A 57,671-nucleotide genomic window follows, 5' to 3' on the forward strand; every position below is an offset into this window, starting at 1 on the left:
GGGCGAACACCTTGATCGCGATCGGGGTGCAGAACAGCGAGATCAGGAACGCGACCCCGATGGCGACGATGACCGCCCTCATGCGGCGCCGCCCTCCGTCGCACCCGCACGGGCGTCCGCGCGCAACGCGTCGGCCACCTCCCAGGTCCGGTACCGGGAGCCCTTCACCAGCACCACGTCCCCTGGACGCAGCTCGCTCCGCAGCACCTCGACGGCCGCCGCCTGATCGGTGAGCAGCACCGACTCTCCTCCCCAGTTACCTACCGCTGTCGCGCCCTCGTGGATCGGCGCCGCCGGCTCGCCCACCACGAGCAGCCGGTCCACTCCCAGCTCGGCCGCGAGCCGGCCGACCTGCTGATGCCCCTCCCGTTCGAAGTCACCCAGCTCGGCCATGTAGCCGAGCACCGCGACGGTACGCCCGTCGCCACGCATGCTGGCCAGCGCCCGCAGCGCCACGCCGGTGGACGCCGGGTTGGCGTTGTACGAGTCGTCGATCACGGTCACCCCGTCGGGACGCTCGAAGACGTCCATCCGGCGGGTCGAGACCAGGCCCAGCTCGTTCAGCGCCGCCGCCAGGTCGGGCAGCGGCAGGCCCAGCTCCCGACCGACAGCCGCGGCGGCGAGCGAGTTGGAGACCTGGTGCCGGCCGGTCAGCCCGAGCCGCACCGGCGCGCTGCCCTCCGGCGTGACCAGGGTGTACGAGGGCCGTCCCCGGCCGTCGAGCGTCACGTCCACGGCGCGCACGTCGGCGCGCTCCGACTCGCCGTAGCGCACCACCCGGGCACCGGTACGCGACGCCATCGCGTCCACCCGCGGGTCGTCTGCGTTGAGCACCGCCAGCCCGTCGTCGGGCAGCGCCTCGACCAGTTCGCCCTTGGCGAGCGCGATGGTCTCCACCGAGCCGAACTCGCCCAGGTGCGCCACGCCCACGTTGAGCACCACGGAGATCCGCGGCGGCACCACGTCGCACAGGTAGCGGACGTGCCCGACCCCGCGGGCGCCCTTCTCCATCACCAGGTAGCGGGTCTCCGGCGTGGCCTGCAACGCGGTGTACGGGTGCCCCAGCTCGTTGTTGAACGAGCCGGGCGGCGCCACCGTCGGGCCGAGCCGCACCGCGAGCTGGGCGATCAGGTCCTTGGTGGTGGTCTTGCCGGACGAGCCGGTCAGCCCGATCACGGTCAGCCCGGGCAGCCGGTCCACCACCGCGCGGGCCAGCCGGCCCATCGCGTCGAGCGCGTCGCCGACGAGCACCATCGGCACGCCCGGCACCTCCCGGGTGCCGAGCACCGCCACCGCGCCGGCCGAGATCGCACCGGCCGCGTAGTCGTGGCCGTCGACCCGCTCGCCGGGGAAGGCGACGAACAGCCCGCCCGGGCTCACCTTGCGGGAGTCGAACTCGACGGTGCCGGTGACCCGGGCGTCCGGGTCGGCGCCGACGAGCCCGCCGTCGACGGCGGCGGCCACCTCGGCCAGCGTCAGCGGGATCACCGCTGACCCACCAGGTCGCCGAAGCGGGCGCGCAGCGCCGCCGCCAGCTCCACCCGGTCGTCGAACGGCAGCACCTCGCCGCCGATCTCCTGGCCGCGTTCCTGGCCCTTGCCCAGCACCGCCACCACGTCACCCGGTTCGGCCACCCGGACCGCCTCCTCGATCGCCGCCCGCCGCCCGGGCACCTCGATGACGCGGGCCGGGGTCGCGGCGGCGTACGCGCCGGCCAGCACCTCGGCCCGGATCGCGGCCGGGTCCTCGGTCCGCGGGTTGTCGTCGGTCACCAGCACCACGTCGGCGCCGCGCGCGGCCACGCCGCCCATCACCGGCCGCTTGCCCCGGTCCCGGTCGCCGCCGGCGCCCAGCACGCAGATCAGCCGGCCTTCGGTCAGGTCGCGCAGCGCGATGAGCACCGCCTCGATCGCGTTGGCCTTGTGCGCGTAGTCGACCACCCCGCGTACCGGCGCGTCGCCGCTGACCAGTTCCAGCCGGCCGGGCACGCCGCCGCAGGCGGCCACGCCGCGCGCCGCGGTCTCCGCGTCCACTCCGACGGCGACCAGCAGCGCCACCGCCAGCAGCGCGTTCGCGACGTTGTGCCGGCCGGGCAGCGCCACGCCGGTGGGCAGCGCCAGGCCGTCCGGCCCGTGCAGTGTGAAGCGCTGCGCGTAGCCCTCGCCGTCGATCCCGTCGGCCCACCAGGTCGCGTCCGGGTCGCCGGCCGCCGAGTAGGTGACGGTGCCCGGCTTGTGCAGCGGACGCAGCGCCGGGTCGTCGTGGTTGAGCACCTCGACCCGGCAGCGGCCGTCGAACAGCTTGGCCTTGGCCGCGAAGTAGTCCGCCTCGTCGGCGTGGAAGTCCAGGTGGTCGGAGCCGAAGTTGGTGTAGCCGCCGACGTCGAACCGGACGCCGCCGACCCGGCCCATGGCGAGGGCGTGGCTGGACACCTCCATGACCACGGTGTCCACCCCGTGCTCGCGGGCCACCGCGAGCATGGCGTGCAGGTCGGTGGCCTCCGGGGTGGTCCGGACGCTGTCGATCACCAGGTCGCCGAGGCGGGTCTCCACGGTGCCGATCAGCCCGGTGACGTGCCCGGCGGCGCGCAGCCCCGACTCGACCAGGTAGCTGGTGGAGGTCTTGCCGGCGGTGCCGGTCACCCCGATCACGGTCAGGCCGGCGGTCGGGTCGCCGTACACGGTCGCGGCCACCTCGCCGAGCGCGTCGCGCGGGTCGTCGACGACGAGCACGGGCAGGCCGGTCCCGGCGGCGAGCGCCGCGCCGGCCGGGTCGGTCAGCAGGGCCACCGCGCCCGCCTCGGCGGCGGCCGCGGCGAACTCCGCGCCGTGGCGCCGGGCGCCGGGCAGGGCGGCGTACAGGTCGCCGGGGCGTACCTCCTGGGAGGCGTGGGTCACGCCGGTGACGGCCAGTTCGGCGGCCTCCTCCGGCGGGGTCGCCGCCACGCGGGCGGCGAGGTCGCCGAGCCGTACGGGGCGCACGGTTGTGGGACGTGGATTGCCGGGCACGGCGTCAGACCCTACCCGGTCGTCCGGTTCCGACCGCACAGCCGCCCCGGTGGTTCGTCGCCACTCACCGATGATGTCCCGCCGTCCCCGCTCAGCGCGGAAAGACCTCGAACTTCGGGGACTTGTTGGTGAGCGACGGCGGTACCCGGTAGTGGCGGAGAGTGAAGCCCATCATCTCCCGGAACGCGGGCGCGGCGACCGCGCCGCCCCCGCCGCCGGGGCTCCACACGAACACGGCGACGACGTACCGGGGGTTCTCCGCCGGGGCCATGCCGATGAACGAGCCGACCTCGCCGGGCTGCTGCTTGCCGCCGTCGTAGCGCAGGCCGGTGCCGGTCTTGCCGGCCACCCGGTAGCCGGGCACGGCCGCGGCCAGCCCGGTCGCCCGGCCGTCCGGGCCGTCGACCGTGGTGACCGCCTCCATCATCTGGCGCAGCGCCGCCGCGTTGGCCGGGCTGAGCACCGAGCGGGTGGTGGGCGCCGCGGCGGGGCTGCGCTCGCCGTCCGCGCCGATGGTCTCCTTGACCAGGTGCGGCTGCACGTACGTGCCGTTGTTGGCGATGGTGGCGTAGGCGGCGGCCATCTGCAGCGGCGTGGCGTCCACGCTGTGCCCGATCGGCACCGACCCGTACGCCGAGCCGCTCCACTGGTCGGGCGGGAGCAGCCGCCCGGCCGCCTCGCCCGGCATGCCCTCGCCGGTCACCTGGCCCAGCCCGAACCGCTTCTGGTAGTCGAAGAGCCGTTCCTTGCCGAGCTTCTCGCCGATCTCGATGGTGCCGACGTTCGAGGAGAAGGCGAGCATGCCGGGGATGCTCATGGTGCGGCCGTCGACCGGGTGGGTGTCGCGGAAGGTGACCCCGCCCCTGTCGATCGTGTTGGGGACCGGGAACGCGGTGTCCGGGGTGATCACGCCCTCCTGGAGCGCGGCGCCGAAGGTGATCGCCTTGTGGATCGAGCCCGGGTCGACGACGAACGTGGTGGCCGCGTCGTCGCGGTCCGACGGCGAGGTGACCTTCGTGGGGTTGGCCGCGTCGTACGTCGGCTGGCTGGCCTGGGCCAGCACCTCGCCGCTGGGGATCTCGATGATCACCGCGGCGCCGACGCTGCCCTTCACCTTGGCGGTCTGCTTCGCCAGGATCCGCTGCGTCATGAACTGGAGGTCCCGGTCGACGGTGAGCTTCAGCGAGCTGCCCGGCTGCGGCTGGGTGGTGCGGCTGTAGCCGCCCGGGATGGGCGCGGCCAGGTCACCGAGGCCCACCTCGTAGGTCCGTTTGCCGGCCTGCCCGCGCAGCACGTCGTCGTACTTGGCCTCCAGCCCTTCCAGGCCGTTCATGTCCTGGCTGACGAAGCCGATCAGGTTGGCGGCCAGGTCGCCGCCGGGCACCTCGCGCCGCTCGTCGCGGTGCACGTTGATGCCGGCCAGGTCGAGCTCCATGATCCGCTTGGCGATCGCGATCTCCACACCGCGGGCCAGGTAGACGAACTGCAACGGGGTGTCGGTGCCGGGCAGGGTGCGCTTGCGCATCTTCTCGGCCAGGTCGGACACGGGCACGCCGAGCAGCGGGGAGAGCAGACGCGCGGTGGCGAACCGGTCCTTGACCCGGGTCGGGTCGGCGAACACGTACCGGGCCTCGACGCTGTGCGCCAGCGGCTCGCCGCTGCGGTCGAGGATCGCCCCGCGCGGGGCGGGCAGCTCGACCACGGCGAGCCGGTTGGGCAGGCCGCCGTCGGCGTACGCCGGGGTGTCCACGGTCTGGAGGTAGACCAGCCGCACGCCGATGCTGGCGAACAACGCCAGCGCCAGCACGGTGCCGAGCCGCAACCGCCGGCGCGGGTCGCCGAGTCGCGGCGGCCGGCGCGGCTTGCGTACCGGGCGGCGGGGCTGGGCGGCGGGGCGGCGCGGCTGGGACCGGCGGCGCGGCGGCGGCGCGTCCTCGTCGTCGTCGAACGGTTCCCGCACCGGCCGGGACGAGACGGTCCGCACCACGCCGGCCCGGCCGCCCGCGGCGGTGGACCGGCGGCCGGACCGGGCGCCGTCGGTCGCGGGCTCGCGCGTGCCGGCCCGCCCGGCCCGGCCGCCGTCGAGCACCTGCAACGCGGGCCGGAACGGGTCGCCGGACCGGTTGCTGCGGGGGGTACGCCGTTGCTCGGCGCCGCCGCCCTCGCGCACGGTCCGCCCGCGCGGGGTGTACGCGCGGGCGTCGGAGATCCCGCCGAGGCCCGGCTCGCGCGGCTCCGACCCCCGCGACGATCCGCGCCGGGAGCCCGTGGCGTCCCGGCGCGGATCATCCGATCTCGGCGGCATGACTCAGCCTCCGTTGCCCTGCTGGCTGGTGACCGACGGGGCGCCCTGCGCGGGGTGCGGCACCCCGATGGTCTGCCCGTCCGGCAGCCGGATGTAGGCCGGGTCCTCGGACTCGACCAGGCCGAGCCGCCGGGCGTTGGCGGTCAGGTTGCCGGGCGCCTTCTGCTCGGCGATCTCCTTCTTCAGCTCCTGCTCGTCCACGTCCAGCTTGGCCTGCTGCTGGTGGAGCTTCTCCAGCTTGAACGCGTTCTCGTTGATCTTGGTGTTGACCGCCAGGATGCCCAGGACCCCACCGACCACCAGCACCAGGATCAGCGCGACGAACGGAGCCCGGGGCACCCGGATCGGCGCCGGCGGGGCGACCCGCAGGCGCGGCGTGGGCGCACCGGTGACCCGGGTGCGCTCGGCCGGCCGCAGGGCGGCGCTGCCCTGCGTCGGGAACTCGCGCGCCCCCCGGGCGCGAGTCGCCTCCCGGCGGTCGGTCGCCGTCGTGTCCCGCGTGGTGCGCTGCGCCGCGGTCCGGCCCCCCGACCGCGGTGCGCGCTGCCCGACGGCTCCCCGGCCGTCGCGCTTCTCGACGTTCATGTCCCCTCCCCCTCCTCGTCCGTCCCGTTCGCGTCCCCCGGGGCCGACGCGGGGTCCTTGCCGGACCCCGGTGACCCCGTCCCCGGTTGGTGCATCGCCTTCACCCGGCGGCGGTACCGTTCGCGGTCGGTACGCCCCTGCCGGGCCGCCTCCGGGTCGAGCCGTTCCGCGGCCCGCAGCCGCACCGAGGCGGCACGCGGGTTCGCGGCCACCTCCGCCTCCCCGGGCAGCTCGGCGCCCCGGCTCAACAGCCGGAACGTCGGGCCCGACCCGGGCAGCTCGACCGGGAGGTCGACCGGGCCCTTACTGCGGACCCGGTCGGCGAGCGCCTGCTTGGTGAGCCGGTCCTCCAGCGAGTGGTAGGACAGGACCACCATGCGGCCGCCCACTGTGAGCTTGTCCAGAGCAGCCGGCAGCGCCGTCTCCAGCGCTGCCAGTTCTCTGTTTACCTCGATCCGTAAAGCCTGAAACGTTCTCTTTGCCGGGTGTCCACCGGTTCGTCGGGCCGGTGCCGGAATGGCGTCCCGCACCAGCTCGGCCAGCCGGGCCGACGACGTGATCCGGGCGCGCTCCCGTTCCCGGATAATCGCCGAGGCGATCTTCCCGGCGAACTTCTCCTCGCCGTACACCCGCAGCAGGCGGGCCAGGTCCGGGTGGGAGTAGGTGTTGACCACCTCCTCGGCGGTCACCCCCCGGGTCTGGTCCATCCGCATGTCCAGCGGCGCGTCCTGCGCGTACGCGAACCCGCGGTCGGGCGCGTCCAGTTGCAGGGACGAAACGCCGAGGTCGAACAGCACCCCGTCGATCGCCGGGTAACCGAGCCGGTCGAGCACCTCGGGCAGCTCGTCGTAGACGGCGTGCTCCAGGTGGATCCGGTCGGCGAACCGGGCCAGGCGGACCCGCGCGTGGGCGAGCGCCTCGGTGTCCCGGTCCAGGCCGATCAGCACCGTGTCCGGATGCGCCGAGAGCACCGCCTCGGCGTGCCCGGCCAGGCCGAGCGTGGCGTCGACGTGCACGGTGCGACCGGGCCGGCCCAGTGCGGGGGCCAGCAGCTCGAGACACCGCTCGAGCAGCACCGGCACGTGCGTGCCGCGTAGCTCCCCCATCTCGACCCCCACCCCGTTCGCCAACCGTTCCGTCATGTGTCCGTCGTCGCCACGACGCCTCGCCATACCGCCAGATCCCCATCCGCTCCCGCCCGCCGGAGGCCGCGGCCCTCCGTGTCGGATCGTGCGCCTGGCACCGGGGAAGGGGTGCCAGGAACTCGAAAGCGGCTGGAGATCTCGCAGTACGTCGGGCGCCGTCACGCCCTACAGACCGCCGGGCAGCACCCCCTCCTCGATGTCGGCGAAGTCGTCTTCGCTCTCCGCGAGGTAGGCCTCCCAGGCCGCCTTGTCCCAGATCTCCACCCGGGTGCTCGCTCCGATCACGACCAGATCCCGGTCCAGTGCCGCGTACGACCGCAGGTGGCCGGGAATGGTGACCCGCCCCTGCTTGTCCGGCACCTCGTCGTGCGCGCTGGCGAAGAAGACCCGGCTGTAGGCCCGGGCCGCCTTGCTCGTCATCGGCTGCGCGCGCAACTGGTCCGCGATCCGCTGGAACTCGGGCATCGGGAAGACGTAGAGGCAGCGCTCCTGCCCTTTGGTGATCACGACACCCCCCGCCAGTTCGTCCCGGAACTTCGCCGGCAGGATCAACCGGCCTTTGTCGTCCAAGCGCGGAGTGTGGGTGCCGAGGAACATCGGCCCAACCCCCTCGCCCTGAGCGGCGTTCGCGGCGCCGCTGACCCCCCGGGCCGGTGTGGCCCTCCCGGCCTCACCATCGCGCCCCACTCTACTCCACTTCCCTCCACCTGCAACCAGAATCGCCCGCGCGGCGTGGCGTTTCCGCGCGCAAAACCGCACGTCAACGCGGGTGGGGCGGAGTGGAGGGGGTGGGGCGCGCCCCACACCGTCCGCTACCCGACATCGACCGCCGCCGTCCGGCCCCGCGCGCTCCGGCCGTCCGCCGGGTCCTCCCCGGCCGAACGGTTCGCCGTCGGCGGCGATCTGGCGGAGGTGGTGGTCCGGTAACCTCGCTCGGGTGACGGACGCGAAGATGCCCTTGCGGGCAAAGGTGGCCAGCTCCGTGTCGCGCACCGCCGCGGCGCTGTCGCGGGCCGCGGGTCGTGGCGACGGCTCGGTGATCGGCGGCTGGATCGGCCTCAAGATCGACCCGGACCTGCTCGCCCATCTCTCGGCCGGGCGCGCCATCGCCCTGGTGTCCGGCACCAACGGCAAGACCACCACCACCCGGCTCACCACCGCCGCGGTCGGCGTGCTGGGCCGGGTCGCCACCAACTCCTTCGGCGCGAACATGCCCACCGGCCACACCTCGGCGCTCGCCAAGGCCGGCAGCACGCCGTACGCGGTGCTGGAGGTGGACGAGCACTACCTCGCCCAGGTGCTGGAGGCGACCGAGCCGCACGTGGTGGCGCTGCTCAACCTCTCCCGCGACCAGCTCGACCGCGCCAAGGAGGTCGCCATGATGGCGCAGCTCTGGCGCGCCGCCCTGGTCCGGCACCCGCGGATCCGGGTGGTCGCCAACGCCGACGACCCGATGGTGGTGTGGGCCGCCTGCCCGCCGGCCGACCCGGCGCAGGGTCACGTGCCGCCGCACGTCACCTGGTTCAGCGCCGGGCAGCGCTGGCACGACGACTCCTGGGTCTGCCCCGAGTGCGGCTCCACCATCCAGCGCTCCGGCGAGCAGTGGTGGTGCACCGGCTGCCCGCTGCGCCGCCCCGAGCCGAACTGGACGGTCGAGGACGACGGCGTGCTCGACCCCACCGGCGCCTGGCACAAGATCCGGCTCCAGCTCCCCGGCAAGGTCAACCTCGGCAACGCGGCCACCGCCCTGGCCGTCGCCGCCGAGTTCGGCGTACGCCCGGTGGACGCGGTGTCCCGGCTCGGCACCGTCACCTCGGTGGCCGGCCGCTACGCCCAGGTTGACCGCGACGGGCGCAACATCCGGCTGCTGCTGGCGAAGAACCCGGCGAGCTGGCTGGAGGCGTTCGACATGGCCGACGTCGCGCCGACACTGCTGTCCATCAACGCCCGCGACCCCGACGGGCTGGACACCTCCTGGCTGTTCGACGTGGACTTCTCCCCGCTGACCGGCCGGCAGGTGCTGATCACCGGCGACCGGGCGTACGACCTGGCGGTGCGGTTGGAGGTCAACGGCGTGCCGTTCCGGCACGTACGCAGCTTCGACGAGGCCGTCCGCGCCGTGCCGCCGGGCCGGCTGGAGGTCATCGCCAACTACACCGCCTTCCAGGACATCCGAGCGGAGCTGGACCGTGTCAACTGAGAGCCTGCGCATCGTCTGGATCTATCCCGACCTGCTGTCCACGTACGGCGACCGGGGCAACGCGCTGATCCTGGCCCGCCGGGCCCAGCTGCGCGGCATGCCGGTCGAGGTGCTGGAGGTCCGCTCCGACCAGCGGCTGCCCGCCACCGCCGACATCTACCTGATCGGCGGCGGCGAGGACGGCCCGCAGGCGCTCGGCGCCCAGCGCCTGATCGCCGACGGCGGCCTGCACCGGGCGGTGGCCCAGGGTTCGGTGGTGTTCGGCGTCTGCGCCGGCTACCAGCTTCTCGGCACCTCCTTCTTCGCCAAGGGCACCCGCTGCGCCGGCCTGGAGCTGCTCGACCTCTCCTCCGACCGCGGCCCCACCCGGGCGGTGGGCGAGCTGGCCGGTGAGGTCGACCCGCGGCTGGGCATCCCGCACCTGTCCGGGTTCGAGAACCACGGCGGCCGCACCCACCTCGGCCCGGGCGTGTCCCCGCTGGCCCGGGTCACCACCGGCGTCGGCAACGACGGGGCCACCGAGGGCGCGTGGCGGGGCAAGCTGCTCGGCACCTACTCGCACGGGCCGGCGCTGGCCCGCAACCCGGACCTGGCCGACCTGCTGCTGCGCTGGGCGACCGGCATCCACCAGCTCCCCCCGCTCGACGACACCTGGGCCGACCGCCTCCGCTCCGAGCGCCGCGCCGCGGTGGCCGCCGCACCGAGGCCGTGACCGACGCCGCCCGGCCGGGGCGGCGACCGGTGGCCCGCCGGCTCGCCGGGTTGCTGCGGCAGCCCTCGGCGCGCCGGTTCGGGCTGCTCCTGCTGCTGCTCGCCGGGTTCGGCGTGACGCTGCTGCTGGTGCCCCGGCCGGACCCGGCCGACCTGCCCCGGCTCGCCGACTCGCTCGGCGGCTACGGTCCGCCCGCGGCGGTGGTCGGCGGCGCGCTGCTGCTGGTGGCGCTGGTGCCGCGGACGTTCGTCACGCTGGCCGCGGGCGCGATCTTCGGCCCGGTGCAGGGCGCCGCGTACGCGCTCGGCGCGGCACTGCTCGCGGCGGCCATCGGCTTCACGGTGGGCCGGATGCTCGGCCGCGACTTCGTCGCCGAGCGGGTACGCGGACGGCTGGCCCGCCTCGACGGCTGGTTCGCCCGGCAGAGCGTCTTCGGCGTGGTGACCGTACGGCTGCTGCCGATCGCCGGGTTCGGTCTGGTCAGCTACGGCTACGGCACCACCGCCGCCCGGGTGCTGCCGTTCCTGGCCGGCAGCGTGATCGCCTCCGCCCCGACCGCCATCGGCTACGCGGCGCTCGGCGCGGCCGTGACCACGCCCGGTTCGATCAACTGGTACGCGGCCGCGCCGGCCAGCCTCGGCCTGATCGCCAGCGTGCTGATCATCCACCGCTGGTGGCGGGCGGAACGGCGGCGCCGGTCCGAGCCGGCATGACCGGCGGTGGGCGCGTCCCCGATGTGGACACGCCCACCGGCCGGGTCAGGCGACGACCGAGACCATCCGGCCCTTCACCACGATCACCTTGCGCGGCTCCTTGCCGGCCAGCGTGCCCGCGACCGCCTCCAGCGCCGTCGCGCGGACGGTCTCCTCGGTCGCGTCGGCCGGCACCTCGATCCGGCCGCGGACCTTGCCGTTGACCTGCACCGGGTACGTGACCGACTCGGCCACCAGCAGGGCCGGGTCGGCGACCGGGAAGTCGGCGTACGCCAGCGAGGTGCCGTGGCCCAGCTTGCGCCACAGCTCCTCGGCCATGTGCGGGGCGAACGGGGCGACCATCAGCACCAGCGGCTCGGCCACCTCGCGTGGGGTACGCGCCAGCCGGGTCAGGCCGTTGGTCAGCTCGATCAGCTTGGCGATGGCGGTGTTGAACCGGATCCCGTCCATGTCGGCGCGGACCCCGTCGATCGCCTTGTGCAGCAGCCGCCGGGTCGCCTCGTCGGCCGGCTCGTCGGTGACCCGCAGCTCACCGGTCTGCTCGTCGACGACGCTGCGCCAGACCCGCTGCAGGAACCGGTACGAGCCGACGACCGCCCGGGTCTCCCACGGGCGGGACACCTCCAGCGGGCCCATCGACATCTCGTACACCCGGAACGTGTCCGCGCCGTACGCCGCGCACATGTCGTCCGGGGTGACCACGTTCTTCAGCGACTTGCCCATCTTGCCGTACTCGCGCCGGACCTCGGTCTCGCCGTGGAACCAGCGGCCGTCGACCTCGACGACCTCCTCGGCGGGCACGTACGCGCCGCGCGCGTCGACGAACGCGTACGCCTGGATCATGCCCTGGTTGAACAGGCGGCGGAACGGCTCGAACGACGAGACGTGGCCCAGGTCGTACAGCACCTTGTGCCAGAAGCGCGCGTACAGCAGGTGCAGCACGGCGTGCTCGGCGCCGCCGACGTACAGGTCGGTGCCCCCGCAGTCGCCGTCGCGGCGCGGACCCATCCAGTACGCCTCGTTCTCCGGGTCGGCGAAGCGCTGCGAGTCGGTCGGGTCCAGGTAGCGCAGCTCGTACCAGCAGGAGCCGGCCCACTGCGGCATCACGTTGGTCTCGCGGGTGTAGCGCTTGGGCCCGTCGCCCAGGTCCAGCTCGACCTCGACCCAGTCGCGCCGCCGTGACAGCGGCGTCTCCGGGTTGCTGTCGGCGTCGTCGGCGTCGAACGTCTTCGGCGAGAAGTCCTCCACCTCGGGCAGCTCGACCGGCAGCATCGACTCGGGCAGCGCGATCGGCGCGCCGGTGGAGTCATAGACGATCGGGAACGGCTCGCCCCAGTAACGCTGCCGGGAGAACAGCCAGTCGCGCAGCCGCCAGGTGACCGCGCCGGCGCCGTGCCCGTTGGCCTCCAGCCACTCGATGATCCTCGCCTTGGCCTCGGTCACGCCCAGGCCGTCCAGGTCGATGCCGCGCTCCGGCGCGGCGCTGTTGATCGCCGGGCCGTCACCGGTGTACGCCTTGCCGTCGAAGCCCTCCGGCGGCTGCACGGTCCGCACGATCGGCAGCTCGAAGACCTCGGCGAAGTCCCAGTCCCGCTCGTCCTGCGCGGGCACCGCCATGATCGCGCCGGTGCCGTACCCGGCCAGCACGTAGTCGGCGATGAAGATCGGGATCTGCCCGCCGGTCACCGGGTTGGTGGCGTAGGCGCCGACGAAGACGCCGGTCTTCTCCTTGCTGTCCGCCTGCCGCTCCACGTCCGTCTTGGCCGCGGCGGCCTTCCGGTACGCCTCGACGGCCGCGCGCGGGCCGGCGTGCCCGCCGGTCCAGGCGTCCCGGGTGCCCTCCGGCCAGGTGGCCGGCGTCAGCACGTCGACCAGCTCGTGCTCGGGCGCCAGCACCATGTAGGTGGCGCCGAAGACGGTGTCCGGCCGGGTGGTGAACACCCGCACCGGGGCCGCCTCGGTCGGGAAGTCGATGTGCGCGCCGGTCGACCGGCCGATCCAGTTGCGCTGCTGCAGCTTGATCGGCTCCGGCCAGTCCAGCGTGTCCAGATCCTCCAGCAGCCGGTCCCCGTACGCGGTGATCCGCATCATCCACTGCTTCAGGTTGCGCTTGAAGACCGGGAAGTTGCCGCGCTCGGAACGGCCGTCGGCGGTGACCTCCTCGTTGGCCAGCACGGTGCCCAGCCCCGGGCACCAGTTCACCGGCGCCTCCGAGACGTACGCCAGGCGGTGGTCGTCGACGATGCGCCGCCGCTCCCCCACGGACAGCTCGGCCCACGGACGTCCGTCCGGGGTGGCGCGGGTGCCGCCCTCGAACTCGGCGATCAGCTCGGCGATCGGCCGGGCCTTGCGCGCGTCCGCGTCGTACCAGGAGTTGAAGATCTGCAGGAAGATCCACTGGGTCCAGCGGTAGAAGTCGGTGTCGATGGTCGCCACCGAACGCCGCTCGTCGTGGCCCAGCCCCAGCCGGCGCAGCTGCGCCCGGTACCGCTCGATGTTGGCCTCGGTGGTGGTCCGGGGGTGGGTGCCGGTCTGCACCGCGTACTGCTCGGCGGGCAGGCCGAACGCGTCGAAGCCCATCGCGTGCAGCACGTTGCGCCCGGCCATCCGCTGGTAGCGGGCGTAGCAGTCGGTGCCGATGTAGCCCAGCGGGTGGCCGACGTGCAGGCCGGCGCCGGACGGGTACGGGAACATGTCCAGCACGTACAGCTTCTCGGCGCCCGCGCGCGGGTGGCCCGGGTCGGCCAGCGGACCGGCCGGGTTCGGCGCGTGGAAGGTGCCCTCCCGCTCCCAGGTGTCCTGCCAGCGGTGCTCGATCTCGTCGGCCAGGGCGGCGGTGTACCGGAACGGGGGGATGTCGGTCGCCGGTGCGGCTGCCTCACTCATGGCGTCTCCTCGGCGCGGATCGATTCGAAAAAATTGTGGGCGGTCTGCTGCGGGCACAAAAAAGCCCCTCGCGCAGGAGGGGCGGCCGTGCTGTCGCGCGTTCAGCGCATCAACACGGCTCGGTAAGAAGCAGGAAGAACCCGGCCATGCAGGCAGTGTACCTCGCACCCCTCGGCGGCGGCGCGCCCGTTCCACGCGCGGCGGCCGATCCCCCGGTCCGGCGAATATTCCGGGCGTAACCGACCGACCACCTGCGGGAGTCGGCAGTAACGACAAACATGGTTAGCCTGAGAGACCAATGAGATTTCTGCGGCAGACGAGGCTCGGCGTCGCGAACCCAACGGCGGGTCCAGGTGCTCTATAAAGAGCTGCCGTCCAGGCGACGAGGAGGAGGCCCGTGACACAACAGACCTGGGACGAGGTGGGCGGTCTGCTGCCGCACGACGAGTTCCGCGCCGCCAGCGAGGCCATCGTGGCCAACATCGAGCAGGTCATCGAGGGCAAGACCGCCACCGTCCGGCTCGCCCTGGCGGTGCTGCTGGCCGAGGGTCACCTGCTCATCGAGGACGTGCCCGGCGTCGGCAAGACCAAGCTCGCCAAGGCGATGGCCCGGTCCATCGACTGCTCGGTCCGGCGGATCCAGTTCACCCCCGACCTGCTTCCCAGCGACGTCACCGGCGTCAGCGTCTACAACCAGGAGACGCACGACTTCGAGTTCCGCCCCGGCGCGGTCTTCGCCAACCTGGTGGTCGGCGACGAGATCAACCGGGCCTCGCCGAAGACCCAGTCGGCGCTGCTGGAGTGCATGGAGGAGCGGCAGGTCACCGTCGACGGGGTCACCTACCAGTTGCAGACGCCGTTCATGGTGATCGCGACGCAGAACCCGATCGAGATGGAGGGCACCTACCCGCTGCCCGAGGCGCAGCGCGACCGGTTCACCGCCCGCATCGCGATGGGCTACCCGGACCCGCGCGCCGAGCTGGCCATGCTCGACGGGCACGGCGCCACCGACCCGCTGCCGGGCCTGCGGCCGGTCTCCGACGCGGCCACCGTCCGCCGGCTGATCGGCCACGTCCGGCAGGTGCACGTCGCCGACGCCGTCAAGCAGTACGCGATCGACCTGGTCACCGCCACCCGGGAGGCGCCCGACCTGCGGCTCGGCGCGTCCCCGCGGGCCACGCTCCAGCTGCTGCGCACCGCCCGCGCGGTGGCCGCCCTGGAGGGTCGCGACTACGTCCTGCCGGACGACCTCCAGGTGCTCGCGGTGCCGGTGCTGGCGCACCGGATCATCCCCACCGCGGACGCGCAGCTGGCCCGGCGCACCACCGACGCGATCGTCTCCGAGCTGGTGCACCGCCTGCCGCTGCCGCACGACCGGCAGCGCTCGCCGTACGACACCCGGCCCGGCGGCGGCAACAACGGCCGCGGGCCGTACGAGCCGCGGAGGCCGTGACGTGCGTGACGGCCTGCGTGGGCTGACCACCCGCGGCCGCTCCTTCCTGGCGGCCGCGGTGGCCGCGGCGATCTCCGCCGGCATCCTGGGCGAGAAGGACCTGCTCCGGGTGGCGGTCCTGCTCGCCGTGCTGCCGCTGCTGGCCGCCGCGTACGTCGGGCGCAGCCGGTACAAGCTGGCCTGCAACCGGTCGCTGGAGCCGCACCGGGTGCCGGTCGGCGCCAGCTCCCGGGTGGTGCTGCGGCTGCAGAACCTGTCCCGGCTGCCCACCGGCACGCTGCTGCTGGAGGACCGCCTGCCGTACGCGCTGGGCAGCCGGCCCCGGGTGGTGCTGGAGCGGCTCGGCGCGCACCAGGCCAGCTCCGTGGCGTACACGGTCCGCGCGGACGTGCGCGGCCGCTACGAGGTGGGGCCGCTGGTGATCCGGCTGACCGACCCGTTCGGGCTGTGCGAGCTGACCCGGTCGTTCCCCAGCACCGACCACCTCACGGTGATCCCGCAGGTCACCCCGCTGCCCGCGGTACGGCTGCCGGGTGAGTACGCCGGCAGCGGCGACAGCCGGGCCCGCTCGGTGGCGGTGCACGGCGAGGACGACGCCGCCACCCGGGAGTACCGGATGGGCGACGACCTGCGCCGGGTGCACTGGAAGTCCACCGCCCGCACCGGTGAGCTGATGGTGCGCCGCGAGGAGCAGCCGTGGGAGAGCCGGGCGACGGTGGTGCTCGACACCCGCGCCGCCGGGCACCGGGGCGAGGGCCCCACGGCAAGCTTCGAGTGGGCGGTCTCGGCCGCCGCCAGCATCGCCGTGCACCTGCGCGAGGCCGGCTACAAGCTGCGGCTGGTCACCGGCAACGGCGCCGACGTCGGGGCCACCGAGGCCGGCGGCGAGGGACTGCTGCTCGACCACCTCGCCGACGTGCACCTGGACCGGCGCGGCGAGATCACCACGCTGGTGCAGCAGATCCGGCAGCGCGCCGACGGCGGTCTGATCATCGCGCTGCTCGGCACGCTCGGCACCGCCGAGGCGGAGCTGCTGGCCGGGCTGCGCGGCAACGGCGCCACCTGTGTGGCGTTCCTGCTCGACAGCAACACCTGGCTCAACCTCCCGCCGAACGCCCGGACCGAGGCGGAGCGGGCGCACGGCGCCGCCGCGCTCGCACTGCTGCAGAGCGGCTGGCGGGTCATCGGGGTGGAGCACGGCACCCGACTGCCGATGCTGTGGCCGCAGGCCGGGCGGGGCTCGCAGGGCTTCGCGCTGCGGGCGGCCATGGCCGAGACGGTGGCCGGCGGACGGCGATGACCGGAAGGATGGTCCTGTGACCCCGCACCGCAACATCGGTTTCGTCGCCGCGGCGGCGACGCTGCTGGCGGCGGCCCCGCTGTCGGCGATCTTCGAACGCTGGACCTGGCTGATCCAGGCCGCCGTCGTGGTCGCCGTGGTGGCCGGCTCGGCCGCGTTGAGCCGCCTGGGCCGGATGCCGCTGTGGGGGCAGGTGCTGGCCATGCTGGCCGGGCTGACCCTGGGCCTGACGTGGGTCTTCCCCGGTGGCACCGAACTGCTCGCGTTCGTGCCGACCCCGGCCACGTTCGGGCACTTCGGCGACCTGCTCCAAACGTCGTTGCAGGACATGCGCTCGTACGGCGTGAAGGTGCCGGACGTCGACTCGCTGCTGTTCCTCGCGGTCCTCGGCATCGGCGCGGTCGCCGTGGTCGTGGACGTGCTCGCGGTCGGGTTGCGCCGGCCCGCGCTGGCCGGCCTGCCGATGCTCGCCATCTACTCGGTGCCGGTCGCGGTGTACGTGGACAGCGTCCCGGCCACCCCGTTCGTGGTGGGCGCCGCCGGTTACCTCTGGCTGCTGGTCACCGACAACGTCGACCGGGTACGCCGGTTCGGCCGCCGGTTCACCGGCGAGGGACGCGACGTGGACGTCTGGGAGGCGTCCCCGCTGGCCGCGGCCGGCCGGCGGCTCGCCGTGGTCGGCGTGATCGCGGCGGTGGCGCTGCCGCTCGCAGTGCCCGGGATGACCGGCGGGCTGCTGAACAACGTCGGCGCCGGGCCCGGCGAGGGCAACGGACGGCCGGGCCAGGGCGGCAGCTCGGGCCGGGTCGACCTGTTCGCGGCGCTCAGCGGCCAGCTCAACCAGAGCGAAGTGATCGACCTGGTCAAGGTCAGCACCAACGAGGCGACCCCGTTCTACCTGCGCCTGGGCGTGGTCGACGACCTGCGGCCCAGCGGCTTCCAGGCACGTGTGCCCACCGGGAGGTCGGTCGCCCGTGCGCTGGCCGACCCGGGCGACGACGCCCCGCGCGGCGTCGACCGGCAGCGCTACCGCGCCACCGTCGAGGTGACGAAGAACCTGAACATGCCGTTGCTGCCGGTCTACGCCGAGCCGACCAAGGCCGACGACCTCAACGGCAACTGGCTGTACGACCCGAACCAGCAGGTCGTCTTCTCCAACCGGGACAACGCCCGCGGCAAGAGCTACTCGTTCGACTACGTCCGGTCCACCTTCAGCCCGGCGGCGCTGCGCGCGGCCCCGTCGCTGCCCTCGGACAGCCCGGTGATGCGGCAGCAGACCGAGCGGCCGTCCGTCCCGGCGGTCGAGGAGCTGGTCGCGGAGCTGGTCAAGGGCAAGTCGAACAACTACGACAAGGTCCGGGCGATCTACGACTACTTCTCCGTGGAGAACGGCTTCACCTACTCGCTGTCCACCCGCAACGGCAGCAGCGGGGAGGACATCACCGACTTCCTCGCCACCAAGGTCGGCTACTGCCAGCAGTACGCCGCAGCAATGGCCTGGCTGGTCCGGGCCGCCGGCATCCCGGCCCGGGTCGCGGTCGGGTTCAGCAACGGCAGCAAGGCCGACGGCGACGCGTACGTGCTGACCAACCGCAACCTGCACGCCTGGACCGAGGTCAACTTCGGTCCCGCGATCGGCTGGGTGCCGTTCGACGCCACCCCGGCGGCGGCCGTGCCGGGCTCGGTCCGCTCGGCGTGGGCGCCGGACATCGACGCCCCCGAGGAGACCACCCCCTCGACCGGCAGCACCAGCGCTCCCGACGCGGCCGGCCCGTCGGCCGGGCCGAACGAGGCGGACCGGCTCGACAAGGACACCGACCAGGGCCTGGCGCTGAACCAGGGCGGCCCCGCCGAGGAGAGCCCGGTCTGGCCGTGGTGGCTGGCCGGTGTGCTGGTGCTGCTGGCGCTGCTCGCCGTACCGGCCCTGCGCCGCTCCGCCCTGCGCCGCCGCCGGCGCGTCCGCGCGGTCGCGCCCGCGGCCACCGCGCTGCCGGTGCCGGGCCAGCGCGGCGAGACACGGCCGGTCGTGGTCGGCGTGGACGCCGAGGCGGCCCGCGCCGACGCGCACGCCGCCTGGGACGAACTGCTCGACACGCTCGTCGACTTCCACGTCCGCGTCGACCCCACGGAGACCCCACGGGCCACCGCCGAGCGGCTGGCCCGGGAGGCGCTCGCCGAGAGGGGGGACGCCGCGACCGGGGTACGCCTGCTCGGCCGCGCCGAGGAACGCGCCCGGTACGCCCGTGACCCGCTGACCGACGCCGGGTTGCCGGCGGCGCTGCGCACGGTCCGGGGCGCGCTGGCGGCGGGCGCGGATCGCCGTACCCGGCTGCTGGCCGCGCTGCTGCCGCCGTCGGTGCTGCAACGCTGGCGTACCGGTCTGGCGGAGCGGTCGGCCCGGGTGGTCACCACGAGCGGTCAGATCCGGCAGCAGATGACGCGCTGGAGCCCTCGCCGCCTCCTGGCCGGCCGCCCCGCCCGCTGACACTCCCCTCCCCGCCCGCCTGCCGCCCTCCTGCCCTCCTGCCCTTCCGCCCCCGCCCCTCCCGCCCTCTCATCGTTGATCAAGGAGTTTGTGTCCAGTTCCAGCCCCGCTGACGACACGAACTCCTTGATCACCGCTTCTGGGCCGCCGCCCCCGCCCGGACGCACGCGAGATCTTGGTACGAAACGGCCCTCATAGGGGCGCTTTCGTACCAAGATCTACGGCGGCGCCGGAATATGGGCGGTGAATCCCGCCTGCCGGGCGGCGCGTGATTGAGGGGACGGACGGGCTGGGCAGCCCGCCGCCGCGGCGGTGGCGGTGAGCGCGTTGTTCGCCCAGTCCGTGGTGATCCGCGATCTTGCAGTCCGGGCCCGGGCGAACGGGACATTCGGGGGCACAGCTCGGGCCGAAGATGCAAGATCGCGCGGGAGACATCGGGGCGCGGCGCGGGCCGGAAGTGCAAGATCGCGCGGGAGACACGCGAGGAAGGCATTCGGGGCACGGTTCGGGCCGGGAGTGCAAGATCGCGTGGGAGTGGGCCGTTTGGGCTACGGCAGGTGGCCGGGCCGCTCGGGCAGGTGGTGTCACGTTGAGGCGGGGAAGCTCTACGGTGACAGCCCGGGTGGGGTGCGAACCGTGCGCGCATCAACGTGCTGACGGAGGCGCGGCGGTGTCCACGGGAGGCGGACCGCGACGTGGTGCCGCCGCGGCGGGACGGTGAACTCGATTTCGGGCACGACTGAGCGAGCGCCCTCGCCCGCGTGCGCCACGGCGACCGGCAGCAGGTCGCCCCGGCGGCGCTTGCCGCCTGCTACGGAGGCGCCGCCGGTTTCCCGCCCCGGTTCAGGGGCGGGACGCGGTCAGCGGTGGCCCTCCGGGCGCTGCCGCCAGCGGTCCTCCATCCGGTCGAGGAAGGAGCCCCGACGGCCACCACCACCGCCACCGCCACTGCGGCCACGGGGACGACGCCGGCTCGTCGTGCCGCCGACCACGTGCAGGTCGGGCGACTGGGATCGGCGGTGCGACTGCACCGCGTAGCCCAACGAGGCCAGCATGACGACGAAACCCGCCACGGCCACCGCAGGAATCTTGATCACGGCACCGTAGATCAACAGGGCCAGACCAGCGACGACCACGCCGGCAGCGACGAGCACGCGACGCCGCGCGTGGAAACGCGGGTCGCTGGCGCGCACGGCCGAGGCGAACTTGGGGTCCTCGGCAAGCGACCGCTCGATCTGCTCGAACAGCCGCTGCTCGTGCTCCGAGAGCGGCACGGCACTCCTCCCCGGTCACGTTGGTCGGCCCGGTCGGGCCGACAGACCGTGGCAGCCAACCGGCTGCTTACCCGCAAGTCTACGAGGGCCCCCGCGCGTCGGAAAGCGGGACGACCTACGGCCGGGTCGGTTTTTCGACTTGTCGTGTATCACGACGGCCGAGAAGACTGGCCGGACCTATGACGGACCGCCCGAATCGGGCAGCCGCGGCGTCGGCCGCCGCCTCCGCCTCGCGCCAGCCGCGCTCGGGCGCACCGAGGGTGAGCTGCTGCGGGGTCTCTCCTGCGGGGGCGAGACCTTCCATCCGGACACCGACCAGCCGAACCGGCTCGCCGGGGGCGAGTGCGACCCAGAGCGCCCAGGCCGTGTCGAACATCTCCCGGGCGGTGTCGGTGGGCACGGCGAGCGTGCGGGAGCGGCTGACCGTCCGGAAGTCGGCGAAGCGGACCTTGAGCGACACGGTGCGGCCCACCTGCCCGGCCGCGCGCAGCCGGGAACCGGCCTTGTCGGCGAGCGCGAGCAGGGACCGCCGGATCTCGTCCGGGTCGGTCACGTCGGTGTCGAACGTGACCTCCGCGCCGATCGACTTCTCCACCTGCTCGGGTGTGACCGCGCGCGGGTCACGCCCCCAGGCCAGCTCGTGCAGGTGGGTGGCGGACGCCTCGCCCACCGCCCGGCGCAGCAGGCCCGCCGGTGCCTCGGCGAGGTCGCGCACGGTACGCAGGCCGAGGCGGCGCAGCGCGTCCGCGGAACGCTCCCCCACGCCCCACAGCGCGGACACCGGCAGCGGGTGCAGGAAGTCCAGCACCCGGGCGGCCGGGACCACGAGCAGGCCGTCGGGTTTGGCCCGGGTGGAGCCGAGCTTGGCCACGAACTTGCTCGGCCCCACGCCGACCGAGCAGGTCAGTCGCTGTTCCTCGGCGACCCGGCGGCGGATCAGCGCGGCGATGTCGGCGGGCCGGCCGAACAGCCGGCGGGCGCCCGCCACGTCGAGGAACGCCTCGTCCAGTGAGAGCGGCTCGACCAGGGGCGTGACGTCCCGGAAGATCCGCATGACCGCCCGCGACGCCTCGGTGTAGGCGGTGAAGTCGGGCGGGAGGTAGACCGCGCCGGGGCAGAGCGCGCGGGCGCGAGCGGTGGGCATGGCGCTGCGGACGCCGTACCGCCGGGCCTCGTAGCTGGCGGAGCTGACCACGCCGCGCGGCCCGACGCCGCCCACCACCACCGGCCGGCCGCGCAGCTCGGGCCGGCGGCGCACCTCCACCGAGGCGTAGAACGCGTCCATGTCGACGTGCAGGACGGTGCAGCCGGTGTCGTCGGCGTCCGGCCCGAAGCGCGGGTCACCGCCTCGGGGCAACGACTGGCTACGGCCCATGTCAGCAGGCTAGCCCGCCGGTCCGACAACCCCACGGCGACCGCCCGCCGGCCCCGGACCAGGCGGGGCCGACCCAGGGGACAGCGCAGAGGCACGGACGAACCGGGGTCAGCCGCGGACCACCAGCAGCGGGATCGTCATCTCGGCGGCGGTGTCCGCGCCGTGGTACGCCACCAGCCGCGACGCCATCGGCGGTTCGGAGCGGGTGGCGACCACCGCGTACGTGTCGCGGCAGACCACCACCACGTCGCCGATCCGGGTCAGGTGTGCCTCGGGCACCGGCCCGAACCAGCCGGTCGCCACCGCCTCGGCCCGGGTCAGCACGTGCGCGGCCGGGCCCAGCACCTCGCTCCAGGCGGCCGTCACGTCGGCCTCGGCACCCGGCTCGACGTGCAGGTAGCGGACGCGGGGCTCGCCGGCGACCACCCGTACCCCGGCCCGCAGGCGGGGGTCGGTGTCCAGGTCGATCCGGTGCGCGGCGGGCACGTCGAGCTGGCCGTGGTCGGCGGTGACCAGCAGCGCGGCGTCCGGCGGCAGCCCGTCGACGAGCCGGGCCAGCAGCGTGTCCACGTCGGCGGCGGCGGCCCGCCAGGGCGCGGAGTCCACGCCGCTGAGGTGCCCGTGCCGGTCCAGGTCGGGGTGGTAGCCGGAGACGAGGGCGGGGCCGTCCCCGGCGGCGAGCGCCGCCAGCATCCGGGCGGCGAGCGCGTCGACGCCGGCCGCGCCCCGGTAGTCGCCGCCCCGGTTGGCGGCGAGCGTCAGGCCGCTGCCGGCGAACTCGGGACGGCTGACCACTGTCACGGCGACCCCGGCGGCGCGCGCCCGCTGGTACCAGGTGGGCACCGGCTGCCAGCTCGCCGGGTCCGGGTCGCCGGCCCAGTCGACGTGGTTGAGCACCCGGTCGGTGCCGGGCACCCGGACCGTGAAGCCGAGTACGCCGTGCGCGCCGGCCCCGGTGCCGGTGCCGAGGCTGACCAGGCTGGTCGGCGTGGTGGACGGGAAGCCGGTGGTGAGCGGCCGGCCGACGGTGGCGGCCAGGCCGGCGAGCGTCGGAGCGTACGGGGCGGCGGTGGGGATCTGGTACCAGCCGAGGCCGTCGACGAGCAGCACCGCGATCCGGCGTACCCCGGTCAGGCGCGGGGCCAGGCCGAGCCGGTCGGCCGCGCCCGGCACGCCGAGCAGCGCCAGCGCGCTGGGCAGCACGTCGGTCAGGCCGCCGCCGTCGTAGCGGGGCGCCACCCGGTCCAGCGGGCCGGGAGCCGGATCGGGGGCCGGGCCGGTCATGCCGGGCGGCGGGCGAACAGGTGCAGCTGGGCGGCGAGATCGCGGTACGGGGACCGGGCCGCCAGGGCGCGCTCCAGTTCCACCAGGGCGGCCTGCTGCCCGTCGGCGACCGCGGCCGGGAGCAGGTCGGCGAGCACCCGTACCCCGTGGATCTCCTCCACGACGAGGCCGGCGGCGGTGAGCAGCGCGCTCGCGTCGGTGGTGTCGTAGCGGCGGCGCAGCGTGTCCCGGCCGCCGGTGGTGCCGCGCGGGTCGGCGGCGAGCGCGGCGGCGGCGTCCAGTTGCCCGTTCATCGCCCGGCCGAACACGGCGGCGGCCCGGCCGGCGACGAGCACGCTCGCCGCGCCACCCGGGCGCAACGCGGTGACCAGCGCGGACATCACCGGTTCCGGGTCGTCGACCACTTCGAGGACGGAGTGGCAGAGCACCAGGTCCACGGTGGCCGGTTCGACGAGTCCGGTGAGCGCGTCGGCGTCGCCCTGCGTCGCGCGTACCCGATCGGCGACCCCGGCCTCGGCGGCCCGGCGGGTCAGCGCGGCGAGCGCGTCGGGGCTGGCGTCGACCACTGTGACCCGGTGACCGGCCTCGGCGAGCGGGACGGCGAAGCCGCCGGTCCCGCCGCCGACGTCGAGCACGGAGAGTCGTTCGCCGGCCCGCCGGTCCAGCTCGGCCCGGAGCACCGACCAGATGACGGCGGTGCGGGGGGTGAGGGTTCGGATCTGCTCCACGCGCCGAGCCTAGTCACCCCCCGGCCCGGGTTCAGGACTCGCCGCCGCCGGCGGGGTCGTCCTCGGCGCGGGAGCGCTGGTCGTTGGCCACCGGGCCGTCGGTCACCTGGTATTCCCGCGGCTCGGCCTCGTGGGTGGGCGCCCAGTCGGCGCCGAGGCGGGTCCGTCGGGCGTTGGCTACGCCACCGGCGTACGTGCGGTGAAAGGTCATCGGTTCATCCCCCATACCCCGGGTGGGCCGCTCTGCCCACCCGCGTCGGGAGTCTCCCGCCTCCGGCCCGGAGAAACCGTAATGTGGATCACTCCATCAACGGAAATCCCTGGATGCCGGTGTGACGGGGGGCTCGATCGCGTCCAGCCGGTCCGCGGTGAGGTTCGTGACGCCCTCGTGCCGCTGCAGCCGGCCCCGCACCACCAGTGCTCCGCTGGTGCGGGCGATTCGACGGTATCTCTGCCACAACCCCGGGGAGCAAGTGACATTCAGCATCCCGGTCTCGTCCTCCAGGTTGAGGAACGTGACGCCGCCGGCGGTCGCCGGACGCTGCCGGTGGGTGACGATCCCGCCGACCCGGATCCGCTGCCCGGGCGGCACCTGGCCGAGCCGGGCGATCGGCACCGCGCCCAGTTCGTCGAGCCGGTCCCGGATGAACCGGGCCGGGTGGCTCTCCGGGGACAGGCCGGTGGCCCAGACGTCGGCGACCAGGCGGTCCACCGCGGCCATGCCGGGCAGTGTGGGCGGGTCCGCGCCGGTCACCGTGCCGGGCAGCCGGCCGGGCCGGTCCTGGGCCGCCGCGCCGGCGGCCCAGAGGGCCTGCCGCCGGGTCAGCCCGAAACAGGCGAAGGCGTCAGCGGTGGCCAGCGCCTCCAGCTGCGCGGCGGTGAGACCGACGCGGCGGGCCAGGTCCGGCATGTCCCGGTACGGCCCGTGCGCGGTCCGCTCCGCCTCGATCCGCTCGGCCACGTCCTCGCCGAGGGTACGGACGCTGCCCAGCCCGAGCCGTACCGCCGGGCCGCCCAGTCCCCAGGCGTACGGCGGCTCGCCCGGCACGCTGCCCCACCGGGTCTGCGGGGTGGACTCCAGCACCGCCTTGGCGCCGCTGGCGTTGATGTCCGGCCGGCGCACCTCGACGCCGTGCCGGCGGGCGTCGTCGGCGAGCGTCTGCGGCGAGTAGAAGCCCATCGGCTGGGCGTTGAGCAGCGCGGCCAGGAACGGGCCCGGGTGGTAGCGCTTGAGCCACGAGCTGGCGTACACCAGGTAGGCGAAGCTCATCGCGTGGCTCTCCGGGAAGCCGTAGCTGGCGAACGCGGTGAGCTTGCGGTACACGTCGTCGGCCAGCTCGCCGGTGATGCCCCGCTCGGCCATCCCGGCGTAGAGCCGGTCGGCGATCTGCGCCATCCGCTCCACCGAGCGTTTCGCCCCCATGGCCCGGCGCAGCTGGTCGGCGCCGGCCGCGTCGAACCCGGCCAGGTCGATGGCGAGCTGCATGAGCTGCTCCTGGAACAGCGGTACGCCGAGCGTCTTCTCCAGCGCGTTGCGCATCAGCGGGTGCGCGTACGTGACCGGCTCCTGGCCGTTCTTGCGCCGGATGTACGGGTGCACCGAGCCGCCCTGGATCGGGCCGGGCCGGATCAGCGCCACCTCCACCACCAGGTCGTAGAACTCGCGCGGCTTGAGCCGGGGCAGCGTGGCCATCTGGGCGCGGCTCTCCACCTGGAACACGCCCACCGAGTCGGCCCGGCAGAGCATGTCGTAGACCTCGGGGTCGTCCAGGTCCATGTCGCCCAGGTCGAGGCTGGACCCGATCAGGTCGTAGCCGTAGTGCAGCGCCGACAGCATGCCGAGGCCGAGCAGGTCGAACTTGACCAGGCCGACGGCGGCGCAGTCGTCCTTGTCCCACTGGAGCACGCTGCGGCCGGGCATCCGGCCCCACTCCACCGGGCACACCTCGATCACCGGCCGGTCGCAGATCACCATGCCGCCGGAGTGGATGCCCAGGTGCCGGGGGAACGTCTGCAGCTCGTTGGCGTACGCGACCACCTGCTCCGGGATGTCCGCCACGTCGACCGCGGCGACCGAACCCCACCTGTCGATCTGCTTGCTCCAGGCGTCCTGCTGGCCGGGCGAGAAGCCGAACGCCTTCGCGACGTCGCGCACCGCCGACCGGGGCCGGTACGAGATGACGTTGGCGACCTGGGCGGTGTGCTCCCGGCCGTAGCGGGCGTAGACGTGCTGGATGACCTCCTCCCGGCGGTCGGACTCGATGTCCACGTCGATGTCGGGCGGGCCGTCGCGTTCCGGGGCGAGGAACCGTTCGAACAGCAGCCGGTGCCGGACCGCGTCCACGTTGGTGATGCGCAGCGCGTAGCAGACCGCCGAGTTGGCCGCCGAGCCCCGGCCCTGGCAGTAGATGTCCTGCGCGCGGCAGAACGCGACGATGTCGTAGACCACCAGGAAGTAGCCGGGGAAACCGAGGTCTTCGATCATCCGCAGCTCGTGTTCCAGCTGCGCGTACGCCTCCGGGTGCGCCTCGGGCGGGCCGTAGCGCTCGCGGGCGCCGTCCATGGTCAGCCGGCGCAGCCAGCTCATCTCGGTGTGCCCGGGCGGCACCGGGTACGCCGGCAGCTTCGGCGCCACGAGCTGGAGGTCGAAGGCGAGTTCCGCACCGTATTCCGCGGCCCGCGCCACCGCGCCCGGGTACGCGGCGAACCGCGCCGCCATCTCCGCGCCGCTGCGCAGGTGGGCGGTGGCCGCGGCGGGCAGCCAGCCGTCGATCTCGTCGAGGCTGCGCCGGGCCCGGACCGCCGCGACTGTGGTGGCCAGCCGCCGCCGGCCCGGGGTGGCGTAGTGCACGTTGTTGGTGGCCACCGTGGGCAGCCCGGCCGCGGCGGCCAGCTCGGCGAGCGCGTCGTTGCGGTCGGCGTCGACCGGGTGGCCGTGGTCGGTCAGCTCCACCGCCACCGTCTCCGCGCCGAACAGCGCGGTGAGCCGGTCCAGTTCCCGGGCCGCCGCGTCGACGCCCTCGGTGAGCAGCGCGGCGGGCACGTGCCCCTTGCGGCAGCCGGTGAGCACCAGCACGTGGTCGCGCAGCTCGTCGGCGATCTCCTCCAGCTCGCCGTAGACCGGGCGGCCCTTCTCCCCGCCGCGCAGCTGGGCGCGGGAGATGGTGGCGGCCAGGCGCGCGTACCCCTCGTGGCCGTGCGCGAGCACCAGCAGGTGCCGGCCGAGCGGGTCGGGTTCGCCGTTCTGCGGGCCGGGCAGCCCGAGGGACAGTTCCGCGCCGAAGATCGTCGGCAGCCGCAGCGCGCGGGCCGCCTCGGCGAAGCGCACCACGCCGTAGAAGCCGTCGTGGTCGGTGACGGCGAGCGCGGTCAGCCCGAGCCGGGCCGCCTCCTCGGCCAGTTCCTCCGGGTGGCTGGCCCCGTCGAGGAAGCTGAAGTTGGAGTGCGCGTGCAGCTCCGCGTACGGCACCACGCCGTCCGGGCGGTCCAGCTCCGGCGGCCGGTATTCCTGGCGTTTGCGGCTCCACGCCGGTGAGTCGCCCCCGTCGGCGTCGACCGCGAGCGGGTCGACCACGTGCGGCTCCACCACGTGCAGGTGCCGCTCGCCCTTGGCCCGCCCGGAGAGCACCTGCTCCAGCTTGGACCACGGCATCTTCGGGTTGTGGAAGCTCACCGGCGCCCGCCTCGCCCTGCACCCGAAAGCCCGAGATCTTGGTACGAAACGGCCCCCAGAGGGGCGCTTTCCTTCCAAGATCTTCCTTCGTCCTGACAGGTGGAACGCGCATCCCGGAAAGCGGAAAATCGCGTGGCGGCTCGGCCGACCGGGCACCGCACGCCGGCAGGGGCCCGGCTCGGGACGGGGACCCACCGCTCAGTCATAGATCGCCTCCACCAGCCACTGCCCGCCCTCGACCGCGAGCAGCAGGGCGGCACCGTCGGCCAGGCACACCTGGAACCGGGCCCGGCGGCGCGCCTCGGCCGGCGCCCACCAGCGCTCGTCCACCGGCCACGGACCGGCCCACCCGGTGATCTCGGCCGGCCGGCCGGCGCCGACGGTGAGCCGGGCCGGCGCCGCGCTGACCGCCAGCCGGGCGCTCACCACGACCGGCTCCCCGGCGGCGTCACGCACGTCGGCCGGCAACGGGGTGGGCAGCACCACGGCCGGCGACGGTGGCGGAATCCGTCCCGGCCACGGCGGCTCGGCCACCGCCCGGCCCCGGCCGGCCCGTCGCCCCGCACGGCCCTCAGGGGGTACGACGACAGGGGCGGACGCGGCACCCGGAGCGGCCCCGACGGCCGGGCGCGACGGCGTCACGCCGCTCGCCGGAGCTGCAGCCGAACCGGTCGGGACCGGGCGCGACGCCGCGACCCCGCTCACCGAACCGGCCGGGACCGGTGGCACGGCGGCGGGAGGGGCGGGGGGCAGGGGTTGCGGGCCGGGGCGCGCGGGCACCCGCTCGTCGCCCCACGGCACCAGGCGCACCTGGTCGGCCGGGGACCGCCCGCCGCCGAGCACCGCGGTGACCACCGCCTCGGGGCCGAGGATGCCCTGTACCCGGCTCAGCGCGCGGTGCGCCCGCTCCCGCTCCTCACCAGTCTCCCCCCACAGCCCGGGTTGCAGGCCCGCCTGGGCGAGCACCCCGTCGGGCACCAGTCGCAGCCGGACGATCCCGGCGGTGGGGCGGGCCGGACGCGTCCCGCCCCGGCCGTTGCTGCCGGAGAGCCAGCCGTCGAGCTGCCAGCGGACCCGGTCGGCGATGGCCGCCGCGGTGAGCAGGCCGTCGTGCCGCCAGACCCGGTGCAGCTCCTGGCCGTGCGCGGTGACCGCCTCGATGCCGAGGCGGGTGCAGGCCAGCCCGTACCCGGCCAGCCGCTCGTGCAGCCGTTCGGCGAGCGTGCGGGCGGCGAACGCGGCGGCGTCGACCCGGTCGATCGGCTCGTCGTAGTCGGCGGTGACGGTGAGGTCGGCGGGTGGCTGCCGGACCGCGAGCGGGCGGTCGTCCCGGCCGCCGGCGAGCCGGTGCGCCAGCGCCCCGTCGAAGCCGAACCGGGCCAGCACGTCCCCGGCCGGCAGCGCCGCGAAGTCGCCGAGGGTGCGGACGCCGAGCCGGCGCAGCAGGTCGGCCAGGGCGGGCCGGCCGAGCGCCTCGACCGGCCGGGCGGCCAGGAACTCGCGGGTGCCGCCGGGGGCCACGATCCGCCCCTCCCGGGCGGCCAGCCCGGCCGCGAACACCCCGTCGGCGATGCCGACCTGGCTCTCCACCGCGCAGCTCTGCGCGACGTGCTCCACGATCCGCTCGGCCGCCGCCTCCTCGCCGCCGAGGTAGCGGCTCGGCCCCCGGGCCGCCGTGGCGCAGGCGCCGGGCCGGATCACCTCGACGCCGGCGACCACCTCCTCCACGGCGGCCACCACCGGTTCGAACGCGCGCACGTCCCGGCCGGGGTCGTGGTCGACCACCGTGAGGTGCGGGCAGCGCCCCTGCGCCTCGCGGCGGCGCAGCCCGCGCCGGATCCCCTCGGCGCGGGCCCGTTCGGAGCAGGCGATCACCCGGTTGGCGTGCAGCACCACGACCGGGTCGGTGGCGGGCACCCCGTCGACGATCTCGGCGGCGAGGACCGGCCAGTCCGGACACCAGAGCAGCAGCGTCCGCTGCGGTACGCCGCTCACGCCGGACCGGCCGCGGCGAGCGTACGGGCGGGTGGGGCGACCACGCGCAGCCGGCGTGACGGCGTGGCGGACGGGGCGCCGAGCCCGGCCGAGCGGGGGATCACCCGGGTCAGTTCGTCGCCGGGCAGCCACACCTTGATCTCCTTGGGACGGGCGGCGGCGCCCCGGCCCCGGGCCGAGACGGTCACCTCGCGGCGGCGCAGCCGCCCGCGACCGGGGCCGAGCCCCTGCCAGACGCCCCGGACCACCTGGAGCGTGACGTCCGCGCCGTCCCACCGGCCGTACGGGACGAGCACGCTTCCGCGCTGCCGGGCACGGGCGGCCAGCCGGGTGGCGACCGAGGCGGAGACGGTGGCCGGCACGGCGGTGACCACCACGTCGACCCCGTCGATGAGCGCGGCGACCACAGTGGGCCACTCCGGCCCGGGGTCGGGCACCAGGGCCAGCCGGTCCAGGGCGATGCCCGCCTCGGCCGCCGCGCCGGCCCCGAAGGTGGGTACGCCGACCACGGCGCACCACGAGCCGGCCCGGGACGCCTCGGCGAGCAGCGCGAGGATCAGCGAGGTGGCACCGCTGCGCCGGGGCTGCCCGGCGCCGACCGCGACGGTGCTGCCGCGCCGCAGGCCGCGGTTGGGCAGCAGCCCGGTCAGCTCGGCCCGGACGGGAAGCACCCGGTGGCCGCCGGCCGGGTCGGGTGCGCTCGCCGGCCGGACCAGATCGGCCAGGGCGGCGGAACCGACCACCATGCGGCCCGCCATCGGACCAACCCCCCGTCGTGTTTCGCCACGGGCCTCACCCGTGGATGGTGCTGTGGATCGTGTCGTGCGCGGCACGCGTGTGCCGTGGGTGCGGCGCCCGGCCACCCGGGGTCCCGCCGGTGGCGGCCGGGCGCCACGAATCAGGCGGCGGCTGCTCCGGGCCGGGGCGGGGAGTCGGAGGCGCCGAGCCGCAGCGGGCGGGGCAGGCCGTCGAGCGCCGGCTGGTGTGCCAGGCCGAGCGCGGTCTCCACCACCGTCACGAACTCCTCGGCGGCGCGCAGCAGGTCGTCGGCCTCCCGGGCGGTGACCACGCGGGGGATGCCGGCCTCGGCGGCGGCCCGCTTGCTCGCGCCGGCGGCGAAGTAGGCGGCCCACTCGTCCAGTTCGGGGGCGACGGTGGCGAGCAGCACCCAGACGCTGGTGATCCGGTGCCGGCGGGTGGGTGCGGGGCGGGCCCGGGCGGCGAGCACGGCGGCGGCGGCGCGCAGCGCCGCGAGGTGGGCGGCGGCGTACCGCAGGCCGTCGGGGCGGGTGCGTGCGGCCTCGGCCAGCCCGTCGCGGGCCACCGCGAGCAACTGGGCGGGGGTGCGGTGCGGCAGCACGTGCGCGGGCACCGTGGGTGCCTGGGCCGGACTGGTCGGCATGAGTCTCTCCTCCGCGTGTGGCCGGGGCGGGCGGTCGCGCGACGGGGAACGTCGCCCGGTCGCCCGGAACGGTCGGTGCGGAGGAAGACGCACCCTTTTCAGGTGGCGGCCGGCCGGATGTGGACGCTTCCCCACACCCACACCCGGCCGGCGTGCCGGCGGGTCCGTCGCCCGCCGCCCGGGGGTCGTGGGCGGCGGGCGACGACCTGCCTGACGGGCCCGGACTCGCGACTGTCCGAGACCCGGTGCGGCCCGCGGTGCCGCACCTCCCGGAAGCCGGTGCCGCGAAACACCGCTTCCGGAGCGTTCGACGGGTGCGCGACCGGCTCGGATCAGGCCGGGCCAGCCGGGGAGCTGAGCCGCTGCCGTTCGGACTGAGCCGAACTTCGGGCCGATCGAACTTCGAGCCGGAATCGAACACTCGTTCTAACTACCCAGACAGTACACCTCCCCACCGACGAAAACGCAACGTGTGACGCGCCGGGGACGCACGGGAGGGCGACGGCCCCCGGCGGGGGCGTACCGGGGTGAGGGAAGAATGGGTGCATGCAGCCACACCCGAACGTGCAGGCGGTGCAGCGCGCGCTCGACGACGCGGGCGCGCGGAACGGATCGGGCGAGGCCAGCCTCGTCCGGCTACTGCCCGAGGCGGTGCACACCGCGGCCGCGGCGGCCGAGGCGCTCGGCGTCGCCGTCGGCGCCATCGCCAACTCGCTGATCTTCGACGCGGACGACGCGCCGCTGCTGGTGCTCACCTCCGGCGCGCACCGGGTGGACACCGCCGGGCTGGCCGCCACGCTGGGCGTGACCCACCTGCGCCGGGCCACCCCGGAGTTCGTCAAGCGGCACACCGGGCAGGTGATCGGCGGCGTCGCCCCGGTCGGCCACCCCGCGCCGCTGCGGACCGTCGTCGACACCGCACTGGCCGGGTACGACGAGGTGTGGGCGGCCGGCGGCGTGCCCCGGGCGGTGTTCCCCACCACGTACGCGGAACTGCTGCGGATCACCGCCGGCACCCCGGCCGAGGTGGCGTGAACCCCGGACTCGTCACGCTGCACGTGTGGCGTGTGCCCCGCCGGGCCGTACCCGGTGTGCCGGCCCGGATGGCCACCCACCCGGCACGGCTGCGCCGGCTGCCGGGCGTGCGCTTCGCCAAGCTGCTCGGCACCGGGACCGGCACCGGCTTCGGCCCCGGCGACGCCGACCTGACCCGGTGGGCCGCGCTCGTGGTCTGGGACTCCCCCGCCGACGCGGACGGCTTCGACGCCTCCCCGGTCGCCCGCTCCTGGGCCCGGATCGCCCACGCCGCGGTACGGGTGGACCTGCGCCCGCTGACCAGCCGCGGCCGGTGGTCCGGCCGGGAGCCGTTCGGCGCGCCGTCGGGCGGGCGGGTCACCGGGCCGGTGCTGGCGCTGACCAGGGCCCGGCTGCGGGCCCGCCGGGCGGCCACGTTCTGGCGCGCGATCCCGCCGGTCGCCGCCGAGCTGCACACCGCGCCCGGCCTGCTCGCCCGGTTCGGCGTCGGCGAGGCGCCGCTGGGCTGGCAGGGCACGGTGAGCGTGTGGCGCGACCCGGCGGACCTGGTCGCGTTCGCGTACCGTTCCCCGGAGCACCGCGCCGCGATCACCCGCACCCCCACCGAGGGCTGGTACGCGGAGGAACTGTTCGCGCGGTTCGCGGTGGGCGACGTGGTCGGCGACCGTACGGTGCTCGGCTGGGCCGCCGCCGACGGCGACCCGGAAACATCGAGAGGGTACGCATGAGGCTGGTGCGGTGGACACCGGACGACCTGGTCCGGCGGCTGGACGACGTGGTGGCCGTCTACGGCGAGGCGATGGGCTACCGGCCCGACCTGCTGGAGGCCCGCCGCGGCTACATCGCCACCCACGTCCGCCGGCCCGGCTTCCGCGCCGTCGCCAGCCTGACCAGCGAGGGGCACCTGGCCGGTTTCGGGTACGGCTACCGGGGCGCCACCGGGCAGTGGTGGCACGACCAGGTGCACCGGGCGCTGAACGCGCAGGACCGGCAGCGCTGGCTGGCCCACCCGTTCGAGGTGGTCGAGTTGCACGTCCGCCCGCCCGCGCAGGGGCACGGCCTGGGCGCCCGCCAGTTGCGCGCGCTGCTCGCCGTGGCCGAGGGCGACACCACGCTGCTGTCCACGCCGGAGGCCGACGAGGAGAAGTCCCGGGCCTGGCGGCTGTACCGCCGGTTCGGCTTCGTCGACGTCCTGCGCCACTTCCACTTCCCCGGTGACGAGCGGCCGTTCGGCGTGCTCGGCCGGGACCTGCCGCTGCCCCCGCCGGACGTGTCATGAAGGGCCGGCTGCCCTGGGCGCTGCTGGCCGTGCTGGTGCTCGCCCAGATCTGCTACCCGCTCACCGGCGGCGCGACCCGGGCCGGGCTCACGGTGGCCACGGTGGTGCTCGGCTGGCTGCTCTCGGTCGGCCACGCGTTGCTCACCCGGGGCGTCCGTGCGGCCGTCGCACTGGTCGCGGTCGTCACCGGCGGCGGGTTCGCGGTGGAGGCGATCGGCGTGGCCACCGGGTTCCCGTTCGGCAGCTACGACTACTCCGGCGAGCTGGGCCCCAAGCTGGCCGGGGTGCCGCTGATCATCCCGCTCGCCTGGACCTGGATGGCCTGGCCGGCCTGGCTCACCGCGGTCCGGCTGGTCCGCTCCCGCCTCGCGCGGATCGCGCTCTCCGCGGTGGGGCTGGCCGCCTGGGACCTGTTCCTCGACCCGCAGATGGTGGCCGAGGGCTACTGGACCTGGCTCGACGCCACCCCGGCGCTGCCCGGGCTGCCCGGCATCCCGATCAGCAACTACCTGGGGTGGCTGGGCTTCGCGGTGCTGCTCGCCGTCGCGCTGCGCCCGCTCGCCGGGCCGTCGGCGGACCGGGTCGACGGCCGGGACGCCCCGATGTTCGCGCTCTACCTCTGGACGTACGCCTCCAGCGTGCTGGCGCACGCGGTGTTCCTGCGGCTGCCGGCCTCGGCGCTGTGGGGCGCGGCCGGGATGGCGGTGGCGGCGGTGCCGCTGGCGGTGACGCTGTGGCGGGCCCGCCGGGACCCGGCCGCCGAGCCGCAACCGGCGCCGCGCGTCGACGCCCCGGCATGATCGCCGCCCTCGCGCTGGCCGTGGCGGTCGGCGCGCTCACCGGGCACACGCTCGTCAACGCGTACGCCTGGCTGCGCCGCCCCACCGCCGGCCCGGCCGAGGTGACCGAGCCGGTGGCGGTGCTGCTGCCGTTGCGCGACGAGGCCGAGCGGGTCACCCCGTGCCTGCGCGCGCTGCTGGCCCAGCGCGGCGTGCCGGACCTGCGCATCGTGGTGCTCGACGACGGCTCGACCGACGGCACCGCCGACGTGGTCCGTGCGGTGGCCGGTGACGATCCCCGGGTCACCCTGCTCACCGGCGTCGCCCCGCCGCCCGGCTGGCTGGGCAAGCCGCACGCCTGCTGGCAGCTCGCCACCCGCACCGGCCCGGAACCGGCCGTGCTGGCCTTCGTCGACGCCGACGTGGTGCTCACCCCGTACGCGGTGGCGGCGGCCGTGACCGAGTTGCGCGCGGCGGACGCGGCGCTGCTGTCGCCGTACCCCCGGATCGTGGTGCGGACGGCGGCCGACCGGCTGGTGCAGCCGTTGTTGCAGTGGTTGTGGCTGACGTTCCTGCCGCTGCGCGCGATGGAACGCTCGCGGCGGCCCTCGCTCGCAGCGGCGGGCGGGCAGTTCCTGGTCGTGGACCGGGCCGGCTACCTGCGGGCCGGCGGGCACGCGGCGGTGGCCGACAAGGTGCTGGAGGACATCGAGCTGGCCCGGGCGGTGAAGCGGGCCGGCGGGCGGATCGCGCTCGCCGACGGGTCCCGGCTGGCGTCCTGCCGGATGTACGACACCTGGCCGCAGCTGCGCGACGGCTACACCAAGTCGCTGTGGGCGACGTTCGGGCACCCCGCCGCAGCGGCCGCCGTGCTCGCGCTGCTGGTCGCGCTCTACGTCGCGCCGCCGCTGCTGGCCGCCGGGGCGCTGCTCGCCGGCGCGCCGGCGGTGGCCGCTGTGGCGTTCCTGGCCTACCTGGCCGGTGTCGCCGGGCGGGTGGTGAGCGCCCGCGCCACCGGCGGGCGGGCGTGGCCCGACGCGCTGGGCCACCCCGTGTCGGTCGTGGTCCTCGGTTGGCTGACCGTCCGGTCGTACCATCTGCGGAAGCGACACCGGCTCACCTGGCGGGGTCGCCCGGTCACCTAGGAGGGGCACGCCATGGCGCGCATCGTGGTCATCGGCGCCGGGGTGGGCGGGCTCGCCGCCGCCGCCCGGCTCGCGGTCACCGGGCACGAGGTCACCGTCCTCGAACGGGCCGGCACGGTCGGGGGCAAGCTCGGCCGGTACGCCCACCACACCCCCGAGGGGGTGTGGCACTTCGACACCGGGCCGAGCCTGTTCACGCTGCCGCAGGTCTTCCACGACCTGTTCGAGGCGACCGGGGCGAAGCTCGACGAATACCTCGACCTGGTCCCGCTGGACCCGATCGTGCGGCACGTCTTCCCCGGCGGCGGGCAGGCGCTCGACTCCTGCGCCGACCCGGACGAGTTCGCCGCCCGGATCGGCGCCGCGTTCGGCGACCGGTCCGCCGCCGACTGGCGAGGGCTGTGGCGGCGCGCCGACCGGGTGTGGGCGGCCTCGCACCGGGACATCCTGCGCCGCACCGTCGACTCGCCCCGCGACCTGGCCGCGCTGGCGTGGCGGCTGGGCGACCTGGCCGCCATCGGCCCCGGCCGCAGTCTGCGCGGGCTGGGCCGCCGCCACCTGTCCGACCCGCGGCTGCGGATGCTGCTGGACCGGTACGCCACGTACACCGGCGCCGACCCGCGCCGCGCCCCGGCCGCGCTCGTCGCCGTGCCCTACGCGGAGCTGGCGTACGGCGGCTGGTACCTGCGCGGCGGGCTGGGCACGCTCGCCGACGCGCTGCTGTCGCGCTGCCTGGACCTGGGCGTGGTGGTGCGCACCGGCGCCACCGTCACCCGGATCGACGCCGCGGGCGGGCGGGTGCACGGCGTACGCGTGGCGGGGACGGCCGCGCCGGTGCCCGCCGACGTGGTGGTCGCCAACGTGGACGCGCTCACCGTCTACCGGGACCTGCTGCCCGACCCGCGCCGGCTGGCCGCGCTCACCGACCGCAGCCTGGCCGGGTTCGTGCTGCTGCTGGGCGTGCGCGGCGACTCCGGGCTGGCCCACCACAACGTCTTCTTCCCCCGCGACTACGACGCCGAGTTCGACGCCGTGTTCGGTGACCCGGGTCGCGGGGTGCGGGCCCGCCCGGCGCCCGACCCGACGGTGTTCGTCACCGCCGCCGACGACCCGGCGGTCCGCCCCGACGGCCACGAGGCGTGGTTCGTGCTGGTCAACGCGCCCCGGCACGGCACCGCCGCGAGCGCCGTGGACTGGCGGCGGCCCGGGCTGGCCGAGGCGTACGCGGACCGGATCCTCGACGTGCTGGCCGAGCGCGGGGCCGACGTGCGGGACCGGCTGGTGTTCCGGGAGATCCGCACCCCGGCCGACCTGGACGCGGCCACCGGCGCGCCGGGCGGGGCGATCTACGGCACGGCGGGCGGACTGCTGCGCCCGTCCAACCGGGGCCCGGTCGCCGGGCTCTGGCTGGTCGGCGGCTCCAGCCACCCGGGCGGCGGCCTGCCCATGGTGACACTGTCCGCGGAGATCGTCGCGGAGGCGGTCGGCCCGGCCTGGTGAGGGGTGCCGCCGCCCGGGGGCGCGGCGGTCAGCCGGCGTCGACCAGGGCGCGGCGGACGGCGGAGAGCAGCTGGCCGAGGCCGAACCCGGCGAGCAGCACCCAGACCGTGGTGGCCATGGTGATGGTGCCGGCGGTCAGGTCGGCGTCGATCAGGCCGGTGAGCCCGGCGACCAGCAGCCCGACCAGCGCCACGCAGACCCGGGTGGGCCGCTCCCCCACCGTCACCGCGCCGATCTCCCGCATCCCGGCCGACACCGCGCGCGCCCGCACGTACTCGTGCAGCCAGGACAGGCCGCCGGCCGCCGCCACCAGCGCGCCCGGCGCGCCGAGCAGCCAGAACGCGACCAGCCAGGCCACCTCGCCGAGCCGGTCGGCGACCGAGTCGTACACGTATCCCAGCCGGGTGGTGCGGCCGGTGGCCACCGCCACCGCGCCGTCGACGCTGTCGGCCACGGCCGCCAGCAGCACGAACAACGCGCCCAGGAACGGCCCGTTGCCGGGCCGCTCCACGAACAGGGGTACGCAGAAGCAGAGCAGCACCCCGAACACGGTCACCGGGGTCGGGCCGACGCGCAGCCGGCCCAGCACGTAGCCCACGTGGTAGGCGAAGCGCAGCCAGGCGCGCACCACCGGCGCGGCGGTACGCGGATCGAAGCCGCCGTGCAAGCGCGCCCACGCGGTCGCGTACTGGTCCCAGTTCAGCTGTGTGCCCACCACGGATCAACCGTAGAAGCACGGCGCGGGTGTCGTGTGGCGGGTGGTCACACCCGTGCGGCGGCGCGCAGCCGCTGCCACACCTCCCGGGTCGCCGTGGACCGGTTGAGCGTGATGAAGTGGATCCCCGGCACGCCCTCGTCGAGCAGCTTCTCGCACATCTCGCTCGCCTGCTCGACGCCGAGGCGGCGGACCGCCTCCGGGTCGTCGGCCACCCGCTCGAACCGCTCCGCCAGCGCCGGCGGGAACGGCGCGCCGGACAGCTGCACCGACCGTTCGATGGTGCCGATCTGGGTCACCGGCATCACGCCGGCCAGGATCGGCGTGTCGCAGCCCGCGGCGGCCACCCGGTCGCGCAGCCGCAGGTACTCGTCGGCGTCGAAGAACATCTGGGTGATGGCGAACTCGGCGCCGGCCCGGCACTTGCGGACGAAGTGCGCGGTGTCGCTGTCCACGTCCGGCGAGCGCGGGTGCTTGTACGGGAAGGCGGCCACGCCGACGCTGAAGTCGCCGCTGTCGCGGACCAGCCGGACCAGGTCCTCGGCGTACCGGACGCCCTCGGGGTGGGCGATCCACTCGCCGCCCGGGTCGCCCGGCGGGTCGCCCCGCACGGCCAGCACGTTGCGCACCCCGACCGAGGCCAGCCGGCCGATCACGTGCCGCAGCTCGGCGACCGAGTGGTTCACCGCGGTCAGGTGCGCCATCGGCAGCAGCGTCGTCTCGGTGGCGATCCGCTCGGTCACCGCCACCGTGGTGTCGCGCGTCGAGCCGCCCGCGCCGTAGGTGATCGACACGAACGAGGGACGCAGCGACTCCAGCTCGCGGATGGCCTGCCAGAGCAGCTTCTCCCCGGCCTGGGTCTTCGGCGGGAAGAACTCGAAGGAGAACGTGGGACGGCCGTCACGGATCAGCTCCCCGATGGCCGGCTGGGGATTGGGAAGGACCGAGGGAAGACCGAGCGCCACGGACCGACTGTAACCGGGACGGCACGCCGCACCGGGAATCTTCCCAGCCCGCGAACACCTGCCCCGGCGCGACGTCGTACCCCGGGGGTAGAACTACGGCAGCGCGGTGGGGCGGCCGACGGCCGTTCCGGGGGCCCGCGCGGGGGTCGCCACGACGGCGACGCGCCGGCGCCACCACCTGGCCGGGCGTCCGCGTCGCCATCCGCGCCGTCGCCCCGGAGGTTCCGATGATCCCGTCCCCGCCGCCCGGCCCGCGCCTGCTCGGGCCGCTGCTGGCCGAGTTGCGGGCCGCCCGTGGCTGGAGCCAGCAGCGGATGGCCGCCGAGCTGTGCGCCGCCTCCGGGGTGCCCACGCTGACCCGCAACGAGGTGTCCCGCTGGGAACGCCAGCTGCGGCTTCCCGGCGACTTCTGGTCCGCCTGGCTGGCGACGGTCCTGGGGGTGCCGGGCGAGCTGCTGGCCGATGCCGCCGCCCGCAGCCGCCGGCTGGGCGTGGCGCCCGCCGCGGTCGACCCGGCCGGATCCCGCGCCCGGCTGGCCCTGCTCACGCTCGCGTACCGCTGGGCGGCCGACCCGGGCGGCCGCACGCCGGCCGGCCCGTTCGCCGCCGCACCGCCGCCGCGGCCCGGCCGTCCCGGGCGGGACGGCGAGCACCGGACCGCTCGCCACGGCCCACGCAGGCCCGTCGCGGACGAACCCTGGCCGCTCGGCGCCGACGTCCCGAGCGGCCCGGACGACGAGCCCGCCGGAGGCGGTTCCGGTCGTGGTCACCCGGCGGACGGGGTGACGCTCGCCACGCTGCGGCGCTGGGACGACCTGCTCGGCGGCGGCGACCTCGCCGGGCACGGCGCCCGCCGGCTGCGGCGGGCGGTCCGCGGCTACCGGCGCGCCGGGCCCGCCGGCCGGCGGGCGATGCTGCCCGCGCTCGCCGAGTCGGCGCAGCTCGCCGGCTGGCTGGCCGCCGACGCCGGCGACCCCGGTGGGGGCCTGGTCGCGTACCGGCTGGCGCTGCGGGCGGCGGTGGCCGCCGGGCAGCCGCCGCTGGCCGGGTACGTGCTCGCGTCGGCCAGTCACCTGCTGGCCGACGCCGGCGACGCGGCCGGCGCGCTGGTCCTGGCCCGGATCGGGTACGCCGCCGGCCGCGCCGGCGCCTCACCCGGCCTGCGGGCGCTGCTGCTGCACCGGGTGGCGCTCGCCGCCGCGCTCGCCGGGCGTCCCCGCGCCGCCGGGCAGGCGCTGGCCGGGGCGGATCGGGCCGGCACACCGGAGCCCGGCCGGGAGCCGCCCTGGCTCTACTGGCTCGACGCGGCCGAACTGGCCGCGATGACCGGGCGCACGCTCGTCGCGCTGGGCCGTCCGGCCGCCGCCGTGCCGCTGCTGACGCCCGCGGTGGGCGCGCGGGGCCGCCCGCGCCGGTCCGCCGTGTACGGCGGCTGGCTGGCCCGCGCTCACCTGGGCCTGGGCGCGGTGCCCGAGGCGTGCGCGGTGGCCGGCGATGCGCTGCTCGACGCGGTCCGGTCCGGTTCCCACCGGGCCGTCGGCCAGCTCACCGCGTTCCGCCGCGGCCTGGCGCACGCGCCGCCCGGTCCGGCCACCCGGGGGTACGCGCGAGCGCTCACCACTGCCCGCCCGTACCTGCCGTCCGGCGTGCCGCGCCACCTGCGCGACCGTCCGTCCCGGTGACGCACGAGGCACGCCGGGACGCCGGGCACGACGAGAGCGGGTGCGAACCGCTAGCGTCGTGGCGTGACCCACGCTGCTCCCGTATCCCCCGTCGATCGCGCCGGCCTGCGCCAGCGGATCGACAAGGCGCTGACCGAGTTCCTCGCCGGCCAGCGCGGCTGGCTGACCGCCGTCGACGACGGCCTGCTGCCCGTCGCCGAGGCGATCGAGGCGTTCGTGCTGGGCGGCGGCAAGCGGCTGCGCCCGGCGTTCGGCTACTGGGGTTACCGGGGCGCCGGCGGGGTCGACTCCGACCAGGTCGTCGCCACCCTGGCCGCGCTGGAGTTCGTACAGGCCAGCGCGCTGATCCACGACGACCTGATGGACCGGTCGGACACCCGGCGCGGCGAGCCGGCGATGCACAGGCGGTTCGCCGCCCGGCACCGCGCGGCGAGCTGGGGCGGCGACGCGGACTCCTTCGGCGACGCCGCGGCGATCCTGCTGGGCGACCTGTGCCTGGTCTGGTCCGACGAGCTGCTGCACTCCTCCGGCCTGCCGCCGGCCACAGTGGCCCGGGCCCGGCCGGTCTTCGACGAGATGCGCACCGAGGTGACAGTCGGGCAGTACCTGGACGTGCTGACCCAGGCCACCGGGGACACCTCGCTGGACCGGGCGGCCAAGGTGGCCCGGTACAAGTCGGCGAAGTACACGGTCGAGCGCCCGCTGCTGCTCGGCGCCGCGCTGGCCGGCGCGCCGCCGGAGGTGCACGCCGCGTACTCGGCGTACGGGCTGCCGCTGGGTGAGGCGTTCCAGCTCCGCGACGACGTGCTGGGGGTGTTCGGCGACCCGGAGCGCACCGGCAAGCCGGCCGGCGACGACCTGCGCGAGGGCAAGCGGACGTACCTGGTGGCGGCCGCCCTGGAGACGCTCGACCCGGCCGGCCGGGAGGCGCTGCTGGCCGGGCTCGGCGTACCGGACCTGGACGCGGCCGGGGTGGACCGGCTGCGTGAGCTGATCACCAGCAGCGGCGCGCTGGATCGGGCCGAGCGGCACATCGCCGCGCTCACCGAGAGCGCCTTGGCCGCGCTCACCGCTGTCGACCTGGACACCGAGGCCCGTCAGGCCCTGGTCGACCTGGCCATAGCCGCCACCCGCCGCCCCGCCTGACCGCCCCTCGCCCCTTGCGGGCGTCGATCATGAAGTTGGCGGCGAAGTCGATCTCCGATCGTGCCGCCAACTTCATGATCGACGGGGTGGGTTAGAAGGCGACGGCCTGGGCTCGGCGTTTGACCTCTCGGGCCAGGTCGCCGCCGAGGGCCACGGCGGGGGTGCCGGGAAGACTCGGGTCCTCCCGGTAGAGCCAGCGCAGCGCCTCCTCGTCGTCGTAACCGGCGTCGGCGAGCAGGTTGAGCACGCCGGGCAGGTGCTTGAGCACGGTGCTGTTGGCCACCAGGTCGGCCGGGATCCGGCGGACGCCGTCGCGGCGCACCGCGATCAGCTCACGGTCGCGGATCATCTGGTGCACCTTGCTGATCGACAGGTCCAGGCGCTCGGCCACGTCGGGCAGCGTCAGCCAGCCGGCCGGGTCGGCCGGTCCGGCCAGGTCGGGGCCGGTCTCGGCGGGTACGGAATCGGTCACCCGACCACCCTGCCACGTGCCCGCCGGGCCCGGTGCACGGCACCCCGCACCACCGCCGGGAGCGCGGCGGTCCCCCCGTGTCGCAACCCGGCGGTAGCATCCTGTTCTACCTTCATCCTTCCGACACATAGACTGCCTGCCGATGGACACACAGGTCGCCGACACGTTGCTGGGCTCGCTGATCGAGGGGCGCTACCGCATTCGCGGGCGCGTCGCCCGAGGCGGCATGGCGACCGTGTACACCGCCACCGACGAGCGCCTGGAGCGCACCGTGGCGGTCAAGATCATTCACCCGACCCAGGCGCCGCAGGCCAAGGCCCGGATGGCCGGCTTCGTCGAACGCTTCACCGACGAGGCCAAGACCATCGCCCGGCTCACCCACCCGAACGTGGTGGCGGTCTACGACCAGGGCATCCACGCGGGCCTGCCGTACCTGGTGATGGAGTACGTCCGCGGCCGCACGCTGCGCGACGTGCTCGCCGAGCGCCGCCGGCTCAACCCGGACGAGGCGCTCGCGATCACCGAGCAGATGCTCGCCGCGCTCGCCGCCGCGCACCGGGCCGGCCTGGTGCACCGCGACGTCAAGCCGGAGAACGTGCTGGTCGCCGAGGTGCCCACCGGCGGCAGCCGCAACCTGGTCGACAGCGTGGTCAAGGTGGCCGACTTCGGGCTGGCCCGGGCCGTCGAGGCCAGCGCCGAGGACGAGAACGGCAACCAGCTCATGGCGACGGTGGCGTACGTGGCGCCGGAGCTGGTCACCCAGGGCCACGCGGACCCGCGCACCGACGTCTACTCGGCCGGCATCGTGCTGTTCGAGATGCTCACCGGCCGGGTGCCCTACGACGGCGACCGTCCGGTGGAGGTCGCGTGGCAGCACGTCGACCGGGACGTACCGGCGCCGTCGACGCTGGTGCCGACGCTGCCGCCGGCTCTCGACGCGCTCGTCGCGCGGGCAACCCGACGCGATCCGGCCGGCCGCCCGGCCGACGCCGCGGCGCTGCTGAGCGAGGTGCAGGCGGTCCGCGACCAGCTGGGCGACCCGCACGCGCACACCACCGTGCTGCCGCAGCTCAGTGACGACACCGCGGTCCTGAGCCAGCCGACCCAGATGGTGGCCGCGCTCCAGCCGGTCGAGCGTCCGGCGTGGGCGCGGCTGCCCGAGGGCGGCGCCGCACAGCGCCCGCACCGGCGCCGCGCCGTCGAGGAGGACGTCCCGGGGACCGGGTTCGCCGCCCTGCGTACCCGGATCATGGGCTCACCGCGCGGCCGGCTGGCCGTCGCCGCGGCGGTCGTGGTGCTCGGCCTGGTCGCCGCGGTGGGTGGCTGGTGGTTCGGCGTGGGCCGCTACACGGTCGCGCCGCAGATGGTGAGCCTGACCAAGGCCGACGCGGAGGCGCAGGCCCAGCGTGGCGGCTTCACGCTGAAGTACGCCACCCCGCGCCACGACGAGCAGGTCCCCAAGGACACGGTGCTCGGGCAGTCGCCCGGTTCGGCCGCGCGGATCGTCAAGGGCGGGACGATCACGCTGACCCTGTCGCTCGGTCCGGAGCGGCTGCCGGTGCCGGACGTGGTGGGCAAGGACTACGCGCTGGCCCAGGCCGAGCTGGAGGGCGCCAACCTGGTCGTGGCCAAGGGCTCCTCCCGGTACGACGACACGCTGCCCGCGGGTGTGGTGCTGGCCACCGACCCGAAGGTGGGCACAGTGGTCAAGCCCGGGGCGAAGGTGACGGTGATCCTCAGCAAGGGCCGCGCCCCGGTGACGGTGCCCAACCTGGTCGGCAAGAGCCTCACCGAGGCGCGCACCATTCTCGCGCAGCTCGGGCTGAAGCCGGTGGAGAACGTCAAGGACTCCGACAAGCCGAAGGACGAGATCCTCGGCCAGAGCCCGGCCGACGGCACCGGCGTGGAGAAGGGCGCCCAGGTCAAGCTGGAGATCAGCAAGGGCCCGCCGCAGGTGGCCGTCCCCCGGGTGATCGACATGCCCTGCCAGCAGGCCAAGCAGACGCTGGAGAGCCAGGGCTTCCCGGTCAACGTCCAGCTCAACCCGAACGGCATCGCGCGGCTGCAGAACCCGGCCGAGAACACGCCTGTGCCGCCGGGTACGACGGTCACGGTGACGTGCCTGTGAACGCGTGTGACGGGCGCCGGCGGGTGGGGTCGCACACCCCCACCTCCGGCGGCCTGGCCCGGGCGGTCCTGCCGTACGCGGACGCGGCCGAGTCCGAGGTGGTGCAGGTCTACGTCTCGAACTCGCGCGGCTGGGCGCTGCCGGCCGGTGACCCGGCGCAGGACACGTTGTTCCGCGACGGCTGCGGCGAGCGCGGGCTGCCCGTGTTCATCCACGCGTCGCTGCTGGTCAACCTGGGCTCCCCCACCCCGGCGACGGTGACCCGGTCGACGGAGACGCTGGCCCACGCGCTGCGGCGGGGCCGGGCGATCGGCGCCGAGGGCGTGGTGTTCCACGCCGGCAGTTCGGTCGACGCCGGTCACGACGAGGCGGCCCTGCGGCAGGTCCGGGAGGCGCTGCTCCCGCTGCTCGACGAGATCGCGGCCACCGGCGGGCCGATGCTGCTGGTCGAGCCGAGCGCCGGCGGCGGGCGGTCACTGGCGTCCCGGGTCGAGCACCTCGGCCCCTACCTGGACGCGGTCGACCGGCACCCGATGCTCGGGGTCTGCTTCGACACCTGTCACGCCTGGGCGGCCGGTCACGACCTGGCCGCCGAGGGTGGCATGACCGCCACCCTCGACACGCTGGTCGCCACTGTTGGCGCGGACCGGCTGCGGCTGGTGCACGCGAACGACTCGAAGGACCTGTGCGGCTCCACCCGCGACCGGCACGAGAACATCGGCAAGGGCACCATCGGCGAGCCGGCGTTCGCCGAGCTGATGCGGCATCCGGCGACCGCCGGCGTGCCCGTGCTGGTGGAGACCCCCACGGAGAAGCACATCGGCCACGCCGCCGACATCGCCACCCTCAAGCGCCTCCACCCTTGACGGGGTTCGCTCCCCTCCCCGCATCACTCCGGTGATCAAGGAGTTCGTGTCCCGCTCCGGCGCGGATTCGGACACGAACTCCTTGATCACCCCAGACCCGGAGTGGGTCAGGCGCGCAGGGCGGTGTTCAGGATGGTGGCGGCGCGGTCGATCTGCGCGTCGGTGACGTCCAGGTGGGTGACCAGCCGGGCGGTACGCGGGCCGAGCACCGAGATCAGCAGTCCCTCCGCCCGCGCGGCCGCCGCCAGCGCGTGCGCGTCCAGCGGGTGCTTGGTCAGGTCCAGCGGCACGATGTTGGTCCGCACCACCGACGCAAGCACCCCGTGCGGGGCGACCGCCTCGGCCAGCCGGGCCGCCTTGACGTGGTCGTCGGCCAGCCGCTCGACGTGGTGCGCCAGCGCGTACCGGCCCGCGGCGGCGAGGATGCCGACCTGCCGCATGCCGCCGCCCATCCGCTTGCGCAGGAACCGCGCCCGGGCGATCTTCTCCGCGCTGCCCACGATCAGCGAGCCGACCGGCGCGCCGAGGCCCTTGGAGAGGCAGACCGAGAGCGTGTCGAACAGCACGCCGTACCCGGCCAGCGGCACCCCGTCGGCCACGTGCGCGTGCCAGATCCGCGCGCCGTCGCAGTGCAGGGCCACCCCGTGCTCGTCGGCGACCGCACGCATCCGGCGCAGCGTCGGCAGCGGGATCACCCCACCGCCGCCCCGGTTGTGGGTCTGCTCCACGGCGATCGCCCGCGTGGGCACCGCGAAGTAGCCGTCCGGCCGGATCATCCCGGCGACCACGTCGGGGTCCAGCTCCGCGCCCACCGCGGGCCAGGTCCGCGAGGAGATCCCGCCGTACGCGGCGGCGGCGCCGACCTCGTACGTGACCACGTGCGCGTCGGCGTCGCAGAGCAGCTCGTCGCCAGGCGGTACGTGCAACTGGAGCGCGATCTGGTTGGCCATCGAGCCGCTCGGGGCGAACAGCGCCGCCTCGTGGCCGAACAGCGCGGCCACCTCGGTCTCCAGCGCGGTGACCGTCGGATCCTCGCCGTAGACGTCGTCGCCCACCTCGGCGGCGGCCATCGCCTCCCGCATCCCCGGCGTCGGCCGGGTCACGGTGTCCGTCCGCAGATCGATGACCTCACCCACTGCGCCTCCTCCGGCTGCCGACTGCGGGGCTCGCAAGCTCACTCCTCGCGTCAGCCACGGAGCATCTCCGCCACCAGGAACGCCAACTCCAGCGACTGCTGGGTGTTCAGCCGGGGGTCGCAGGCCGTCTCGTACCGGTCGGGCAGGTCGAGGTCCTCGATGCCCTGGGCGCCGCCGAGGCACTCGGTGACGTCCTCGCCGGTCAGCTCGACGTGCAGGCCACCCGGGTGGGTGTCCAGGCCGCGGTGCACCTCGAAGTAGCCGAGCACCTCGTCGACGATCCGGTCGAAGTGCCGGGTCTTGTAGCCGTTGGAGGACTCGTGCGTGTTGCCGTGCATCGGGTCGCACTGCCAGACGACCTTCGCGCCGGCGGCGGTGACCTTGGCTACGATCGGCGGCAGCGCGTCCCGGACCCGGTGGTTGCCCATCCGGCTGATCAGCGTGAGCCGGCCGGGGATGTTGTCCGGGTTGAGCTTCTCGCAGAGCTCGATCGCCTCGTCCGGGGTGGTCGTCGGGCCGAGCTTGACGCCGATCGGGTTGGCGATGCGGGAGATGAAGTCGATGTGCGCCCCGTCGATCTGCCGGGTCCGCTCGCCGATCCAGAGGAAGTGCCCGGACAGGCCGTACGCCTTGCCGTTGGAGATCCGGGTCAGCGCCCGGTCGTACTCCAGCGCGAGCGCCTCGTGCGAGCAGTGCAGCGTGACGGTGCGCAGCGCCTCGTCGTCGGTCATCCCGCAGGCCCGGATGAAGGCCAGCGCCCGGTCGATCTCGCGGGCGATCGCGTCGTAGCGCTCGCCGGCCGGGGACCGCCGGACGAAGTCCTTGTTCCAGTCGTGCACGGCGTGCAGGTCGGCCAGCCCGCCGGCCAGGTACGCCCGGAGCATGTTCATCGCGGCGGCCGAGTTGGCGTACGCCCGGATCATGCGCTGCGGGTCGGCGACCCGCGCCTCCGGCGTGGCCTCCAGGGAGTTGATCATGTCGCCGCGGTAGGCGGGCAGGCCGCGGGCGTCGGTCGGCAGGGACCGGGGCTTGGTGTACTGGCCGGCGACCCGGGCGACCTTGACCACCGGCAGCGACGCGCCGTAGGTGAGCACGATGGCCATCTGGAGCAGCGTGCGGGCGTTGGCGAGCAGGTGGCTCTCGGTGTTGTCGGCGAAGGTCTCCGCGCAGTCGCCGCCCTGGAGCAGGAACGCCTTGCCCTCGCAGACCAGCGCGAGCCGCTGCCGCAACTGGTCGACCTCGTAGGGCGCGACCACGGAGGGCACCGTGTCCAGCACCCGGCAGACCTCGGCGACCTGGGCCGGGTCATCCCAGGGCGGGGTCTGCGCGCGCGGCAGCTCCCGCCAGCGGTCGAGGCCGAGGGCCGCGTCCTCGGCGGAGTCGGCGGTCGGTCGGCTGGTCTGCAGACCAGGGCTACCCACGGCGGGGTGACTCAGCTGATGCCACTCATGGCGCATGAAGGAAAGCGTACGGCGACCGTCGCGATCACTCACCGCCGAGGGGGATGGTTCCGGTCACTGGGAGGACACCGGTGAGGGCGCCGTCGCCGGCGGCGGCGGTCCCGCCGGGTCGGCGGTCGGCTCGACCGCGCGCTCGCCGGGCGCCTCGCCGGAGATGCACCAGTCCGCGCCGTTGCGGGTGACGGTGAACAGCAGCGACCGGGCGGCCTTGCGCGAGCCGGCGGCAACCGTGATCGAGGCGCTGACCTCCTGGCCGTTCGGGCCGGAGCGGACCTCGGTGATCGTCGCCTCGGGCACCGTGAAGTGGTCGGCGAAGTCGCCGTTCGGGCCGGTGGCGGCGGAGTCGAAGGCGGCGTGCATGGGCGCGCAGAGCTGGCTACGGCCGGCGGCGGCGTCGCGGGCGGTCAGCGCGTCCAGGTACGCCTGCACGCGTTCCCGGCTCTTGACCGCCGCCTCCTCGGCCGGCGCCTTCCCGCTGGGCGGGGTGTCGCCGCCCTGGCCGCCCGAGCCGCAGGCGGCCAGGGCCGCCGGCAGGAGCGCGAGGAGGGCGAGCCCGGTGAACCGGCCCCGGTGGCTGCGACCCATCTGTCCTCCCGTCGCGTGGACTCGTCGAGCGGCGAGTGTGCCACATCCGGCCCGGGCGGCCGGGTGACTCCCCATCCTGACCCGGATCGGCGCGCTCGGCCAGGACGGCACGCGGGCGGGGAGGGGCCGGTGCGACCCCTCCCCGCCGGGTGGGTGGTGCGTCGGCCCTCGGCTCAGCCGAGACCGCCCTTGATGGCGCCGATCAGCTCACCGTTGCTGGTGTCACCGGAGAGCTCCCAGAAGAACGCGCCACCGAGGCCCTGGCTGTTGGCGTAGCTCATCTTCCCGCCGATGGTCGACGGGGTGTCGTAGCTCCACCAGTTGCTGCCGCACTTGGCGTACGCCGTGCCGGCGACGGTGCCGGTGGCCGGGCAGCTGTTCTTGAGCACCTTGTAGTCCTCGATGCCCGCCTCGTAGGTGCCCGGGGCCGCGCCGGTGGCGCTGCCGCCGGGTGCGGCCTGGGTCACGCCGGTCCAGCCGCGTCCGTAGAACCCGACGCCGAGCAGCAGCTTGCTGGACGGTACGCCCTTGGACTTGAGTTTCTGGATCGCCGCGTCCGACCAGAAGCCCTGCTGCGGGATGCCCGCGTAGGAGTAGAGCGGCGAGTGCGGCGCGGTCGGTCCCTGGGCGTTGAAGGCGCCGAAGTAGTCGTACGTCATCGGCATCAGCCAGTTGAGGTTGTTCGCGGCGCCGGCGTAGTCGGTGGCGTCGATCTTGCCGCCGTTGCTGCCGTCGGCGGTGATCGCCGCGGTGACCAGGAAACTGGAGCCGAACTTGCCCCGCAGCGCCGAGATCACGTTCTTGAACGCGTTCGGGCCGCTGCTGTCGCACTGGAGACCGCAGGCGTTCGGGTACTCCCAGTCGATGTCGATGCCGTCGAAGACGTCCGCCCAGCGCGGGTCCTTGACCAGGGAGTAGCAGGAGTCGGCGAACGCGGCCGGGTTCTGCGCGGCCTGGGTGAAGCCGCCGGACCAGGTCCAGCCGCCGAAGGACCAGAGCACCTTCAGGTTCGGGTACATCTTCTTGAGCTTGCGCAGCTGGTTGAAGCTGCCGCGCAGCGGCTGGTCCCAGGTGTCGGCGACGCCGTCGACGCTGTCCGCCGCGGTGTACGCCTTCTCGTAGTCGGCGTAGCTGTCCCCGATGCTGCACCGGCCGCCCGTGGTGTTGCCGAAGGCGTACAGGATGTGGGTCAGCTTCGCGGCCGAGCCGCTCGTGTGGATGTTCTTGACGTGGTAGTTGCGGGCGTAGACGCCCCACTCGGCGAAGTAGCCGACGATCTTCTTGCCACCGGGCGGCGGCGTGGTGGGCGGCTGCGTGGTCGGCGGAGCGGTCGTCGGCGGCGCGGTCGTCGGCGGCGCCGTGGTGGGCGGCGCCGTGGTCGGCGCGGTGGTCGTCGGCGTGCCGCCGCCGGTGCAGGAGCCACCGTTGATCGTGCAGCTCACCGGCGCCTTGTACGCGCCGGTGCCGTTGTAGCCCCAGCTGAAGCTGGCGCCGGGGGCGAGCGTGGCGGCCCAGCTCTTGTTGACCGCCACGTAGCGGTCACCGCTGCGGGTGATGTCGGCGTCCCAGGAGCTGCTGATCGAGGTGCCGGAGGGCAGCGTGAACTCGATGCGCCAGCCGTTGACGGTGGAACTGGTGCCGTTGGTGACTGTCACCCGCCCCTCGTGGCCGGTGCCCCAGTCCTGCACCTTGGCGAACGTGGCGGTGACGCTGCCGGCGGCCGACGCGGTGGTCATGGGCACCGCGGCGACCGCGAGCGCGACCACGGCGCCGGTGGCCCACAGGGCCCGGCGGAGCGATCTCTTCATACGGCGTCCCTCCAATAGTTAGGAAACTTTCCAAATTGATTGCTGAGACGCTACTCACGGCGTCACCACTTCGTCAAGATGTAGATGCATCGATTTCACGGGTGACGCGGGACGGTGGGCACGAGGGCCGTAGCCTCGTCCCATGACCGTTTTCGACGTCCAGATCGACGCCCTCACCGGCGGCCCGGCCGACCTCGGCCGCTACCGCGGCCGCGCCCTGCTCGTGGTCAATGTGGCCTCCCGCTGCGGCCTCACCCCGCAGTACGCGGGCCTCCAGGAACTCGCCGACACGTACGCCGGACGCGGGCTGACGGTGCTCGGGGTGCCGTGCAACCAGTTCGCCGGCCAGGAGCCGGGCAGCGCCGCCGAGATCGAGGAGTTCTGCCAGGTCAACTACGGCGTGACGTTCCCGCTGACGGAGAAGGTCGACGTCAACGGGCCGGACCGGCACCCGCTCTACGCGGAGCTGGTGTCCACGCCGGACGCCGAGGGACACACCGGCGACGTGCGCTGGAACTTCGAGAAGTTCCTCGTCGCGCCGGACGGCACTCCGGCCGCGCGGTTCGGCCCGCAGGTCACGCCCGAGGACCCCGAGCTGCGCGCGGCGATCGAGAAGGTCCTGCCGGCCTGAACGGCGCACCCGCCGCCGGGCACGGCGCAGCGGCACGCCCCCGAGGGAGGCGTGCCGCTGCCGTGGACCGGGTCAGCCGGCGGCGGCCCGGAAGACCGGGTAGTAGCCGCCGGACTGCCCGGCCGCCGTCGGGTGGTACGACTTGCTCAGGCTCAGCACGTTGAGCGCGTGCAGCCACTTCGTCCCGTAGCTGCACAGCTGGTGGCCGACGAAGATGGAGCGCACGTCGGCGAAGGTGAAGCCGGCCGAGACGGCGGCCGTGCGGGTGATGTCGTCGAGCAGGTTGATGCCCTCGTTGATCTTCGCCCGGGACGTCGCGCTGAGGCCGACGCAGGTGGTGCCGAGCTGGTAGAAGACCGGGTAGCCGACCACCACGACGCGGGCCGAGGGCGCCCGGCTCTTGATGCCGTTGTAGACGTTGGCGAGCCGGCCCGGCATCGAGGTGCGGGCCACGTTCATGGCGGACTGCACGGCCGCCACGCACTGGGTCTCCCCCTGGAGCACGCAGGTGCTCATGATGTTGGCGAAGCCGACGTCGTTGCCGCCCACCGTGACGCTGACCAGCGTGGTGGTCGAGGAGAGCGCGGAGAGCTGGCTGTTGATGACGTCCGTGGTGGTGGCGCCGGAGCAGGCGACCGACCGGTACGACGCGGGCTTGATGTTGGTGTTGTAGAGCGCCGGGTAGGCGTTGGTGCTGCGTAGACAGTTACCGCTCTCGGAGGTGTAGCTGTCGGCACCGACGCCGGAGGCGTACGAGTCGCCGAGCGCGACGTAGCGGTCGGACGGGGCCGCCTGGGCGGGGGCGGCCAGAGACAGGGTGACCCCGACCGAGGCGGCCAGGGTCAGGGCGAGGGTGGCAAGACGGGATCTCCGCACGTCGCACTCCTGGGGGCGTGAAGTGGTGGTGAGAGATAGATATCAATAAGATCACAGCGCATGGAAGATCACCGATTTGCGGTCGGGCGCGCATAGCGACTTACGCCTACAAATCGTTGCCGGTTTCGCGGACCGGGATGAAGGATTGTTCCGCCGGGAACGTCAGGCGCATCGCCGGGTCGGCGGTCTCCCGGAAGCCCAGGGCACGGTAGAGCGGGCGACCGGCCGCCGAGGCCCGCAGATCGACCCGGCGCACACCCCGGTCCCGGAACCAGGCCAGCAGCGCGGTCAGGCAGGCTCGGCTGTGGCCGCGCCGCCGGTACGCCGGGTCGGTGCTGACGTTGAAGACGTACCCGACCAGGCCGCTCGGGTCGTCCGGCCCGCCGAGCCGCCGTTCCACAGTGCCCACCGCGCAGGCCGCCAGCGATGCGCCGTCCGGCGCGTCGACCACGAAGGCGGCGAGCCAGGGATCCGGTTCGGCCAGCCAGGTGCGCAGATTGTCCCGGGCGACGTCCTGCCAGCGGCCCGGCGGCGTCGGCACCCCGCTCATGCCGGCGAGCATCAGCCCGCGCAGCCGCACCAGCTCGTCGGCGTCGGACGGCACCGCCCGGCGCGCGTCACCCACGGGCCGGCTCAGACCGGACGGCGGCCGGCGAACCCGCACTCGACCCGGTGGTACCACCGGATGTCGGTGTCCCCCTCCAGCCAGCACCAGAGCACCGCCCGGCCGTCGCGCTCACCAGGGAAGTCGAGCAGCACCGGGGCGATCCCCTTGACCGCGATGTCGTGCTGGTGGAACTCGTCCACCACGAGATGCAGGCGCGCCTCCAGCGCCTTCACCTCGGCCAGCCCGCCGAGCGCGCTGACGCCGTGATCGGCCAGATCGACCCGCAGCTCGGCCAGGTCGGCCCGCAGCCGGATCAGCTCGTCGACGCGCGGCCGCAGCGTGGCCACCAGGTGTCGCGCCTGGGCGAGAGTGAACACCGGGCCAGTATGCGGCACCGGGCGAGCACGGCCGAGCGCGACGCCGGGGCGTTGTCAGGATTGGACGCGTTCCGCCTCCTGCACGAACGTGTCGCTCCGCCGCGCGCCCATCCGGTCCAGCTCGTCCAGCACCGCCCCCACCCCGTCCGCACCGACCAGCACCGTGACGCGCAACCGGGCTGCCAGTGGCTGGTCCTGCCAGTAACCACGCGGCAGCAGGCTCGCCTGCGGTGTCGTCGTCGCCACTGCGGCGTCGCTGACGATGACCGAGATCGCGCCCGCGCGCAGCAGCGCGTCGCGCAGGTCGGCGCTGTTGGCCGCCGGGTCCGGCTCCAGCAGCGCGGTGACCACCCGTACCCGCTGGCCGGGCGGCACGGACGGTTCGCCGGCCGGCGCCGCCGCGGTACGACGCCGGGGCGCGCCCGGCGCGGTCAGGCTGGTCACCCCGCCGAGGTGGTACGCGTCGGCGCCCTGTTGCGCCTGGTCCAGGCGCTCCTGGTCGGCCGGCGGCACGCGCAGGCCGATGAGCGCCTGCACCCCGGCGGCGATCAGCCAGGTGAGGACGAAGGAGAACGCGACCACGCTCACCACGCCGACGAGCTGGCGCCACAGCAGGCCGCCTCCGCCGCCGAGGAACAGCCCGTCGGCGCCGAGCGGGTTGACCCCGCGGTTGCCGAACAGGCCGAGCAGGAGCGTGCCGAGCATGCCGCCGACGAAATGCACGGCGAGCACGTCGAGCGCGTCGTCGAGGCGCAGCAGGTACTTCAGTTTCAGCGCGAAGTGGCAGACCAGGCCGGCCAGCGCGCCGATCGCGACGGCCGACGCCGCGTTGACGTACCCGGCGGTCGGGGTGACAGTGGCCAGGCCCGCGACCGCGCCGGAGACCGCGCCCACGACGGTGCTGTGTCCGTCGGTGACGCGTTCCAGCGCCAGCCAGACGAGCATCGCCGCGGCGGCGGCGAGGTGCGTGTTGAGGACGGCCTGCGCGGCCAGGCCGTTGGCCTGGAGGCCGTCGCCGCCGTTGAAGCCGAACCAGCCGAACCAGAGGATGCCGGCGCCGACGATGGTCAGCGGGATCGAGTTCGGTGGCGCGGCGGTGTGCGGCCAGTTCCGGCGGCGGCCGACGACGAGCAGCACGGCGAGGACGGCGGCGCCGGCGCTGGCGTGCACGACCAGTCCGCCGGCCCAGTCCTGGGTGCCGAACTTCGCCAGCCATCCGCCGGGGTGCCAGAGCCAGTGCGCGATCGGCGCGTAGACCACTATCGACCAGACCGCGAGGAACAGCACCCAGCCGCCGAAGCGCAGCCGGCCCGCTGTGGCGCCGGTGACGAGCGCGGGTGTGATCACCGCGAACATCATCTGGAACAGTACGAACGCCAGCGTCGGGATGGTGATCCGGCCGTCGACCACGTGCAGGTTGGGTGCGGGCGGCACCTTCAGGTCGGTGAGCCCGAACAGTTCCAGGTTGCCGAACAGCCCGCTGCCGGCGTCGTCGCCGAAGGCGATGGTGTAGCCGACGAGTACCCAGGTCAGGCTGACCACGCCGAGCGCGATCATGTTCTGTTGCAGCATCGCCAGGACGTTGCGGGTGCGGACCATGCCGCCGTAGAACGCGGCGAGTCCCGGCGTCATGAACAGGACGAGGCCGGCGCAGACCAGCACCCAGGCGGTGTCACCCGCGTTCGGAGCGGACACGGTTTCCCTCCTTCTCTCGCAGGTGGACGGAGTCGCGGACGGTGTGCAGGACGCTGTCCTTGACCCGTTCGTGGTTGGGCACCGGCGCGAAGTGCCGGTCGGGCAGCAGCAACAGCCAGGTGGCGATGTTGAACGGGCCGGTCAGCACCGGGATGCCCAGCGGCGTGAGCATGGTGGTCAGCGCCATCTGCACGACCAGCGTCAACGCGATCCCGAACAGCGTGTAGACGGTGACCAGCGCGCCGGGGCGGTGCGCGACAGCGCCCACCACGATCGCGGTCAGCACCGCGTTGAAGGCGAACAGCCCCTTGTCCAGCGATGCGCCGTCGGCGCCGAACCAGAGCGCCAGCAGTGTCGCGCCGACGGCGCCGATCACCGCGAACAGCGCCGACCACCGGGAGTTGATCAGCAGGGCGACGAGGATGAGCAGGCCGGCGACCCAGCTCTCGATCAGGTAGACCTGGGACACGCCCTTGAAGAACGTCGGAACGAGGCCCCAGTCGAACGTGCCGCCGGCCGACGATCCCTCACCGGGGAACTTCGGCGTCAGCTTGGTGAGCACCGTGAACCTGTCGAACTGGTACGCCGCCATCAGCAGGAACCACGTCGTGAGCACGAACGGGAACGTGTAGGCGGTCAGGTTCCAGCGCTTGAAGACGGCGTTGAGGGCGAGCGTGACCACCACCGTGCCGATCGCGCCGAGCACGAGGTAGAGCCACATCAGCGGGCGCTGGTCGAGGAACGTGGGCACCGCGAGCCCGGTCAGCAGCGGGCTGAACCCGAACAGGCCCTTGCGCCAGCTCGACATGTCGACCCGCAGCGCCAGCGCGGTCGCGGTGCCCACGACCAGGCCGAGCACGCCGCCGCCGAACACCCGGGGCGTCCCGTTCTCGAACGCGCCCCAGGCGAGCGCGATCAGGATGAGCAGGCCGCTGAGCGGATTGTTCTGGAGCACCACCTGGGCGGCGCCGCGCAGGCAGGCGTCGACGAACCCAGCCGCCGGGTTCCGGTCGGCCAGGTGGCGCCAGCCACGTCCGATGTCGGCCATCTCGCTGTCCTCCTGGTCAACGCCAGCTGAAGACCGGCGGGAAGGTGCAGCCGGTCACCTCTTCGCGGGCGGCCGTGCAGAACGCGCGTACCGCGGCGCGGACCGGTTCGGTCTCCTGCCCGAGCACCTTGAACACCAGGCCGGCGTCGTTCGGCAGCCGGCTCACAGCGGTGGCCAGCGGTGTCCGCTCGTCCCACACCGGCGTCGCGGTGCGCTCGAAGACCCGGGCCGCCCGGTCCGGGTCGGTGAGCAGCACGACGTTGCCGAAGACGTGGAAGCGGTCCATCATCCCGATCCGCGACACCGGGAAGCGGCCGGGAGTGATCACGAACTTCTCCACGAACAGCGGGCGTCCGTCGGGCCGTTGCGCCCGCAGCGTGGTGGAGAACAGGTCGTACGCGAAGATCTCGCCGTCGCGGTAGTACTTGCGGCCGGGCTGGAGCACCTCGGCGTACAGCATTGTCGCGGTCTCCGGCAGCCGGACCACGGTGTCGGAGACGAACCGGCTGCGCCGGAACGGGATCACCGGCTCGGGCAGGAACTCCAGGTAGGCGTCGTCGGCCAGGGTGAAGCTCTGGGTCTGGGTGCCGTAGTTGGCGTCCATCTCCTGGATCTTGGTGGCGGCCTGGGTGACCAGGTGCGCCTGTGCGCCGGGCCCGAGGTCGACGTCGATGCGCAGCCGGTCGCCCTGGAGCACGCCGCCGGAGGTGGTGAGGATCATGACGCAGGGCAGGCCCGGCATCTCCTCGTCCCAGTACAGCGCGCGCTGCACCAGCAGCGGCGACTGCCGGTAGACGTCGCGCAGGATGGTCCGGTCCGCGCGCCGCTCGAACCCGAGCCGGAGGATGCCCACCTTGCCGTTCGCGGCGGCCGGCAGCTGCGCCGGCTGGTCCTGGTACGGCGCGAGTTCCCGGACGGAGTCCAGAGTGGTCATGCGAGCACTTCGGCGTCGAAGAGCGCGTTGCGGCGGACCAGGTCCACCAGGTCGTCGATGCCCTCGCCGGTCTTGCAGTTGGTGAACACGAACGGCTTGCCGCCGCGCATCAGCTCGGCGTCGCGGGCCATCACGTCCAGGTCGGCGTCGACGTACGGGGCCAGGTCGGTCTTGTTGATCACGAGGATGTCGGACTTGGAGATGCCAGGGCCGTTCTTGCGCGGGATCTTGTCGCCGGCCGCCACGTCGATCACGTAGATGAAGTAGTCGACGAGCGCGGGGCTGAAGGTGAGCGTGAGGTTGTCGCCGCCGCTCTCGATGAGCACGACGTCGCTGTCCGGGAACCGCGCCTCCATGTCCTCCACCGCGGCGAGGTTCATGCTGGGGTCCTCGCGTACCGCGGTGTGCGGGCAGGCGCCGGTCTCCACGCCGACGATGCGCTCCTCCACCAGCACGCCGGTCAGGGCGCGGCGGACGTGCTTGGCGTCCTCGGTGGTGACCACGTCGTTGGTGATGACCAGGATGCGCAGGCCCTGCTCGACCAGGCGGGGCACGACGGCCTCGATGATGGCCGTCTTGCCGCTGCCCACCGGGCCGCCGACGCCGATCCGACTCGCTGATTTCATTTCGAAGAGCCCTTCAGGTGGTGAGCGGGAGCGCTCAGCTCATGAACATCCGTACGTGTGCGTGCTGGTGCGCGCCGGCCAGCACGTCGAGGTGCGGCGCGAAGCTCTGCATGTCGTCGAGCCCGGCGGTCCGCACCTCCTCGTAGTCCTCGCCGACCCGCTCGTTGACCGCGAAGAGGATCGACTGGGTGTCGAGGTGGTCCACCCGCATCAGCCGGACCGCCGCGCCGAGCACCATGGAGGCCGCGCCGTACTGGTGGGCGGCGAACGCGTCCGCCTCCCCCACGCCGAGTTCGGCGAAGAGCACGCCGAGCGCGACCGGGTAGGTGACCGGGACGCCGGCGCCGCTCTCCGCGACGCGCTTGCGCAGCAGGGACTCCCCCACCACCCGTTCGGCGGCCTCGGCCAGCTTGCGCCCCATGCGGACCGTCATGGTCCGCGTCTCCTCATTGATCTTGCGCAGGTGTACGGCCTCGTCGGCCGCCCGGATCCGGTCGAGGTCGCCGGCGCGGGCGGCGCGGTGCGCCACGAGCAGCGCCACCCCGTCACCGGTGGCGGCGGCGCGGGTGACGGTACGCACGAACTCCTGCAACGTGGCCCGGTCGTGCACCGCGCCCTGCTCGACCGCCGTCTCCAGCCCGTTGGAGAAGGAGAAGGCGCCGACCGGGAAGACCGAGTCGCCGAACTGGAGCAGCTTCAGGGCCTCGGTCACCGTGGACACCCGCGCCCCTCAGTTCAGGTCGGCGGGCAGGTGCGTGTGCGGGGTCGAGTCGGCCCCGCCGAACAGGCGCCGCGACTCGTGCGGGGCCAGGTACGCGATGATCTCGGTGCCGGGGATGAACTCGTGGGTGAGACCGGTGAACGCGTGCGTGCGCATCACCGAGTCCATCACCTTGCGGTCCACAGTGAGCGGGACGTACATCTTGGTGCCCTTCACCACCGCCGGCCAGTGCTGGTTGCCGATCGCGTGGCCCAGTTCGACGGCCGAGCGGATCACCATGTCCAGCGACTCGCCGTGCAGCGTGTCGAGGTGCACGACCATCACCTCGCCGAGCGCGATCCGGGCCACCACCGCAGTCGCCGTGGCGTCGTCCCACGCGAGCACGTCGCCGTCGCGCAGCCGTACGCCGCGGGCCAGGGACAGCGCCAGTTCGGTGCCGAGGCTGGTGGTCCGGCGCAGCCTGCTCTTCTGCGCGTCCCACTGGTCGAGGACCAGGTCGTCGACCTTGGCCTCCCGGAGCCGCTCGGTCCAGGCCGGCTCGTTCACGTTGCCGAGTACCGTTTCGACGAGCATGTGTTCTCCTTTCACGCGGCCCCGCCGCCGGCCCGGCCGGGAGCGGGCGTCGCGCCGGGTCAGCTGAAGAAGTAGAGCTGGCTGAGGGGGAGGTTCTTGGCCGCCGGCACTGTCGCGTGCACGCCGTCCATCTTCACGGCGAAGGTCTCCGGGTCGACCTCGAGCTTCGGCGTACGGTCGTTGCGCACCATGTCGCGCTTGGTCAGGTTGCGGCAGCCGTAGACCGGGATGACCTGCCGTTGCAGGCCCAGCTGCTCGGCCACGCCCGACTCGTGCGCGGCGCGGGACACGAACGTCACGCAGTTCTTGGCGACCTGCGAACCGGTGGCGCCGAACATGGGCCGGTAGTAGACCGGCTG

The 57,671-nt window shown here is 74.4% G+C and carries 51 protein-coding genes (2 of these 51 running past the window's edge); 17 read left to right on the plus strand and 34 right to left on the minus strand.

Annotated elements, in window-relative coordinates:
- The 7 genes from mraY to mraZ all read right to left on the minus strand — a co-directional run.
- Positions 1–82 carry the beginning of a phospho-N-acetylmuramoyl-pentapeptide-transferase gene (gene mraY, locus ACN27D_RS04025; protein ID WP_120568823.1) on the minus strand. It extends 1,046 nt beyond the left edge of the window, so 82 of the gene's 1,128 nt are visible here — the first part of the coding sequence; it begins with the start codon at positions 80–82; the stop codon falls past the left edge of the window.
- A complete protein-coding gene (locus ACN27D_RS04030; protein ID WP_421498557.1) occupies positions 79–1,488 on the minus strand; it encodes a UDP-N-acetylmuramoyl-tripeptide--D-alanyl-D-alanine ligase in 1,410 nt (469 codons plus the stop codon). Before ACN27D_RS04030 ends, mraY begins: the two co-directional genes overlap by 4 nt.
- Entirely contained in the window at positions 1,485–3,047 is a 1,563-nt protein-coding gene (locus ACN27D_RS04035; protein ID WP_176739787.1) for a UDP-N-acetylmuramoyl-L-alanyl-D-glutamate--2,6-diaminopimelate ligase, read from the minus strand. The genes ACN27D_RS04030 and ACN27D_RS04035 overlap by 4 nt, the downstream gene beginning before the upstream one ends.
- Before the next feature lie 52 nt (positions 3,048–3,099).
- Positions 3,100–5,313 carry a peptidoglycan D,D-transpeptidase FtsI family protein gene (locus ACN27D_RS04040; protein WP_421498558.1) on the minus strand — a complete coding sequence of 738 codons (2,214 nt, stop codon included), beginning with the start codon at positions 5,311–5,313 and terminating at the stop codon, positions 3,100–3,102.
- A 3-nt stretch (positions 5,314–5,316) separates the two neighbouring features.
- Entirely contained in the window at positions 5,317–5,898 is a 582-nt protein-coding gene (locus ACN27D_RS04045) for a hypothetical protein (RefSeq protein ID WP_421498559.1), read from the minus strand.
- A complete protein-coding gene (rsmH, locus tag ACN27D_RS04050; protein ID WP_114921323.1) occupies positions 5,895–7,004 on the minus strand; it encodes a 16S rRNA (cytosine(1402)-N(4))-methyltransferase RsmH in 1,110 nt (369 codons plus the stop codon). Before rsmH ends, ACN27D_RS04045 begins: the two co-directional genes overlap by 4 nt.
- Positions 7,005–7,208: 204 nt before the next feature.
- Entirely contained in the window at positions 7,209–7,640 is a 432-nt protein-coding gene (gene mraZ / locus ACN27D_RS04055; RefSeq protein WP_013287610.1) for a division/cell wall cluster transcriptional repressor MraZ, read from the minus strand.
- Between the two features lie 355 nt (positions 7,641–7,995).
- On the opposite strand from mraZ, the gene ACN27D_RS04060 reads away from it, so the two are divergent.
- From ACN27D_RS04060 to ACN27D_RS04070, 3 genes are read left to right on the plus strand one after another with little or no spacing between them, the layout of a single operon-like run.
- Positions 7,996–9,243: a MurT ligase domain-containing protein gene (locus ACN27D_RS04060; RefSeq protein ID WP_013475780.1), complete on the plus strand. Its 1,248-nt coding sequence runs from the start codon at positions 7,996–7,998 to the stop codon at positions 9,241–9,243.
- Positions 9,233–9,955 (plus strand): type 1 glutamine amidotransferase, encoded by a 723-nt coding sequence (locus tag ACN27D_RS04065; protein WP_013475779.1) that lies wholly within the window; start codon positions 9,233–9,235, stop codon positions 9,953–9,955. The genes ACN27D_RS04060 and ACN27D_RS04065 overlap by 11 nt, the downstream gene beginning before the upstream one ends.
- Before the next feature lie 29 nt (positions 9,956–9,984).
- Positions 9,985–10,668: a TVP38/TMEM64 family protein gene (locus tag ACN27D_RS04070; RefSeq protein ID WP_393377631.1), complete on the plus strand. Its 684-nt coding sequence runs from the start codon at positions 9,985–9,987 to the stop codon at positions 10,666–10,668.
- 45 nt (positions 10,669–10,713) lie between these two features.
- Here ACN27D_RS04070 and leuS read toward each other — a convergent pair whose 3' ends face one another.
- Positions 10,714–13,554, minus strand: a complete 2,841-nt coding sequence (leuS, locus tag ACN27D_RS04075) for a leucine--tRNA ligase (protein ID WP_421498560.1) — start codon at positions 13,552–13,554, stop codon at positions 10,714–10,716.
- A gap of 397 nt (positions 13,555–13,951) precedes the next feature.
- Between leuS and ACN27D_RS04080 the strand changes: the two genes are divergently transcribed.
- From ACN27D_RS04080 to ACN27D_RS04090, 3 genes are read left to right on the plus strand one after another with little or no spacing between them, the layout of a single operon-like run.
- Positions 13,952–15,007: an AAA family ATPase gene (locus ACN27D_RS04080; protein ID WP_013287615.1), complete on the plus strand. Its 1,056-nt coding sequence runs from the start codon at positions 13,952–13,954 to the stop codon at positions 15,005–15,007.
- Position 15,008: 1 nt separating this feature from the next.
- Complete coding sequence (locus ACN27D_RS04085) at positions 15,009–16,307, plus strand: DUF58 domain-containing protein (protein WP_358172646.1); 1,299 nt, start codon at positions 15,009–15,011, stop codon at positions 16,305–16,307.
- 16 nt (positions 16,308–16,323) lie between these two features.
- Entirely contained in the window at positions 16,324–18,792 is a 2,469-nt protein-coding gene (locus ACN27D_RS04090; protein ID WP_421498561.1) for a transglutaminase TgpA family protein, read from the plus strand.
- Between the two features lie 860 nt (positions 18,793–19,652).
- On the opposite strand, the gene ACN27D_RS04095 is transcribed toward ACN27D_RS04090, so the two are convergent.
- From ACN27D_RS04095 to ACN27D_RS04135, 9 genes are all read right to left on the minus strand, one after another.
- Positions 19,653–20,066, minus strand: a complete 414-nt coding sequence (locus tag ACN27D_RS04095) for a DUF3040 domain-containing protein (protein ID WP_120568815.1) — start codon at positions 20,064–20,066, stop codon at positions 19,653–19,655.
- 115 nt (positions 20,067–20,181) lie between these two features.
- A complete protein-coding gene (locus tag ACN27D_RS04100; protein WP_421498562.1) occupies positions 20,182–21,441 on the minus strand; it encodes a DNA polymerase IV in 1,260 nt (419 codons plus the stop codon).
- A gap of 108 nt (positions 21,442–21,549) precedes the next feature.
- Positions 21,550–22,725 carry an alkaline phosphatase family protein gene (locus ACN27D_RS04105; protein WP_421498563.1) on the minus strand — a complete coding sequence of 392 codons (1,176 nt, stop codon included), beginning with the start codon at positions 22,723–22,725 and terminating at the stop codon, positions 21,550–21,552.
- Positions 22,722–23,453, minus strand: a complete 732-nt coding sequence (locus ACN27D_RS04110) for a methyltransferase domain-containing protein (protein ID WP_252449252.1) — start codon at positions 23,451–23,453, stop codon at positions 22,722–22,724. The genes ACN27D_RS04105 and ACN27D_RS04110 overlap by 4 nt, the downstream gene beginning before the upstream one ends.
- A gap of 31 nt (positions 23,454–23,484) precedes the next feature.
- Positions 23,485–23,664: a hypothetical protein gene (locus tag ACN27D_RS04115; RefSeq protein ID WP_030500224.1), complete on the minus strand. Its 180-nt coding sequence runs from the start codon at positions 23,662–23,664 to the stop codon at positions 23,485–23,487.
- A 96-nt stretch (positions 23,665–23,760) separates the two neighbouring features.
- A complete protein-coding gene (locus tag ACN27D_RS04120; RefSeq protein ID WP_421498564.1) occupies positions 23,761–27,126 on the minus strand; it encodes an error-prone DNA polymerase in 3,366 nt (1,121 codons plus the stop codon).
- Between the two features lie 198 nt (positions 27,127–27,324).
- Positions 27,325–29,121, minus strand: coding sequence for a DNA polymerase Y family protein (locus tag ACN27D_RS04125; RefSeq protein WP_421498565.1), 1,797 nt, complete (start codon positions 29,119–29,121; stop codon positions 27,325–27,327).
- Positions 29,118–29,879, minus strand: coding sequence for a hypothetical protein (locus tag ACN27D_RS04130; protein ID WP_120568809.1), 762 nt, complete (start codon positions 29,877–29,879; stop codon positions 29,118–29,120). The genes ACN27D_RS04125 and ACN27D_RS04130 overlap by 4 nt, the downstream gene beginning before the upstream one ends.
- Before the next feature lie 140 nt (positions 29,880–30,019).
- Complete coding sequence (locus tag ACN27D_RS04135) at positions 30,020–30,523, minus strand: SAV_6107 family HEPN domain-containing protein (RefSeq protein ID WP_013475768.1); 504 nt, start codon at positions 30,521–30,523, stop codon at positions 30,020–30,022.
- 546 nt (positions 30,524–31,069) lie between these two features.
- On the opposite strand from ACN27D_RS04135, the gene ACN27D_RS04140 reads away from it, so the two are divergent.
- Genes ACN27D_RS04140 through ACN27D_RS04165 form a run of 6 tightly spaced genes read left to right on the plus strand, consistent with a single transcriptional unit; the run spans position 31,070 to position 36,261 of the window.
- A complete protein-coding gene (locus ACN27D_RS04140) occupies positions 31,070–31,558 on the plus strand; it encodes a YbaK/EbsC family protein (RefSeq protein WP_120568807.1) in 489 nt (162 codons plus the stop codon).
- Positions 31,555–32,286 (plus strand): monooxygenase, encoded by a 732-nt coding sequence (locus ACN27D_RS04145; protein ID WP_120568806.1) that lies wholly within the window; start codon positions 31,555–31,557, stop codon positions 32,284–32,286. The genes ACN27D_RS04140 and ACN27D_RS04145 overlap by 4 nt, the downstream gene beginning before the upstream one ends.
- The gene (locus ACN27D_RS04150; protein WP_252449246.1) at positions 32,283–32,837 is read left to right on the plus strand and encodes a GNAT family N-acetyltransferase; all 555 of its coding nucleotides are present in this window, start codon (positions 32,283–32,285) and stop codon (positions 32,835–32,837) included. The genes ACN27D_RS04145 and ACN27D_RS04150 overlap by 4 nt, the downstream gene beginning before the upstream one ends.
- The gene (locus ACN27D_RS04155) at positions 32,834–33,637 is read left to right on the plus strand and encodes a carotenoid biosynthesis protein (RefSeq protein ID WP_421498566.1); all 804 of its coding nucleotides are present in this window, start codon (positions 32,834–32,836) and stop codon (positions 33,635–33,637) included. Before ACN27D_RS04150 ends, ACN27D_RS04155 begins: the two co-directional genes overlap by 4 nt.
- Entirely contained in the window at positions 33,634–34,761 is a 1,128-nt protein-coding gene (locus tag ACN27D_RS04160) for a glycosyltransferase (protein ID WP_421498567.1), read from the plus strand. The genes ACN27D_RS04155 and ACN27D_RS04160 overlap by 4 nt, the downstream gene beginning before the upstream one ends.
- A gap of 12 nt (positions 34,762–34,773) precedes the next feature.
- Positions 34,774–36,261 carry a phytoene desaturase family protein gene (locus ACN27D_RS04165; protein ID WP_121686146.1) on the plus strand — a complete coding sequence of 496 codons (1,488 nt, stop codon included), beginning with the start codon at positions 34,774–34,776 and terminating at the stop codon, positions 36,259–36,261.
- 28 nt (positions 36,262–36,289) lie between these two features.
- Here ACN27D_RS04165 and ACN27D_RS04170 read toward each other — a convergent pair whose 3' ends face one another.
- Together ACN27D_RS04170 and metF are read right to left on the minus strand one after the other, a co-directional pair.
- A complete protein-coding gene (locus ACN27D_RS04170) occupies positions 36,290–36,979 on the minus strand; it encodes a CDP-alcohol phosphatidyltransferase family protein (protein WP_013287633.1) in 690 nt (229 codons plus the stop codon).
- A 44-nt stretch (positions 36,980–37,023) separates the two neighbouring features.
- Complete coding sequence (gene metF / locus ACN27D_RS04175; RefSeq protein WP_121686148.1) at positions 37,024–37,941, minus strand: methylenetetrahydrofolate reductase [NAD(P)H]; 918 nt, start codon at positions 37,939–37,941, stop codon at positions 37,024–37,026.
- 227 nt (positions 37,942–38,168) lie between these two features.
- On the opposite strand from metF, the gene ACN27D_RS04180 reads away from it, so the two are divergent.
- The gene (locus ACN27D_RS04180; RefSeq protein WP_421498568.1) at positions 38,169–39,623 is read left to right on the plus strand and encodes a helix-turn-helix domain-containing protein; all 1,455 of its coding nucleotides are present in this window, start codon (positions 38,169–38,171) and stop codon (positions 39,621–39,623) included.
- 63 nt (positions 39,624–39,686) lie between these two features.
- Positions 39,687–40,769: a polyprenyl synthetase family protein gene (locus ACN27D_RS04185; protein WP_121683671.1), complete on the plus strand. Its 1,083-nt coding sequence runs from the start codon at positions 39,687–39,689 to the stop codon at positions 40,767–40,769.
- 91 nt (positions 40,770–40,860) lie between these two features.
- Here the strand turns inward: ACN27D_RS04185 and ACN27D_RS04190 are convergent, their stop codons facing one another.
- The gene (locus ACN27D_RS04190; RefSeq protein WP_120568800.1) at positions 40,861–41,241 is read right to left on the minus strand and encodes an Rv2175c family DNA-binding protein; all 381 of its coding nucleotides are present in this window, start codon (positions 41,239–41,241) and stop codon (positions 40,861–40,863) included.
- Positions 41,242–41,383: 142 nt separating this feature from the next.
- On the opposite strand from ACN27D_RS04190, the gene pknB reads away from it, so the two are divergent.
- Positions 41,384–43,369, plus strand: coding sequence for a Stk1 family PASTA domain-containing Ser/Thr kinase (pknB, locus tag ACN27D_RS04195; RefSeq protein ID WP_121683672.1), 1,986 nt, complete (start codon positions 41,384–41,386; stop codon positions 43,367–43,369).
- Complete coding sequence (locus ACN27D_RS04200; protein WP_421501106.1) at positions 43,366–44,235, plus strand: deoxyribonuclease IV; 870 nt, start codon at positions 43,366–43,368, stop codon at positions 44,233–44,235. The genes pknB and ACN27D_RS04200 overlap by 4 nt, the downstream gene beginning before the upstream one ends.
- Positions 44,236–44,342: 107 nt before the next feature.
- Here the strand turns inward: ACN27D_RS04200 and ACN27D_RS04205 are convergent, their stop codons facing one another.
- The 4 genes from ACN27D_RS04205 to ACN27D_RS04220 form a co-directional block, all read right to left on the minus strand.
- Positions 44,343–45,317, minus strand: coding sequence for a threonine aldolase family protein (locus ACN27D_RS04205; protein WP_334461843.1), 975 nt, complete (start codon positions 45,315–45,317; stop codon positions 44,343–44,345).
- Positions 45,318–45,421: 104 nt separating this feature from the next.
- The gene (locus ACN27D_RS04210; RefSeq protein ID WP_013475760.1) at positions 45,422–46,828 is read right to left on the minus strand and encodes a class II 3-deoxy-7-phosphoheptulonate synthase; all 1,407 of its coding nucleotides are present in this window, start codon (positions 46,826–46,828) and stop codon (positions 45,422–45,424) included.
- Positions 46,829–46,885: 57 nt separating this feature from the next.
- Complete coding sequence (locus tag ACN27D_RS04215) at positions 46,886–47,416, minus strand: hypothetical protein (RefSeq protein WP_334461813.1); 531 nt, start codon at positions 47,414–47,416, stop codon at positions 46,886–46,888.
- A 173-nt stretch (positions 47,417–47,589) separates the two neighbouring features.
- Positions 47,590–49,224, minus strand: a complete 1,635-nt coding sequence (locus tag ACN27D_RS04220) for a glycosyl hydrolase family 18 protein (protein ID WP_121683676.1) — start codon at positions 49,222–49,224, stop codon at positions 47,590–47,592.
- Positions 49,225–49,366: 142 nt separating this feature from the next.
- Here ACN27D_RS04220 and ACN27D_RS04225 point away from each other — a divergent pair, with 142 nt between their 5' ends.
- On the plus strand, positions 49,367–49,855 hold the full coding sequence (locus tag ACN27D_RS04225) for a glutathione peroxidase (RefSeq protein ID WP_121683677.1): 489 nt from the start codon (positions 49,367–49,369) through the stop codon (positions 49,853–49,855).
- Positions 49,856–49,927: 72 nt separating this feature from the next.
- Here ACN27D_RS04225 and ACN27D_RS04230 read toward each other — a convergent pair whose 3' ends face one another.
- From ACN27D_RS04230 to ACN27D_RS04275, 10 genes are all read right to left on the minus strand, one after another.
- Positions 49,928–50,731 carry an SGNH/GDSL hydrolase family protein gene (locus ACN27D_RS04230; protein ID WP_120568793.1) on the minus strand — a complete coding sequence of 268 codons (804 nt, stop codon included), beginning with the start codon at positions 50,729–50,731 and terminating at the stop codon, positions 49,928–49,930.
- 106 nt (positions 50,732–50,837) lie between these two features.
- Positions 50,838–51,356, minus strand: a complete 519-nt coding sequence (locus ACN27D_RS04235; protein WP_120573662.1) for a GNAT family N-acetyltransferase — start codon at positions 51,354–51,356, stop codon at positions 50,838–50,840.
- A gap of 8 nt (positions 51,357–51,364) precedes the next feature.
- Entirely contained in the window at positions 51,365–51,715 is a 351-nt protein-coding gene (locus ACN27D_RS04240; RefSeq protein WP_036342567.1) for a DUF2203 domain-containing protein, read from the minus strand.
- A 54-nt stretch (positions 51,716–51,769) separates the two neighbouring features.
- Positions 51,770–53,410, minus strand: a complete 1,641-nt coding sequence (locus tag ACN27D_RS04245) for an ammonium transporter (RefSeq protein ID WP_358172623.1) — start codon at positions 53,408–53,410, stop codon at positions 51,770–51,772.
- Positions 53,388–54,458 carry an urea transporter gene (gene yut, locus ACN27D_RS04250; protein ID WP_421498569.1) on the minus strand — a complete coding sequence of 357 codons (1,071 nt, stop codon included), beginning with the start codon at positions 54,456–54,458 and terminating at the stop codon, positions 53,388–53,390. Before yut ends, ACN27D_RS04245 begins: the two co-directional genes overlap by 23 nt.
- Before the next feature lie 16 nt (positions 54,459–54,474).
- Positions 54,475–55,392, minus strand: a complete 918-nt coding sequence (locus ACN27D_RS04255; protein WP_421498570.1) for an urease accessory protein UreD — start codon at positions 55,390–55,392, stop codon at positions 54,475–54,477.
- Complete coding sequence (gene ureG, locus ACN27D_RS04260) at positions 55,389–56,018, minus strand: urease accessory protein UreG (protein ID WP_013287653.1); 630 nt, start codon at positions 56,016–56,018, stop codon at positions 55,389–55,391. The genes ACN27D_RS04255 and ureG overlap by 4 nt, the downstream gene beginning before the upstream one ends.
- A gap of 34 nt (positions 56,019–56,052) precedes the next feature.
- On the minus strand, positions 56,053–56,730 hold the full coding sequence (locus tag ACN27D_RS04265) for an urease accessory protein UreF (protein WP_244933245.1): 678 nt from the start codon (positions 56,728–56,730) through the stop codon (positions 56,053–56,055).
- Between the two features lie 18 nt (positions 56,731–56,748).
- Positions 56,749–57,312, minus strand: a complete 564-nt coding sequence (ureE, locus tag ACN27D_RS04270; RefSeq protein ID WP_013475749.1) for an urease accessory protein UreE — start codon at positions 57,310–57,312, stop codon at positions 56,749–56,751.
- A gap of 59 nt (positions 57,313–57,371) precedes the next feature.
- A protein-coding gene (locus ACN27D_RS04275) for an urease subunit alpha (RefSeq protein WP_358172619.1) crosses the window boundary here: on the minus strand, positions 57,372–57,671 show its 3' portion. 1,419 nt of this gene lie beyond the right edge of the window; only the last 300 of its 1,719 coding nucleotides appear in the window; its start codon lies off the right edge, out of view; the stop codon is at positions 57,372–57,374.

It is taken from the genome of Micromonospora sp. WMMD1274, from assembly GCF_049179035.1.
In the GTDB taxonomy this organism is placed as follows: Bacteria; Actinomycetota; Actinomycetes; order Mycobacteriales; family Micromonosporaceae; genus Micromonospora; species Micromonospora tulbaghiae.

Coding starts and splice junctions, on each gene's coding strand:
- rsmH (WP_114921323.1), bottom strand. CDS start 7,004: ATGGGGGAGCTACGCGGCACGCACGTGCCGGTGCTGCTCGAGCGGTGT.
- ACN27D_RS04160 (WP_421498567.1), top strand. CDS start 33,634: ATGATCGCCGCCCTCGCGCTGGCCGTGGCGGTCGGCGCGCTCACCGGG.
- pknB (WP_121683672.1), top strand. CDS start 41,384: ATGGACACACAGGTCGCCGACACGTTGCTGGGCTCGCTGATCGAGGGG.
- ACN27D_RS04060 (WP_013475780.1), top strand. CDS start 7,996: ATGCCCTTGCGGGCAAAGGTGGCCAGCTCCGTGTCGCGCACCGCCGCG.
- ACN27D_RS04040 (WP_421498558.1), bottom strand. CDS start 5,313: ATGCCGCCGAGATCGGATGATCCGCGCCGGGACGCCACGGGCTCCCGG.
- ACN27D_RS04220 (WP_121683676.1), bottom strand. CDS start 49,224: ATGAAGAGATCGCTCCGCCGGGCCCTGTGGGCCACCGGCGCCGTGGTC.
- ACN27D_RS04130 (WP_120568809.1), bottom strand. CDS start 29,879: ATGGCGGGCCGCATGGTGGTCGGTTCCGCCGCCCTGGCCGATCTGGTC.
- ACN27D_RS04115 (WP_030500224.1), bottom strand. CDS start 23,664: ATGACCTTTCACCGCACGTACGCCGGTGGCGTAGCCAACGCCCGACGG.
- ACN27D_RS04225 (WP_121683677.1), top strand. CDS start 49,367: ATGACCGTTTTCGACGTCCAGATCGACGCCCTCACCGGCGGCCCGGCC.
- mraZ (WP_013287610.1), bottom strand. CDS start 7,640: ATGTTCCTCGGCACCCACACTCCGCGCTTGGACGACAAAGGCCGGTTG.
- ureE (WP_013475749.1), bottom strand. CDS start 57,312: ATGCTCGTCGAAACGGTACTCGGCAACGTGAACGAGCCGGCCTGGACC.
- yut (WP_421498569.1), bottom strand. CDS start 54,458: ATGGCCGACATCGGACGTGGCTGGCGCCACCTGGCCGACCGGAACCCG.
- ACN27D_RS04205 (WP_334461843.1), bottom strand. CDS start 45,317: ATGCGGGAGGCGATGGCCGCCGCCGAGGTGGGCGACGACGTCTACGGC.
- ACN27D_RS04150 (WP_252449246.1), top strand. CDS start 32,283: ATGAGGCTGGTGCGGTGGACACCGGACGACCTGGTCCGGCGGCTGGAC.
- ACN27D_RS04165 (WP_121686146.1), top strand. CDS start 34,774: ATGGCGCGCATCGTGGTCATCGGCGCCGGGGTGGGCGGGCTCGCCGCC.
- ACN27D_RS04210 (WP_013475760.1), bottom strand. CDS start 46,828: ATGCGCCATGAGTGGCATCAGCTGAGTCACCCCGCCGTGGGTAGCCCT.
- ACN27D_RS04135 (WP_013475768.1), bottom strand. CDS start 30,523: ATGCCGACCAGTCCGGCCCAGGCACCCACGGTGCCCGCGCACGTGCTG.
- ACN27D_RS04255 (WP_421498570.1), bottom strand. CDS start 55,392: ATGACCACTCTGGACTCCGTCCGGGAACTCGCGCCGTACCAGGACCAG.
- ACN27D_RS04180 (WP_421498568.1), top strand. CDS start 38,169: ATGATCCCGTCCCCGCCGCCCGGCCCGCGCCTGCTCGGGCCGCTGCTG.
- ACN27D_RS04105 (WP_421498563.1), bottom strand. CDS start 22,725: ATGACCGGCCCGGCCCCCGATCCGGCTCCCGGCCCGCTGGACCGGGTG.
- ACN27D_RS04100 (WP_421498562.1), bottom strand. CDS start 21,441: ATGGGCCGTAGCCAGTCGTTGCCCCGAGGCGGTGACCCGCGCTTCGGG.
- ACN27D_RS04155 (WP_421498566.1), top strand. CDS start 32,834: ATGAAGGGCCGGCTGCCCTGGGCGCTGCTGGCCGTGCTGGTGCTCGCC.
- ACN27D_RS04140 (WP_120568807.1), top strand. CDS start 31,070: ATGCAGCCACACCCGAACGTGCAGGCGGTGCAGCGCGCGCTCGACGAC.
- ACN27D_RS04215 (WP_334461813.1), bottom strand. CDS start 47,416: ATGGGTCGCAGCCACCGGGGCCGGTTCACCGGGCTCGCCCTCCTCGCG.
- ureG (WP_013287653.1), bottom strand. CDS start 56,018: ATGAAATCAGCGAGTCGGATCGGCGTCGGCGGCCCGGTGGGCAGCGGC.
- leuS (WP_421498560.1), bottom strand. CDS start 13,554: ATGAGTGAGGCAGCCGCACCGGCGACCGACATCCCCCCGTTCCGGTAC.
- ACN27D_RS04045 (WP_421498559.1), bottom strand. CDS start 5,898: ATGAACGTCGAGAAGCGCGACGGCCGGGGAGCCGTCGGGCAGCGCGCA.